Source organism: Archangium lipolyticum (assembly GCF_024623785.1).
Taxonomy (GTDB): domain Bacteria; phylum Myxococcota; class Myxococcia; order Myxococcales; family Myxococcaceae; genus Archangium; species Archangium lipolyticum.
Genome location: NZ_JANKBZ010000041.1, coordinates 56989 through 99803 on the forward strand (window position 1 = coordinate 56989; position 42815 = coordinate 99803).

At 69.0% G+C, this 42815-nt stretch carries 42 protein-coding genes (1 of these 42 running past the window's edge); 30 read left to right on the forward strand and 12 right to left on the reverse strand.

Annotated features, from left to right (window positions below; translation table 11 throughout):
• Positions 1 to 76: the start of a Mut7-C ubiquitin/RNAse domain-containing protein gene (locus NR810_RS46315; RefSeq protein ID WP_257462116.1), read on the reverse strand. 677 nt of this gene lie to the left of the window's left edge; 76 of the gene's 753 nt are visible here — the first part of the coding sequence; its start codon is at positions 74 to 76; the stop codon falls past the left edge of the window.
• Positions 77 to 80: 4 nt separating this feature from the next.
• On the reverse strand, positions 81 to 425 hold the full coding sequence (locus NR810_RS46320; protein WP_257462117.1) for a hypothetical protein: 345 nt from the start codon (positions 423 to 425) through the stop codon (positions 81 to 83).
• 136 nt (positions 426 to 561) lie between these two features.
• Between NR810_RS46320 and lspA (NR810_RS46325) the strand changes: the two genes are divergently transcribed.
• The 8 genes from lspA (NR810_RS46325) to bamD all read left to right on the forward strand — a co-directional run bounded on the left by lspA (NR810_RS46325) (position 562) and on the right by bamD (position 6709).
• Positions 562 to 1182: a signal peptidase II gene (gene lspA / locus NR810_RS46325; RefSeq protein ID WP_257462118.1), complete on the forward strand. Its 621-nt coding sequence runs from the start codon at positions 562 to 564 to the stop codon at positions 1180 to 1182.
• Positions 1183 to 1191: 9 nt separating this feature from the next.
• Positions 1192 to 1809, forward strand: coding sequence for a signal peptidase II (lspA, locus tag NR810_RS46330; protein WP_257462119.1), 618 nt, complete (start codon positions 1192 to 1194; stop codon positions 1807 to 1809).
• 114 nt (positions 1810 to 1923) lie between these two features.
• On the forward strand, positions 1924 to 3240 hold the full coding sequence (locus NR810_RS46335) for a prolipoprotein diacylglyceryl transferase (protein WP_257462121.1): 1317 nt from the start codon (positions 1924 to 1926) through the stop codon (positions 3238 to 3240).
• 42 nt (positions 3241 to 3282) lie between these two features.
• On the forward strand, positions 3283 to 4293 hold the full coding sequence (locus tag NR810_RS46340; RefSeq protein ID WP_257462123.1) for an MXAN_5187 C-terminal domain-containing protein: 1011 nt from the start codon (positions 3283 to 3285) through the stop codon (positions 4291 to 4293).
• 11 nt (positions 4294 to 4304) lie between these two features.
• A complete protein-coding gene (locus NR810_RS46345; RefSeq protein WP_257462124.1) occupies positions 4305 to 4814 on the forward strand; it encodes a KdsC family phosphatase in 510 nt (169 codons plus the stop codon).
• A gap of 180 nt (positions 4815 to 4994) precedes the next feature.
• A complete protein-coding gene (locus NR810_RS46350; RefSeq protein ID WP_257462127.1) occupies positions 4995 to 5372 on the forward strand; it encodes a hypothetical protein in 378 nt (125 codons plus the stop codon).
• Between the two features lie 51 nt (positions 5373 to 5423).
• Complete coding sequence (locus NR810_RS46355) at positions 5424 to 5762, forward strand: hypothetical protein (RefSeq protein ID WP_257462128.1); 339 nt, start codon at positions 5424 to 5426, stop codon at positions 5760 to 5762.
• Positions 5762 to 6709, forward strand: a complete 948-nt coding sequence (bamD, locus tag NR810_RS46360) for a tetratricopeptide repeat protein (RefSeq protein ID WP_257462130.1) — start codon at positions 5762 to 5764, stop codon at positions 6707 to 6709. Before NR810_RS46355 ends, bamD begins: the two co-directional genes overlap by 1 nt.
• Before the next feature lie 13 nt (positions 6710 to 6722).
• Here bamD and NR810_RS46365 read toward each other — a convergent pair whose 3' ends face one another.
• Positions 6723 to 7652: a DUF6929 family protein gene (locus NR810_RS46365; RefSeq protein WP_257462132.1), complete on the reverse strand. Its 930-nt coding sequence runs from the start codon at positions 7650 to 7652 to the stop codon at positions 6723 to 6725.
• A gap of 67 nt (positions 7653 to 7719) precedes the next feature.
• Between NR810_RS46365 and NR810_RS46370 the strand changes: the two genes are divergently transcribed.
• Together NR810_RS46370 and NR810_RS46375 are read left to right on the forward strand one after the other, a co-directional pair.
• Positions 7720 to 8406, forward strand: a complete 687-nt coding sequence (locus NR810_RS46370; protein WP_257462133.1) for a hypothetical protein — start codon at positions 7720 to 7722, stop codon at positions 8404 to 8406.
• A gap of 14 nt (positions 8407 to 8420) precedes the next feature.
• Positions 8421 to 8882, forward strand: coding sequence for an SMI1/KNR4 family protein (locus NR810_RS46375; protein ID WP_257462134.1), 462 nt, complete (start codon positions 8421 to 8423; stop codon positions 8880 to 8882).
• On the opposite strand, the gene NR810_RS46380 is transcribed toward NR810_RS46375, so the two are convergent.
• Positions 8864 to 10006 carry a HEAT repeat domain-containing protein gene (locus NR810_RS46380; RefSeq protein WP_257462136.1) on the reverse strand — a complete coding sequence of 381 codons (1143 nt, stop codon included), beginning with the start codon at positions 10004 to 10006 and terminating at the stop codon, positions 8864 to 8866. The genes NR810_RS46375 and NR810_RS46380 overlap by 19 nt on opposite strands.
• A gap of 3 nt (positions 10007 to 10009) precedes the next feature.
• Positions 10010 to 11080 carry a hypothetical protein gene (locus NR810_RS46385; RefSeq protein ID WP_257462138.1) on the reverse strand — a complete coding sequence of 357 codons (1071 nt, stop codon included), beginning with the start codon at positions 11078 to 11080 and terminating at the stop codon, positions 10010 to 10012.
• A 202-nt stretch (positions 11081 to 11282) separates the two neighbouring features.
• Here NR810_RS46385 and hemL point away from each other — a divergent pair, with 202 nt between their 5' ends.
• The 9 genes from hemL (at position 11283) to NR810_RS46430 (ending at position 21019) form a co-directional block, all read left to right on the forward strand.
• Positions 11283 to 12578 carry a glutamate-1-semialdehyde 2,1-aminomutase gene (hemL, locus tag NR810_RS46390; protein WP_257462139.1) on the forward strand — a complete coding sequence of 432 codons (1296 nt, stop codon included), beginning with the start codon at positions 11283 to 11285 and terminating at the stop codon, positions 12576 to 12578.
• Entirely contained in the window at positions 12562 to 13962 is a 1401-nt protein-coding gene (locus tag NR810_RS46395) for a serine/threonine-protein kinase (RefSeq protein ID WP_257462140.1), read from the forward strand. The genes hemL and NR810_RS46395 overlap by 17 nt, the downstream gene beginning before the upstream one ends.
• 231 nt (positions 13963 to 14193) lie before the next feature.
• The gene (locus tag NR810_RS46400; RefSeq protein ID WP_257462141.1) at positions 14194 to 15063 is read left to right on the forward strand and encodes an STAS domain-containing protein; all 870 of its coding nucleotides are present in this window, start codon (positions 14194 to 14196) and stop codon (positions 15061 to 15063) included.
• Between the two features lie 8 nt (positions 15064 to 15071).
• Positions 15072 to 15473, forward strand: coding sequence for an STAS domain-containing protein (locus NR810_RS46405; RefSeq protein WP_257462142.1), 402 nt, complete (start codon positions 15072 to 15074; stop codon positions 15471 to 15473).
• Complete coding sequence (locus NR810_RS46410; protein WP_257462143.1) at positions 15454 to 15858, forward strand: anti-sigma regulatory factor; 405 nt, start codon at positions 15454 to 15456, stop codon at positions 15856 to 15858. The genes NR810_RS46405 and NR810_RS46410 overlap by 20 nt, the downstream gene beginning before the upstream one ends.
• Positions 15849 to 16856 (forward strand): ATP-binding SpoIIE family protein phosphatase, encoded by a 1008-nt coding sequence (locus NR810_RS46415; protein WP_257462144.1) that lies wholly within the window; start codon positions 15849 to 15851, stop codon positions 16854 to 16856. Before NR810_RS46410 ends, NR810_RS46415 begins: the two co-directional genes overlap by 10 nt.
• Positions 16853 to 18640: an ATP-binding response regulator gene (locus tag NR810_RS46420; RefSeq protein ID WP_257462145.1), complete on the forward strand. Its 1788-nt coding sequence runs from the start codon at positions 16853 to 16855 to the stop codon at positions 18638 to 18640. Before NR810_RS46415 ends, NR810_RS46420 begins: the two co-directional genes overlap by 4 nt.
• 24 nt (positions 18641 to 18664) lie before the next feature.
• Entirely contained in the window at positions 18665 to 20575 is a 1911-nt protein-coding gene (locus tag NR810_RS52700) for a response regulator (protein WP_257462147.1), read from the forward strand.
• 48 nt (positions 20576 to 20623) lie between these two features.
• On the forward strand, positions 20624 to 21019 hold the full coding sequence (locus NR810_RS46430) for a hypothetical protein (RefSeq protein ID WP_257462148.1): 396 nt from the start codon (positions 20624 to 20626) through the stop codon (positions 21017 to 21019).
• Positions 21020 to 21037: 18 nt separating this feature from the next.
• Here the strand turns inward: NR810_RS46430 and NR810_RS46435 are convergent, their stop codons facing one another.
• The gene (locus NR810_RS46435) at positions 21038 to 22669 is read right to left on the reverse strand and encodes a fumarate hydratase (RefSeq protein ID WP_257462149.1); all 1632 of its coding nucleotides are present in this window, start codon (positions 22667 to 22669) and stop codon (positions 21038 to 21040) included.
• Positions 22670 to 22897: 228 nt separating this feature from the next.
• On the opposite strand from NR810_RS46435, the gene NR810_RS46440 reads away from it, so the two are divergent.
• From NR810_RS46440 to NR810_RS46455, 4 genes are all read left to right on the forward strand, one after another.
• Complete coding sequence (locus NR810_RS46440; RefSeq protein WP_204222828.1) at positions 22898 to 23242, forward strand: hypothetical protein; 345 nt, start codon at positions 22898 to 22900, stop codon at positions 23240 to 23242.
• A 77-nt stretch (positions 23243 to 23319) separates the two neighbouring features.
• Positions 23320 to 24999, forward strand: coding sequence for a dipeptidase (locus tag NR810_RS46445; RefSeq protein WP_257462151.1), 1680 nt, complete (start codon positions 23320 to 23322; stop codon positions 24997 to 24999).
• A 145-nt stretch (positions 25000 to 25144) separates the two neighbouring features.
• Positions 25145 to 25897, forward strand: coding sequence for a PP2C family protein-serine/threonine phosphatase (locus tag NR810_RS46450; RefSeq protein WP_257462153.1), 753 nt, complete (start codon positions 25145 to 25147; stop codon positions 25895 to 25897).
• 68 nt (positions 25898 to 25965) lie between these two features.
• A complete protein-coding gene (locus NR810_RS46455; RefSeq protein ID WP_257462154.1) occupies positions 25966 to 27186 on the forward strand; it encodes a multidrug effflux MFS transporter in 1221 nt (406 codons plus the stop codon).
• A gap of 24 nt (positions 27187 to 27210) precedes the next feature.
• Here the strand turns inward: NR810_RS46455 and NR810_RS46460 are convergent, their stop codons facing one another.
• Positions 27211 to 29553, reverse strand: a complete 2343-nt coding sequence (locus tag NR810_RS46460) for an FdhF/YdeP family oxidoreductase (RefSeq protein WP_407653902.1) — start codon at positions 29551 to 29553, stop codon at positions 27211 to 27213.
• Positions 29554 to 29746: 193 nt separating this feature from the next.
• Between NR810_RS46460 and NR810_RS46465 the strand changes: the two genes are divergently transcribed.
• From NR810_RS46465 to NR810_RS46485, 5 genes are all read left to right on the forward strand, one after another.
• The gene (locus NR810_RS46465; protein WP_257462157.1) at positions 29747 to 31102 is read left to right on the forward strand and encodes a hypothetical protein; all 1356 of its coding nucleotides are present in this window, start codon (positions 29747 to 29749) and stop codon (positions 31100 to 31102) included.
• Positions 31089 to 32447, forward strand: a complete 1359-nt coding sequence (locus NR810_RS46470; RefSeq protein ID WP_257462159.1) for a hypothetical protein — start codon at positions 31089 to 31091, stop codon at positions 32445 to 32447. The genes NR810_RS46465 and NR810_RS46470 overlap by 14 nt, the downstream gene beginning before the upstream one ends.
• 93 nt (positions 32448 to 32540) lie before the next feature.
• Positions 32541 to 34232 (forward strand): serine/threonine protein kinase, encoded by a 1692-nt coding sequence (locus NR810_RS46475; RefSeq protein WP_257462160.1) that lies wholly within the window; start codon positions 32541 to 32543, stop codon positions 34230 to 34232.
• 26 nt (positions 34233 to 34258) lie between these two features.
• Positions 34259 to 35158 (forward strand): DUF2381 family protein, encoded by a 900-nt coding sequence (locus NR810_RS46480; protein WP_257462161.1) that lies wholly within the window; start codon positions 34259 to 34261, stop codon positions 35156 to 35158.
• A gap of 8 nt (positions 35159 to 35166) precedes the next feature.
• Positions 35167 to 35865 carry an endonuclease V gene (locus tag NR810_RS46485; RefSeq protein ID WP_257462162.1) on the forward strand — a complete coding sequence of 233 codons (699 nt, stop codon included), beginning with the start codon at positions 35167 to 35169 and terminating at the stop codon, positions 35863 to 35865.
• A 28-nt stretch (positions 35866 to 35893) separates the two neighbouring features.
• On the opposite strand, the gene NR810_RS46490 is transcribed toward NR810_RS46485, so the two are convergent.
• Positions 35894 to 36991 (reverse strand): alpha/beta fold hydrolase, encoded by a 1098-nt coding sequence (locus tag NR810_RS46490; protein ID WP_257462163.1) that lies wholly within the window; start codon positions 36989 to 36991, stop codon positions 35894 to 35896.
• Between the two features lie 137 nt (positions 36992 to 37128).
• Between NR810_RS46490 and NR810_RS46495 the strand changes: the two genes are divergently transcribed.
• Positions 37129 to 37716, forward strand: coding sequence for a DUF2378 family protein (locus NR810_RS46495; protein WP_257462164.1), 588 nt, complete (start codon positions 37129 to 37131; stop codon positions 37714 to 37716).
• Between the two features lie 20 nt (positions 37717 to 37736).
• Here the strand turns inward: NR810_RS46495 and NR810_RS46500 are convergent, their stop codons facing one another.
• From NR810_RS46500 to NR810_RS46510, 3 genes are all read right to left on the reverse strand, one after another.
• On the reverse strand, positions 37737 to 39542 hold the full coding sequence (locus tag NR810_RS46500; protein ID WP_257462165.1) for an OPT family oligopeptide transporter: 1806 nt from the start codon (positions 39540 to 39542) through the stop codon (positions 37737 to 37739).
• Between the two features lie 119 nt (positions 39543 to 39661).
• Positions 39662 to 40063 carry a hypothetical protein gene (locus NR810_RS46505; protein ID WP_257462166.1) on the reverse strand — a complete coding sequence of 134 codons (402 nt, stop codon included), beginning with the start codon at positions 40061 to 40063 and terminating at the stop codon, positions 39662 to 39664.
• Positions 40064 to 40213: 150 nt separating this feature from the next.
• Positions 40214 to 40966, reverse strand: coding sequence for a hypothetical protein (locus NR810_RS46510; RefSeq protein WP_257462168.1), 753 nt, complete (start codon positions 40964 to 40966; stop codon positions 40214 to 40216).
• Between the two features lie 498 nt (positions 40967 to 41464).
• Here NR810_RS46510 and NR810_RS46515 point away from each other — a divergent pair, with 498 nt between their 5' ends.
• Positions 41465 to 41899 (forward strand): ATP-binding protein, encoded by a 435-nt coding sequence (locus tag NR810_RS46515; protein WP_257462170.1) that lies wholly within the window; start codon positions 41465 to 41467, stop codon positions 41897 to 41899.
• A 10-nt stretch (positions 41900 to 41909) separates the two neighbouring features.
• On the opposite strand, the gene NR810_RS46520 is transcribed toward NR810_RS46515, so the two are convergent.
• Complete coding sequence (locus tag NR810_RS46520) at positions 41910 to 42692, reverse strand: IS5 family transposase (protein ID WP_407653900.1); 783 nt, start codon at positions 42690 to 42692, stop codon at positions 41910 to 41912.
• Positions 42693 to 42815: the final 123 nt, after the last annotated feature.

Sequence of the window (42815 nt, forward strand, 5' to 3'; positions counted from 1 at the left end):
GGAACTCGACGCCGCGGCGCTCGGGGGCCAGGAAGTCGTTGAGCGAGCCGTAGAAACGGACCGTCACCTGCCTCATGACTTCAAGAACGAGGCGGCTCGGCGGGGCCCTTGTTGCGCAGCCGGCGGATGATGCGGTCGATGAGCGGCGTGAGGGCGAACGTGGCGGCGAAGCGCGGAATCTTGATGACCTGGCAGGCGGCGTAGGCGCCCGCGAAGGTCCCCGCGGCTCCAGCGGCTCCGGTGACATTGAAGCCCGCGCGGATGAGCAGCGCGAAGACCACCAGGCACAGGATGAAGATGGAGTAGTGCACCACGATGGCCAGCATGCCGTAGCGCGTGATGAAGTCCTGGAGCCGCTCCATGAGGGTGGGCTTGGGCTTCGCCACGGCGGTGGCGGTGGGAGTCTCGTTCGGATTCGGCGTCACAGGTGGCTCAACAGTCCCCATCATCCCCACCATGCCCCACTTGGGGGCTTGTAAGCGAGTCAACCCCTTGGCAGCCCGGTCGTATTCCGGGCCGTGTTGTCAGACTCCCAGTCACCAAGGTAGACGTGGAGGCCTCATGGTGCATCGTTTCCGCGTCCTGATCCTCGTGGGCCTCGCCACCCTTGCCGCCGACCAGGTGACCAAATACCTGGCCGTGGCCCACCTGACGGAGGCTCTCGACGGGAGGACGGGCCTCGCCCGGCTGGAGGGGTTCTTCACCGAGCAGAACCTGGACAACGACCCGCCGGTGGAGGGCGCGTACCGCCGGTCCACGCGGCCCTACCGCTTCATCGAGGACTACTGGCACTTCCGCTACGTGGAGAACCCGGGTGCCGCCTGGGGCATGTTCGCCACCCTGCCCGAGTCCGTGCGCCGGCCCTTCTTCCACGTGGTGAGCCTGGTGGCGCTCGGCTTCATCCTCTTCATGTACGTGCGGCTCACCCCGGAGCAGAAGTCGGTGCGCTGGGCGCTGGCGCTCGTCACCGGAGGGGCCCTGGGCAACTTCATGGACCGGCTGCTGCGCGGCTACGTCATCGACTTCATCGACTGGCACTGGCGCAACCAGCCTGGCATGCGCTGGCCCACCTTCAACGTGGCCGACGCGGCCATCTGCATCGGCGTGGGCCTGCTGCTCCTGGACTCCTTCCGGGCACGCGGGCCCGTGGAATCCGTGACGCCGGGGGGGCAGGTGGTATAAGCGGCACCCGTGCCCCGCAAATACCTCCTCCTGCTGACGGTGGCGCTCGGCGTCATCGTCTTCGACCAGTGGACGAAGTACCTCGTCGTCCGCGAGCTCACCACCCGCTTCGATGACAGGCCCACGCTCGGCGAGCGCCTGTCGGCGATGTATGGCGAGCCCCCTCCCCAGGGCTTCGATGGACTGCACTATCGGTCCAAGCGCCACATCGAGGTCTCCCCGTCCTTCTTCCGCCTGCGCTACGCGGAGAACCCGGGCGCGGCCTGGGGCCTGTTCCGCAACCTGCCGCCCAACGTGCGCGGGCCGCTCTTCCACGTGGTGAGCATCGGCGCGGTGGTGCTCATCTCCTGGTACTTCAGCCAGCTCAGTGGGAAGGATCCCCAGGAGCGCTGGGCCCTGTGGGGCCTGCCCCTGGTGTTGGGTGGGGCCATTGGCAACTACATCGACCGGATCGCCCGGGCCTTCGTCATCGATTTCCTCGAGGCCCACTGGTACGACAAGGCGGCCTGGCCGTCCTTCAACGTGGCCGATTCGGCCATCGTCGTGGGCGTGGGGTTGCTCCTGGTGGATGCCTTCGTGCGCAAGGACAAGCCCGCGGAGGAGAAGTCCGCCCAGGCCCGTTCCTGACGGCGGGCCGCTCCCCGTGCTGGCGCTCCGGCCCCGGGCCGCCACTCCCTACTGCAAAAGTTCGCCGTGAACAGGTAACCTGCACGGCCTCGCGCCCGCTCAAGGTTCCTGTTCATGCTCCCCGTCCTCGTCCACTTCACCTTCACCTCCCTCTGGTCCCAGCTGTTCCTGTACGCCCTGGCGCTCGGCGTGGTGGCGTACATCGCCCACAACGGCTGGCGCGGCGCCGAGGGCACCCCCAAGGCCCAGGGCGAGAAGCCCCCTCCTCCCACGCGGCAGGAGCGGCTGGTGCGCGCTCTCGTCTATGGCGCCATCGGGGCGGTGCTCGCGTGGTTCGGCCTGAAGTACGCGCTGCCCGCGGACGCCATCCCGGGCGGCAAGGGCGAGGGGCTGCCCCTGCACACCTACGGCATCCTGCTGGCCACTGGCTTCCTGACGGCCACGTCGGTGGCCTCGCGGCTGGCGCAGGAGGAGTGGCGCAAGATGATGTGGGTGCCGGACGCCCGCGGCGGCGGCCAGTGGGTGGACGTCGAGGGCCCTCGCAAGCGCGAGGCGTTGATGGACCTGGCCTTCTACGTGCTGGTGGGGGGCCTCGTCGGCAGCCGCGTCCTCTTCGTGCTCGTCAACTGGAAGGACTACTCGCGCGACTGGTCCCAGGTGTTCTCGCTGGGCGGCGGGCTCGTCTTCTACGGCGGCCTCATCGGCGCGGGCCTGGCGGCCTTCTACTTCGCGCGCAAGAACGGCATGGACTTCCTGCGGCTGGCGGATCTGGCCATCCCCACCGTGTCGCTGGGCCAGTGTCTGGGGCGCCTGGGGTGCTTCTCCGCCGGGTGCTGCTGGGGTGACGTCACCGCGGCGGGTGCCCGCTTCGCGGCCCACTTCCCGGGTTCCGGGGTGGCCCGGGACATCTTCGGGCGGCTCACGGGCACCTCCAGCCTGGCCTTCCAGTCGCAGGCGCAGGACTCGCGCTACGTGGTGGAGGCCTCCGGGGAGATCCTCCACCAGGCGGCTCCCGGTGCCGTGCGCATCTCCGAATGGGTCGCCCAGCACGGCACGACCCTGCCGGTACACCCCACGCAAATCTACGAGTCGATCGGCCAGCTGGTGCTCTTCGTGGTGCTGCTGTACGCGCGCCGCTTCCGCCGCTTCCACGGGCAGATCTTCGCCCTGTGGCTGATGAGCTACGCGGTGCTGCGCACCACGGTGGAGCTGTTCCGCGGCGACACCGAGCGCGGTACCCTGCACGGCCTGCTCGAGTCCCTGGGCGCCCGGGGGCTGGCGGACGCGGTGCCGCTGGAGGCCTGGTACAACATCTCCACCAGCCAGTTCATCTCCCTGTGCATGTTCACCTTTGGTGCGACTTTGCTGTACCGGCGGATTCGCAGGGCAGGCGAGACGGCTGGCGTCGGTCCGACACCGAGCCCTGCCTGAGGTTGATAAGCGGGCCCGTCTTGGGGACACTCGGGGTTGCCCATGCCGTACGAGCCCAAGTCGTCCACGAAGAACCAGGTCGCGAAGCCCGGAGCTTCGACGAAGTCGTCCGCCAGGCTGGCCGCGAACGATGGGGATACGAAGTCCGGGATGCCCACGAAGTCGGGCAGCGAGGTGGCCCTCCAGGAGTGTGACGCCATCGAGGCCGATCTGGCGGCCCTGAAGGTGACCTACGAGCACTACTTCATGGGAATCGACCGCACCCCGCCGACGCGGGTGCACGAGGACCTGAAGAAGCGTGTGGAGAAGCTCAAGAGCAGCTTCGTGCGCAACACGGGCGCGAAGTTCCGCGTGCAGGCCATCCACAGCAAGTTCATGAGCTACGAGCGGCTCTGGACGCGCACGCTGCAGGAGATCGAGAACGGCACGTACAAGCGGGACGTCGCCAAGGCCAAGCGCCGCGTCGAGAAGAAGCCCACCGCTCGCGGCACCGGGGCGACGCAGCTGCCCGATTCCGACTTCGACGTGGACGAGGTGAAGCCGCCGTCCATGGCGCCGCTGGTGCCGTCGGTGGCGCCGCTGGTGCCGTCGGTGGCGCCGCTGATTCCTCCGGTGGCACCCGTCGCGGGGACGCCGGCCCGTGGCTCGCCCCTGCCGTCGATTCCCTCGGTGGCGCCGCTGGTGCCGTCGGTGGCGCCGCTGGTGCCGCCGGTGGCGCCCGCGATTCCTCCCGTGGCGCCCGTGGGGGCCCGTCCTCCCGCCGCGCGTCCGGGGACGGGGACACCCGCCGCCGCGCGCCCCGCCGCGCCGCGTCCTCCCGCCGCCAGTGGCGCGAGCGACCTGTCCGACGACAAGCTGAAGTCCGTCTACAACGCCTACGTCGCCGCCAAGCGCAACAACAAGGAGGACACCTCGAAGATGAGCTACGACTCCATCGCCGCCTCGCTGCGCAAGCAGGTGCCGGAGCTGATGAAGCAGCACGGCGCCAAGTCGGTGGAGTTCAAGGTCGTCATCAAGGACGGCAAGGCCGTTCTCAAGGCCGTTCCCAAGTAGGGCGTGCGCGGATGAACCAGGACCTGGAGTCGCTCAAGTCGAGGGTGAGCCGCCTGTCGGTGATGATTTTCGACATCGACGGCACGCTCACCGACGGGCGCATCTTCTGGGTGCCCAACTCCGGCTGGACGCAGATGTACAGCGTGCGCGACGGCATGGGCATCAAGCGGCTTCAGGAGGCGGGGCTGGAGGTGGCGGCCATCTCCGGCGGCGACAGCCTCTCGGCGCAGATGCGGATGCAGTCGCTGGGCCTCAAGCACGTGCACTTCGGCAGCCAGGACAAGGTGGCCCACTTCGAGAAGCTGCTGGAGCTCCTGAAGGTGACGGCGGACCGATGTGGGTACATGGGGGATGAGCTGGTGGACCTGCCGCTGCTCAAGGCGGTGGGGTTCTCGGCCGCGCCCCCCGAGGCCCCGGACGAGGTGCGTTCACAAGTGCACTATGTGGCGCAGCGGCCGGCGGGCTTCGGCGCGGCGCGCGAGGTGTGCGAGTTCATCCTCCGTCACCGGCAGGTGCCCTGAGCGTCCTGGAAGGCGGGCCATCTGTCCGGTCCTGGAAGCCGCCCCGGCAGGTGACGTCCGTGTCATGCGGGGGGGAGGTTGTCCAGTGGGGGGGTGCTCCCTAGTTTGCGCCACGCGCGAGGACCCGGACGGGTGCTCGCGGATGTGAGCAGGCAAACGCACTGGACTCCGAGGTGGGCGATGGCAGGTGGGACGCGGCGCAGGTGGCTCGGGCTGACGGCGGTGGCGCTGTGGCTGGCGAGCGGATGCGCGGCGCCCCCGGAGGACGCGCAGGCACGTCTGGCGGAGGACCTGGCCGAGGAGAAGCGCATGGACGCGGCGCTCGACGAGGTGGAGACGCGTCTGTTGGGCAATCAGGCCAAGATGCACCTGTGGCAGGAATTGGGTGAGCGGCACCAGCGGGTGTCGGCCATCCAGTGCCGCGTGGCCGACGAGCACCTGATGGGCATCGCGAGGAACCTGGAGCAACAGGAGCGCAAGGCGCGCGACCTGCAGAGGCGCCGGCGCATGGCGTCGGTGGAGCTCACCTCGACCCGGCAGGACCGGTTGAGCAACTAGCCGCGCCCGGCCGAATCCGGGGATTCTCCCGAAGCACGGGCGAAGCACGGTGTGGCAAGGGTGGAGAGCGGGCGGGCGGGCTCGCCCTTCCGTGACGGCGCCGCCGAATCCGGCTACAACTCCCGCCCCGTGAGAACCCGGATTGGAGCACTCGTCCTTGCCGCCGCGGCCGGGCTCTTCGGCTGCGACACTCCTTCATCCGAGGGGTGCGCCTCGAAGCAGGTGGTGCCCGTGACGGACGTCCAGGGCGACGTCCTGCGCTGCACCGCCTCCGAGGATTGTCCCCGCTCCTCGCGCGTGTCGCTGTGCGTCACCGACACCGACTCCTTCGAGGAATGCATCCGCTGCGAGAACACCCAGTGTGTCCGCATCACCCCGGAGGCCTGCTAGTGCGACGCCTGATGCTGCTCCTGGCCCTCTCGCTCTCCACCGGCTGTTCCCGGCCGAGCGCCACCGACCACATGCAGCGCGCTCGCGATGCCATCTTCGAGAAGCGCCCCGACGAGGCGCTCGTGGAGTACCGCAAGGCGCTGGACGCCCTGCGCATCGACGATTCCGCCCAGGCCCAGGTCATCAAGGCCCGCGCCCTCAAGGGCGCCGCGGACGTGTACTGGCTGGAGATGCGCAAGGTGAAGGAGGCGGTGAGCGTCTACAAGGAGCTCATCGTCCAGTGCCCCGAGTCACCCGAGGCGCTGGAGGCCCGCGTGGTGCTCGCCGAGCTGCTGCGCGTGCACTTCCGGGACCTGCGTGGCGCCATCGACCAGCTCACCGCGGCGCTGGCGCGCAACCCGCCCCAGGGCGCCGAGCTGCACTACCAGGTGGCCAAGCTGTACTTCGAGCTGCAGGACTACCAGCAGTGCGTGCTGGAGTCGCGCAAGCTGGCCGAGCGCTTCGCCACCAGCGCCTTCGTGGACGACTCGCTCTTCCTGCAAGCCCAGGCGCTGCACATGCAGGCGACGCAGGCCCAGCCCGGCACGCCCGAGGTGCAGCGCTTCCGTCAGGAGGCCTCGCGCACGTACGCGGACCTCATCGCCCGCTTCCCGGACTCGGAGCTCGCTCCGCACGCCACCTTCGAGATGGGCAAGCTGAAGGCCGAGGCGGGGGAGAACGAGAAGGCCATCGAGACCTGGGTCCAGGCCCTCAAGACCCACCCGGAGCCCGCCATGGTGCAGGACTCCATCGCCCGGGCCCGCCGCCGCATCGCCGCGACGTCGGCCGAGATCAGCCACACGTCCGCCTTCGAGCACAAGAGCCGGGCTCCCGTGGCAAGGCACCGCTCCTCGGTGGAGGCCGTCGGCGGCTCGGCCGAGGAAGCCGCTCGCGACCACGGCGACTGAGGCGCTCCGGCGGCTAGGCCGGGACGCCCTCCAGCACGGTCTCGAACAGGGGCGCGGCCACGTGGGGGTCGTCCGCGTCCGCCACGAGCAGCAGGTGGATGCGGCCCTGCTCCACCCGCGCGTCCACGCCCTCGAGCTTCACCTTCGCATCCACGCCGTCGAGGAACAGCGGCGTTCCATCCGGCGCCAGCACGCCCACCGCCGAGCCCATCACCGCGCCATCCGCGTAGGCATCCCGGGTGTCCTCGGCGGCGGCGGTGAAGACGAGGCGGCCGTCTGGCAGCGGCGAGGCATCCGTGAAGGACAGGCGCACGTTGCCCGCGCGGCCCAGCTCCCAGCGGCGCACGGTGCGCACCACGTCGGGTTGTAGGGGCTCGCCGGCCCCGAGCGTGCGCAGCACCCGGCCCGCGTCCAGGTCCACCACCGCGTCCGTGCCCTGGTCTCCGTTGCCGCGGTTGAGCAGCCGCAGGCGCACGCCCGCCACCGCCGCGCCCTCCACGTTGAGCGGGCCCAGCTCGCGGGTGAGCTGCGCGTAGACGCTGGTGAAGTCCACCTCGCGCGCCGGGCCGCCGATGCTCCCGTCCTCCGCCAGCGGCACCAGCGCGCCCTTCATCCGCACCGATGTGCTTCCCGAGGGCACCGCCAGCAGCGCCCCGTGCGGCGCGCCGTCGAGGCTTCCCAGCAGGCAGAGCGCCTCCAGGTCCGGCTTGAGTGCCTTGCGGGCCTTGGGCTCCAGCGGCAGCTCGCCTGGGAAGAGGCGCGAGAGCTGCCCCGGGGCCTCGCCCTCCCGAGGGAAGGTGGCCAGGAAGAGTGAGTCGTCCGCGACGACGTGGAGCCAGTTCCCGGCGCGCACGAGGCCACTCGCGGCCGACACGTGCGCCGTTCCGCCCGGCGTCTCGGGCGATTGCAGGGTGAGTTTCCGGCGCTGGGTGAGACGGAGCATGGGGGACCTCGGGAAGGGCCGTGGTGTGGCGATATCCTCACCCCAACTCTCTTTCTGGGGTGATTCGATGACTTCTCATGTCGTCCGGCAGGTCATCGCGCTGGTGGTGTTGTGCTGGGGGGCCTCGAGCGGGTGTGTGACGAATTACCTGTCCGAGCGCGACATCACCCACCCGAACAATGTGACCCCATCCCCTGGAGCCAGAGCCGCGCCTGGAAAGTGGGAGGGGCCATGGAAGGAGTATTCCTCCGCGAGTGCGTTGAGGGCGACCTTCTACTATGGCCCCTGGCAGTGCAACAGGCAGTGGATGGCGTCTTGTCAGCGGGAATGCGCTGAGCTGGGCCGCAGGCTCATGGGCTGCATGTGGCTGGCCGATATCAAGTACGACTGGCGGGGTCCCGTCATGCCGCTCGAAGCCGGGAGTCGCTATGCCCTCTACCACTGCTGTTGCGACTTCCCCACGTTGAAACCGGCGGACAAGGAGCCCTTGCGCAAGCAGTGGGAGAACGCGCGGGAGGGCCTTCGCCGGAAGTTCGCCGATATCTACGGGGAGTGGCCCAAGAGCGGAAACACCCACTGGCCAGGGCATCACATGCGAGACCTCTGGCATGGAGGCAATCCGACGGACCTCGGAAACGTCATGCCCGCGCAGCCCGACATCCATGGGGTCTACAACGAGGAGTACCCCCGATGTTACGAGGGGCGCCCGCCCTGGAATACGGTGGAGGCCGACCTGCCCAACATCGACCGATGACGATGCCAACGTCCATGCGCGACCTCCTCGATGAGGTCTCCCGTGATCACTTCCCGTACCCGCCTGCCACCCTCGAGCAGCTCGATGCGTTCGAGCGGCGCGTGGGTTGGACGCTGGACCCGGAGCTGCGTGCCTTCTATCTGCATTGCAACGGCGCGGAGTTGATCAAGCCACTGCCGGACTGTCCCTACCGGATGTTGCCTCTGTCCGAGATCATCCGGGCACGTGTGGCCCTCCGAGGCAGAGACGAGGATTCACGCGGGCCTGCCTCCCTGTACGCCATCTGCGACGTGCAGGATGGCAACTACGTGTTGATCGACGTGAGCCGGCAGGAGCATGGGTGTTACCCCATCATCGATGGTGACCACGAGACATGGCCGAACATGGAGTACTGCCGTCAGTTCGCCGGCTCCTTCTCTGAGTTCTTGGAGGGGGCGTTACGAGCCCGCAGCCCAGGCTATTGGCTGAGAGGGTGAAGCCTCCGCCGGTGCTCCTGTGCCTGCTTGTCGCGCAGCAGCAGGTTCCACGTCTGCGGCTGTGAGGCCAACAGCTTGAGCCAGGTATCGATCTCTTCGTCCTGTTCCTTGCTCACACCCTTCAACTTCCGCATCACTGGCTCGGCCTTCGAGAGGCCCAGCCGCGCGATGCTCTCCAGCATGGCGCTTCGCACCTCGCTCGTGGGCTCCGTGGCGAAGCGCTCCGTCAGCGCTCGCATCGTCCGCCCGGCCTCGCCCACCGACACCGTACCCAGTGCCTTCGCCGCCGCCGCGCGTACCTCCGGGTGTTCGGAGCGCTGGAACAGCTCGCGCACGGTGTCCACCGCAGGCGCTCGCGCCGCTTCGATGGACGAGGCTCCCAACAACCCCGCCGCTGTCTCGGGGTGGTTCGCCTCCTTCGCGAGCGCCACCGCCTCCTCCGCCACTCCCTGGAATCGCCCGAAGTTGCGCCCGGCCTCGTCCTTCAGGTTCCCCACCACCGCCTCGCGCACCTCGGGCGCCGCGTCCTTCACCCACCCGCGATAGGCGTGGCGCGTGGACTCGCTCCTGGCCAGCACCTCGCTGGCCGGCTCGCCCATGGCCCTCAGCGAGCGCACCATCACCGCCCGGCGCCTCGGATCCGACTCGCGCGCCGCCTTGTCCACCACCCGCTCCAGCACACCCCGCTCTCCCGTCAGGTTGAAGCGCGTCACCCACAGGGCCGACAGCGCCTCCAGCACCTCGGGGTCCTGCTCCGCTTCCACCTTCGCCCACAGTTGCTCCGGCGGCAGGCTCTCCAGGATGCCGCGCAGTTGCTCCACCACATAGCGGCGGTACGCCGGTGAGTCCTTGCCCTGGCGATACTCCTCCACCAGGGAATCCAGCGCGCACGGCACCTCCTGTAGGAGGCCTTCGGGCGGGATGCTCTTCTCCTCGGCGGCCGGAGCCGGTGCCGTCGGTGTCCGCTCCTCTCCCGCGCTCGCGTCATCTCGCGAGGCCACGGTGTTACGCGCCTCGGCCGGGGATTCCCTCGCCGTGCCCGAGCGCCACAGCCATAGGCCCACGAGCGCGGCGAGCAGCACCACTCCGGCACCCAGCCACGTCTTCCCCTCTCCCGTGCTCATCGCCTACCCCTCGCACCTGTGGCGGATGGCCTTGAGAGGGAAGACCCGGTCGAAGTCGACCTGGCCCGCGTCATACAGCCCCTTGAAGTCGGCGTAGTCCCGCTGGAAGCGCGCGTCCTGCCGCGCGAAGTCCTTCAGCAACGGCAAGGCCTTGGCACCTCCGGCACGCATCGCGAAGCGCACGAGGGCCCAGCGCACGCATTCGTTCTTCTCCCGGGGGAAGGCCTCGCGGAAGGCACCCAGCACGGCCTGGGTGTCACGCCCCGAGGACATCACCAGCGCGGCCATCTCGCGCACGCCGGGGGCGGGGTCCTCGGTCAGGAACCTCGCCAGCTGTTGGAGCGACTTCCCCTCGATTCGCGCGTTTGGGTAGGTGCCCATCTCCAGGGCGAGGCTCCGCACATCGGAGTCGGTGGAGTCGAGCGCCACCTCCAGCAACCCGCCCATGTATGGCTCGAGCTCGCCGGTACGCCGGAAGTCGTTGTCCATCACCCGGCCGATGGTGCGCACCGTGTTCATGACCACTCCCCTGGCGAGCGTGTCCCTCCTGGCCAGCGTGGTGAGGCGCTCCAGCAGGGCCGGCTCGAAGCGGTGCTGTGTCTCCAGCGCCATCAGCGCGCTGGCCTGGTGGTCGGGGTCCGGGTGCGTCTCCGCCATGCGGGCGAGCCGCTCCACTACCTCGGGGGCGCGCACGGCTTCCGTCTCGCGCACCGCGCGCAGGTAGAGCGACAGCTCGGGCTCCCGCGCCGCCTCGGCCCACTCGAGCACCTGGAGCGCGGCGCGGGCATCCCCTCCGATGACCTCGGCGAGCCGCTCCTCCAGGAAGCGCTGCGCGGCCAGATCTCCTCCGGCGAGGGCCTGCTGGATGGCGGCGCGCACGCCCTCGAGCCCGTACGGCGCCTCCCGCTTCAAATAACCCTGGTGGCAGGTGAGCTTCGGGAGGCGTGGCTCGGCGATGGGCCGCTCATCCACGGCGGAGGCGGAGGGGGCTCCCAGCGTGGCGAGCAGCGCGGCGGCGAGGCGCCAGCTCCGGGCTCCTCCGGCGCACCCGGGCGTTCGCGAGGCGTTCGACATCTCTCTCCGACCCTCTGTATAGGCATCCGGGCACGGGAGCGGTATAAACCCGACGCCGTGGAAAGTTCTCCCACCCGCAGATAACGGTAAAACCTGAAACTGGCGGCGCGGTGTAGACGAATGCATGGCGGGAAACAAGCGGCCAGCCGATGACGGAAGAGTGTCGCCGGTGGGCACACACGCCGCGTGCTATGGAGCCCTCATGAACCACTCGCAGAGCAAGGCCCTCTTCTCCCGCGCGCAGGAGCGTATCCCGGGTGGAGTGAATTCCCCGGTGCGTGCCTTCCGTGGTGTCGGCGGTGAACCCGTCTTCTTCAAGGAGGGCGCGGGCGCGTGGCTGACGGACGTGGACGACAACCGGTACGTGGACCTGGTGGGCAGCTGGGGTCCGCTCATCCTCGGCCATGCCTACCCGCCCATCGTCGCGGCCGTCACCGAGGCGGCCCGGCGCGGCACCACCTTCGGCGCTCCCACGGACCTCGAGGTGCAGTTCGCCGAGCTCATCTGCGCCACCGTGCCCAGCGTGGAGAAGGTGCGCCTGGTCTCCAGCGGCACCGAGGCCACCGTGGCCGCCATCCGGCTGGCGCGCGGCTTCACCGGCCGCGACCACATCCTCAAGTTCGAGGGCTGCTTCCACGGCGCGGGTGACCCCTTCCTGGTCAAGGCGGGCAGCGGCGTGGAGACGCTGGGTCTGCCCGACTCGCCGGGCGTGCCCAAGGAGGTGGCGGGCCTCACGCTGACCGCCCCGTACAACGACCTCGGCGCCGTGGAGCGGCTCTTCGCCCAGCGCGCCAAGGACATCGCCTGCGCCATCATCGAGCCGGTGGTGGGCAACATGGGCGTGCTCATCCCCGAGGAGGGCTACCTCCAGGGCCTCCAGGCGCTGTGCCGCGCGCACGGGGTGCTCTTCGTGCTCGACGAGGTGATGACGGGCTTCCGGCTGGCGCGCGGCGGTGCGCAGGAGGTCTACGGCCTGCGTCCGGACCTGAGCACCTTCGGCAAGGTGATTGGCGGCGGCATGCCGCTGGCGGCCTACGGCGGGCGCCGCGACATCATGTCCAGGATCGCCCCCGAGGGCCCGGTGTACCAGTCGGGCACGCTGTCGGGGAACCCGGTGGCGGTGGCCGCGGGCATCGCGAGCCTTCAGGCGCTGCGCGCGCCGGGCGTGTACGAGCGCCTGGACTTCGTCGGCCGCGAAATCGAGGCGGGCCTGCGCGCGGAGGCGGAGGAGGCGAAGATTCCCGTCACCATCAACCGCGTGGGCAGCATGTTCACCGTCTTCTTCACCGAGGGGCCGGTGTTCGACTACGCGAGCGCGAAGAAGGCCGACACGGCGCGCTACAGCCGCTTCTTCCACCAGATGCTGGAGGAGGGCGTGTACCTGCCGCCCAGCCAGTTCGAGGCGGCCTTCCTCTCGCTGTCCATCAACGAGCCCGAGGTGGCGCACATCCTCCGGGCGGCCCGCAAGGCGTTCCGCGCGCTTGGACAAGGCGTCTGAACAGGAGGCGCTCGCGCGCCCGGAGTCCATTCCCTTCGGCTCCTACACCCTGGTGCGGCGCATCGGGTACGGGGGAATGGGAGAGGTGTTCCTGGCGCGCGAGGAGGGGCCGGGCCGCGCCTGCGTGGTGAAGAAGGTGCTGCGCGGCCTGGCGGGCAACCCGCAGTTCCTCGCCCGCTTCCGGGACGAGGCGCGCGTGGTGGTGCGCCTGTCCCATCCCAACATCGCCCGCGTGTGGGCCATGGGCGAGGTGGCCGGAGAGCTCTACCTCGCCATGGAGTACGTGCAGGGCAAGACGCTCAACCGGCTCGCCTGGCGGCTGCGCAAGCAGGGCCGGGTGCTGCCCCTGGGCCTGGTGCTGCTCATCGGCGAGCGGATGTGCCAGGGCCTGGCCCACGCGCACGACGTGACGGACGAGCACGGGCAGCCGTTGCACCTGGTGCACCGCGACCTGTCGCCCGCCAACGTGTGCATCTCCTACGCGGGCGAGGTGAAGATCATCGACTTCGGCGCCGCCCAGTCCACGCTCAAGGAGGCGCAGACGGCGCCCAGCGTGGTGATGGGCAGCATCGCGTACATGGCGCCGGAGCAGGCGCGCAAGAAGCCCGTGGACCGGCGGGCCGACGTGTACGCCACGGGCGTGGTGCTCTGGGAGCTGCTCGCCTGGCACCCGCTGCCGCAGAAGGGGGATGTCGTCGAGCGCTGGAAGCGCGCGGCCTACCCCAGATGGGAGCCGCCGGGACAATACCGCCAGGGGCTGCCGCCGGAGGTGGACGCGGTGGTGTTGAAGGCCCTGTCCGCCGAGCCCGGCGCCCGCTTCCCGGATGCGGTGGCGCTCGCCGAGGCGTTGCGCGCCCTGCGGGAGAAGTACGCGCCCGGGGTGGACGACGCGGACCTGGCGCGGCTGATGGGCGAGGCCTTCCCCAAGGAGAAGGCGGTGGAGGACGAGGTGCTCGCGGAGCTGTTGCGCGCCAATCCCTCGCCCCAGCATCCGCTCTCCGAGAAGGAGCTGCCCACCTTCGCGCCCCCCACCGCGCTGGCCTTCGAGCACCGGGCGCTCGACGCGCCTGCGGACTTCGTGCCCTCCGCCGAGGTGGAGCTGGTGGAGGAGTCCCGGCCCCGGACACCGGCTTCCGTCGAGGCCCGGACCCAGACGCCGGCGACCTCGCGCGAGGTGCGGGTGGCCTTCGACGTGGATGTCACCGGTGAGGTGGCGGTGGCGGGACGGGACGGGACGTCTGGGCTGGTGCAGGCCATCGAGGAGGGCGGCGAGGACGAGGCGCCCGTGCCGGCCAGCGCTACGTCCCGGGCGTGGGGGATCGCCGCCGGGCTGTTCCTCGCCGCGCTCGTGGCGGGTTTCCTGGCCATGTGGCTGTTTCGGTGATGTGAGCGGGGGTCGCATCCAGCGGCCCCCCGTTCCTCGCGGTTCAGCTCCGCTTCTCCGGTCCTTTAGGGGAGGCTGCTTCCGAGGGAGCGACTCCTCACGGGGAATTTCGCGCTCTTCCCGGGGGCTATCTCGGATTGAACACTGCCGTGGGGCCGCTGTGGGACGGTATTTTTCGCCCCAGTCACCGCCGGGTCTCGTGTGTTACACGCGGCCTCCAGGAGGCATTCGTTGACCACTCGTATCCACGAGATTCTCAAGAAGTACCCTTCCGAGCTGCTCACTGAGTGGTTCACGTCCATGACGACCGGCGGGATGCGCCGCGACGCGCTGCTGAAGGAGGGCGAGCTGCGTGAGCAGTGCGCCGAGTTCCTCCGGCTGCTGACGCAGGCCACCGAGCACGGCAACGTCACCGACATCACCGGCAGCGGGTTCGCGTCCGTGCGGGACATGCTGGAGCGGCTGTCGCGCTCGCGCAGCCTGCAGGGCTTCTCCCCGTCCGAGACGGCCACCTTCATCTTCAGCTTCAAGCAGCCCCTGTTCGACCGGCTGCGCCGCGAGCTCGCCAGCCAGCCGGAGGCGGTGGCTGACGCGATGTGGGGTGCCACCCTCCTGCTGGACAAGATGGGCCTCTACACCACCGAGGTGCACCAGCGCACGCGCGAGGAGGTCATCGTCCGCCAGCAGCAGGAGATGCTGGAGCTGTCCACCCCCGTGGTGCAGATGTGGGACCGCATCGTCGCCCTGCCGCTCATCGGCACGCTGGACAGCGGGCGCACCCAGACGGTCATGGAGACGCTGCTGCAGCGCATCGTGGAGACGGGCGCGGAGATCGCCATCATCGACATCACCGGCGTGCCCACCGTGGACACGCTCACCGCCCAGCACCTCATCAAGACGGTGACGGCCACCCGCCTCATGGGCGCCGAGTGCGTCATCAGCGGCATCCGGCCTCAAATCGCCCAGACCATCGTCCACCTGGGCGTGGACCTCGCGGGGGTGGTGACCAAGTCCAGCCTGGCCGGAGCCTTCAGCTGGGCCCTCAAGCGCCTCAATCAGAGCCTCGGCAGCCAGGGACAGCGCGCGCCGGGCAAGGTCTAGGGGGCCCCATGGAGCGCATTCCCATCCTCCGCATGGGCAAGGTCCTGCTGGTCACCATCCAGGTGGACATGCATGACCAGCTCGCGGTGACCCTGCAGGATGACCTGACCGCGAGGATCGTCGAGACCGGCGCTCGCGGTGTCCTCATCGACATCTCCTCGTTGGAGGTGGTCGACTCCTTCATCGGCCGCATCCTGGGGAACATCGCCACCATGGCGCGCGTGCTGGACGCGCAGACGGTGGTGGTGGGCATGCAGCCGGCCGTGGCCATCACCCTGGTGGAACTGGGCATGTCCCTGCCCGGAGTTCGCACCGCGCTCAACGTGGAGAAGGGCATGGCCCTGCTCCAGGCCTCCATCAAGGCCGACGAGGCCGAGCCAGAGGTCCTGGATGCAAGTCTTGAGGACTGAGGTCATGCCCATCCGCTCGTCTCAGGACCTGGTGGTGGTGCGCCAGGCGGTGCGCACGTGGTCGGCCGAGCTCAAGTTCAGCCTCGTGGAGCAGACGAAGATGGTGACCGCCGCCAGCGAGCTGGCGCGCAACACCCTGGACTACGGCAAGGGAGGACAGGTGACCTTGCAGGTCCTCCAGGACGGGCTGCGCAAGGGGCTGCGCCTGTCCTTCGAGGACCAGGGGCCGGGCATTCCCGACATCGAGCTGGCGCTGCGTGACGGGTACACCACGGGTGGTGGCATGGGGCTCGGGCTGGGGGGCGCCAAGCGGCTCGTGAACGAGTTCGACATCGTCTCCAAAGTAGGGGAGGGAACCCGGGTCACGGTGACGCGATGGAAGTGAGCTCCACGGCGATTGCAGTCACGGAGAGCAGCCAGGCGGGCCATGCACGCCGGACGGCTTCCTCCCTGGCCGCCCGCCTGGGGTTCAACGAGGAGGCCCAGGGCAAGGTCGCGCTCGTGGTGAGCGAGGCGGCCAAGAACCTGGTCGCCCATGCGCGCGAGGGTTTCATCCTCCTGCGCCCGCTCCACGCCGGCCCCCACGTGGGCGTGGAGATGCTCGCGGTGGACAAGGGGCCGGGCATGGCGGACGTGGAGCGCTGCCTGCGCGACGGCTACTCCACCGCCGGTACCGGCGGCTCGGGGCTGGGCGCCATGCGGCGGATGGCCTCCCTCTTCGACATCCACTCCGTGCCCGGGGTGGGCACGGTGGTGCTGGCGCAGATGTGGTCCAGCAAGCCGCCTCCGTCCTCCGTGGACGTGGGCGTGGTGTGCGTGCCCAAGTCCGGCGAGGAGGTGTGCGGGGATTCCTGGGCGGTGGACACCAAGGGGGACCGCGTCTTCTTCCTCGTGGCCGATGGCCTGGGCCATGGGCCCGAGGCGGCGCGGGCCTCGCGCGCGGCGGTGGTGTCCTTCCTGGAGCAGGGCCCCAACGAGCTGGTGGAGCTGCTGCGGGGCATGCACCCGGAGCTGCACAGCACCCGGGGCGCGGCGGTGGCCCTCGCGGCGCTGGACGGGTCCCGGCTGCACTTCTCCGGGGTGGGCAACATCTCCGCGGCCGTGGTGTCGCCGGAGGGCATCCAGAGGATGGTCTCCATGAATGGGACGCTGGGCCACCAGTCGCACCGCATGCAGCAGTTCAGCTACACGTGGGGTCCGGGGTCCACCCTGGTGATGTGCTCGGACGGGCTGGCCACCCAATGGCGGTTGGACGGCTACCCCGGGCTGCTCGCCCGTCATCCCAGTCTGGCGGCCGGTGTGCTGTACCGGGACTTCGCCCGGGGCCGGGACGACGCGACCGTGCTGGTGGCGCGAGTGGCGGCCGGTGGGGGCTCGCCTTGAGCTCCTCTCTCTTCCAGGCCGAGCTGCGCACCGGACAGGACGTGGTGAACACCCGGCAGCGTGGGCGCCACATCGCCCAGGCCCTGGGCTTCGACGGGCAGGATCAGGTGCGCATCGCCACCGCCATCTCCGAGGTGGCACGGCTCGCCGCTTCCAGCTCCAACGGCCACATCGAGTTCCTCCTGGAGGATTCGCCCGTGCCTTCCCTGCTCGTGCGGGTGAAGGCATCGGCGTCCAACGATGGGCTCGTCGCGGGCAGTACGCCGGACACGCTCCGGCCGGGCCCCGCGCTCGCTCCCGCGCAGCGGTTGATGGACCGGGTTGCGCTGCGGCCGGACGGCGAGGGCTGGCTCCTGCTGGAGATGGCCCAGCGTCTGCCGCGTGCCATCTCTCCGGCCACCCAGGTGGTGCAGGAGCTGCGCGGCGAGCTGGAGCGGCAGCGGCGGGCCAGCGCCGCGGACGAGCTGCAGCGGCAGAACGAGGAGCTGCTGCGCACGCTCGAGGAGCTGCAGGCGCGCAAGGCCGAGGTGGAGCGGCTCAACCGAGAGCTGGAGGAGACCAACCGCGGCGTGGTGGCCCTCTACGCCGAGCTGGAGGAGAAGGCCGAGGCGCTGCGCCGGGCCTCGGACATGAAGACGCGCTTCATCTCCAACGTGAGCCACGAGCTACGCACCCCCATCAGCTCCGTGCTCAACCTGTCGCGGTTGATGTTGGACCGCATCGACGGGCCGCTCAACACCGAGCAGGAGAAGCAGGTCCTCTTCATCCGCAAGTCCGGCGAGGCGTTGCAGGAGCTCATCGACGACCTGCTGGACCTGGCGAAGATCGAGTCCGGCCGGGTGGAGGTGCTGCCCACGCACTTCTCCGTGACGGAGCTGTTCGGCGCGCTGCGCGGGATGCTCCGGCCGCTGCGCGTGCACGAGGGCGTCTCGCTCGTCTTCGAGGAGCCGCAGGGCCTGCCGGAGCTGCACACCGACGAGCGCAAGCTGTCGCAGATATTGCGCAACCTCGTCTCCAACGCGCTCAAGTTCACCCAGCGGGGCGAGGTTCGGGTCTCCGTGGCGTCCGGCCCCAACGACACGGTGGTGTTCTCCGTGCGGGACACGGGCGTCGGCATCGCTCCGGAGGACCAGGAGCGCATCTTCGAGGAGTTCGTACAGGTGGAAGGCCCCCACCAGCAGGGAGTCAAGGGCACCGGCCTGGGCTTGCCGCTGTCACGGCGGCTGGCGGAGCTGCTGGGCGGTGCACTCACGGTGGACAGCCAACCGGGCCAGGGCAGCACCTTCCACGCGGCGGTGTCTCGCGACTACACCCAGCGGCAGAAGGGGCAGGGGGAAGAGGACGGCTCCTCCCAGACGTTGGAGCGTGACTCCACGCATGCCCGTACGGTTCTCATCATCGACGACGACGAGGTCGCCCGCTACCTGCTCCAGCGCCTGCTGGGGGAGGCCTCGCTCCAGTTCCACGAGGCCGCGACGGGCCCCGAGGGGCTGCGTCTGGCCGGTGAGGTGCGGCCCGCCGCCATCCTGCTGGACATGTCGCTCCCCGGGATGGATGGCTTCGAAGTGCTGGAGGCGCTCCGGCGCGAGCCCTCCACCCGGCAGATTCCCGTCATCATCCATACCAGCCGCTCGTTGACCGAGCAGGAGCGCGGGCGTCTCCTTCCCCATGTCGTGGGCATCCTCTCCAAGAGCGGGCTCACCCGGGAAATGGCGCTCGAGCTCATCCAACGGGCGCTGTCCAGCTCGGGACACCGACCCGGAGGCTCTTCCCCCCCTACCTGACCGAGCCCTTGAGGAGACCGCCGCGTGTCTCATAGGGAACCCATCCTCCTCAACATCAACGACAACGACGCCAACCGGTATGCGGTCACGCGCATGCTGCGGGCCGCGGGCTTCCAGGTGTTGGAGGGAGGCACCGGCGCCGAGGCGCTGCGGCTGTCGCTCGAGTCTCGGCCGGACCTGGTCATCCTCGACGTGAAGCTGCCGGACCTCAACGGCATCGAGGTGTGCCGGCGGCTGAAGGCGGACCCGCGCACGTCGGGCATGGCCGTGCTGCACCTGTCGGCCAACTACGTCCGCACCGAGAACAAGGTGGAGGGGCTGGAGAGTGGCGCGGACGGCTACCTGACGCAGCCGGTGGACTCGGCGGAGCTGCTGGCCACGGTGCGCTCGCTGCTGCGCATGCGCCGGGCGGAGGAGGAGGCGCGCGCCGCGGCGCTGCAGTGGAAGACGACCTTCGACTCGCTGGGGGACGGGGTGTGCCTGCTGGACCCCGGGGGGCGGGTGATGCGCGCCAACCGGGCCTTCGTGTCACTGCTGGGGTTGTCCGAGGGCCAGGTGTTGGGGCGTCCCTTCGACGAGCTGATGCGGGCCGCGGCGGGGACCGAGGCCGAGCTGCCCCCGAGCTGTGGAGGGCTGCTGACGTGCCGCGAGGAGACGGAGGCGTGTCTGGGGACGCGCTGGTACCGCGTGGCGGCCAACCCGGTGGAGGGCGCGGAGGGCACGGTGGTGGGGGCGGTGCGCGTCCTCACGGACATCACCCCCCGCCGCGAGCTGGAGGACGCGCTGCGGCAGCGGGCGGCGGACCTGGCGGAGGCGGACCGGCGCAAGGACGAGTTCCTGGCGATGCTGGCGCACGAGCTGCGCAACCCGCTGGCGGCCATCGTCAACGCGCTGCACCTGGCGGAGGCCACGCAGCCGGACGGCGCGGAGTCCAAGGCGATGCGGGTGATGGTGCGGCAGAGCCAGCACATGGCGCGCATGGTGGACGACCTGTTGGACGTGTCGCGCTTCAACCGGGGCCACATCGAGCTGCGGCGGGCACCGGTGGATCTGCGGCAGGTGGTGCAGCACGGCGTGGAGGCGCGCCGGAGGGCCCTCGAGGAGAAGAACCTGCGGCTGGAGGTGGCACTGCCCGCTGTCTCGGAGAACCTGTGGCTGAACGGGGACGCCACGCGGCTGGAGCAGGTGGTCTCCAACCTGCTGGACAACGCGAGGAAGTACACCGAGCCCGGAGGCCACGTCTTCGTCGGGGTGGCGGTGGAGCGGGGCGCCCGGGGGCGGGAAGCGGTGCTGCGCGTGCGTGACACGGGCATCGGCATGAGCCCGGAGTTGATGTCGCGCGTCTTCGAGCTCTTCGTCCAGGCGCAGCAGCAGCTGGACCGGTCCCGGGGTGGACTGGGCATCGGGCTGACGCTGGTGCGGCGGCTGGTGCAGCTGCACGGCGGCGAGGTGTCGGTGCACAGCGAGGGAGAGGGCAGGGGCAGCGAGTTCGTGGTGCGCCTGCCGCTGGAGGCGGAGCAGGCGGTGGCCGCGCCCGCGCCCGAGGTGAGGACGGCGAGCTCCGAGGAGCCCTCGCCCCGGCGGGTGCTGCTGGTGGAGGACAACGAGGACACGCGCGAGGTGCTCCGCGAGCTGCTGGAGATGTGGGGGCACGAGGTGCAGGTGGCGGAGGACGGCTTCAAGGGCGTGCAGCTCTTCCCCTCCCTGCGGCCGCACGTGGCGCTGGTGGACCTGGGGCTGCCGGGGATGGACGGCTTCCAGGTGGCGCGGAGGATCCGCGAGAGCGAGGGCGGAGGCGACGTCTTCCTGGTGGCGCTGACGGGCTACAGCGGCGAGCACCGGACACAGGCGGTGGAGGCGGGCTTCAACCTGCACATGGTGAAGCCGGTGAAGCCGGACGAGCTGGAGCAGTTGCTGGAGCGGCTGCCCGGGTAGGCCCATCGGTCATCCCCATGGACCCCCAACCTGCGCTATGTGGGGGGCATGGCGATTGAGACAGAGACGGGGGCAGCACTCCCCTTCGACCGCTTCTGGGACTGGATCCTGGACCACACCAACTGCATCCTCAGCATCGGCACCGAGGACTCCTGGCTCTACGACGCCGAGGCGCTCCACTGGGTGCTCTTCTCGGAGGAGAACGGCACGCCCGTGGTGCAGCTCATCCTGGGCAAGAGGCTGGTGGGGGAGATGGTGCTCGACACCACCGACCTGCTCCAGGTGCAGGTGACGCCGGATCCGGACAACGTGGAGCGCGGTTACTTCCTCTTCAAGGTGATGGGGGGCCTCAAGTCGGCGCCCCGCGTGCGCTACACCTTCCAGCTCGCCCACGGGCTGGAGAACCTGCCCACCACCACCCACGTGGCGGGGCTCAAGCACTGAGCCCCACCCCCGGGGCGCTCACGACTTCTTCGAGGGCTTGTTGATGTCCGCGAAGAAGTCGTTGCCCTTGTCGTCCACGACGATGAAGGCCGGGAAGTCCACCACGTCGATCTTCCAGACGGCCTCCATGCCCAGCTCGGGGTACTCGAGCACCTCCACCTTCTTGATGCAGTCCTTGGCCAGCCGCGCCGCCGGACCCCCGATGGAGCCGAGGTAGAAGCCCCCGTGCTTCTTGCAGGCCTCGGTGACCGCGGGCGAGCGGTTGCCCTTGGCCAGCATCACGAAGCTGCCTCCCTGCGCCTGGAACTGGTCCACGTAGGCGTCCATGCGGCCCGCCGTCGTCGGACCGAACGATCCCGAGGCGTACCCCTCGGGCGTCTTCGCCGGGCCGGCGTAGTAGACCATGTAGTCCTTCAGGTACTGCGGCATGCCCTCGCCGCGGTCCAGGCGCTCCTTGATCTTCGCGTGCGCGATGTCGCGCGCCACCACCATCGGGCCCGACAGCGACAGGCGCGTCTTGATGGGGTAGCGCGACAGCTCGGCGCGGATGTCGGCCATGGAGCGGTTCAGGTCGATCTTCACCACGTCGCCCGACAGATCCGCGTCCTTCGTCTCCGGCAGGTACTTCGCCGGGTCCGTCTCCAGCTGCTCCAGGAAGACGCCGTCCTTGGTGATCTTCCCGAGCGCCTGCCGGTCCGCCGAGCAGGACACGGCGATGGCCACCGGGCACGAGGCGCCGTGGCGGGGCAGGCGGATGACGCGCACGTCATGGCAGAAGTACTTGCCGCCGAACTGGGCGCCGATGCCGGTGCGCTGGGTGAGCTTGAGCACCTCCTGCTCCAGGGCCACGTCGCGGAAGCCGCGGCCGAGCGAGTTGCCCTCGGTGGGCAGCGAGTCCAGGTAGCGGGCCGAGGCGTACTTGGCCGTCTTCAGGGCGAACTCGGCCGAGGTGCCGCCCACCACGATGGCCAGGTGGTACGGCGGGCAGGCCGCGGTGCCCAGCGAGCGGATCTTCGACTCCAGGAAGGTCAGCAGGCTCTGCGGATTGAGGACCGCCTTCGTCTCCTGGAAGAGGTAGCTCTTGTTGGCCGAGCCGCCACCCTTGGCCATGAAGAGGAACTTGTAGGCGTCGCCGTCGGTCGCGTAGAGCTCGATCTGCGCCGGGAGGTTGTTGTTGGTGTTGACCTCCTTGTACATGTCGAGCGGCGCCATCTGCGAGTAGCGCAGGTTGGCGGTCTGGTACGTGTCGAAGACGCCGCGCGAGATGGCCGCCTCGTCGCCACCGCCGGTAATCACGTACTGGCCCTTCTTGCCCATCACGATGGCGGTGCCGGTGTCCTGGCAGGAGGGCAGCACGCCACCGGCGGCGATGTTGGCGTTCTTGAGCAGCTCGAGCGCCACGAAGCGGTCGTTGGACGAGGCCTCGGGATCCTTCAGGATGTTCGCCAGCTGGTTGAGGTGGCCGGGCCGCAGCAGGTGGGAGATGTCACGCATGGCCTCGCGGGTGAGGAGCGTGAGGGCCTCGGGGGCGACCTGGACGAAGGTCTTCCCGCCAGCCTCGAAGGTGGAGACGTAGTCCTTGGTGAGCAGCCGGTAGGGCGTCTCGTCCTTGCCGAGCGGCAGCATGTCCTGGAACTGGAAGTCGTTCATCGTGGCCTTCTCCAACGTTTTTCTGGACCTGGAGCGGGGAGCCTGTCCCCATTCGACCCCGGTTGTCAGCCGTGAGCCGCCCGGCCGGAGAAACTTACCGGAAACACGCCGACAACCTGCCCTCATGCGACCGGCGAGCCGTTGTCGGGGGCTCCGTCCGGATGCCGGGGGAGCGGCCGGGGGCGGTGCGCTGGACAGCGCCTCCAGGGGTGCCATCCTCTGTCCGCCATGACCTCTCCTGTCGTTCCGTCCACGGCCATCTACCTCGACGCCGAGGACACACTGGTGCCGGGAACCCTCGACAAGCGCGTCTCCCACGAGCGGATGGTGCTCCGGGTGCGTGAGCTCGCGCAGCGGGGGGCGGGCCTGTACCTGTGGAGCCATCACGGCGCCGAGCATGCCCGGAAGGTGGCGGCGGAGCTGGGGCTGGAGGACTGCTTCCGGGCCTTCCTGCCCAAGCCCCAGGTGCTCATCGACAGCCAGGGTCTCGAGGACTGGGGGGTCTCGGAGATCCACCCGGCCGCCTGTGGTTCCATGCGCTTGGAAGACATCCTGCGCACCCGGCGGGGCTGAGCTCCCCTGCCTGGTGGGCGTAGGACACACGCACGGGAAGGGTGCATCCGCGAGGACCCTTGGTAGCATCCGCCGCCATGATCCGACCCCTGTCGAAGTTCCTCCCGGCCCTGGCCGTTTCGGCGGGCCTGGCCGCCCCCGCCGCGCTCGCCTGCACCAGCATGCTGGTCACCAAGGGCGCGTCGTCGGACGGCTCCACGCTCATCACCTACTCGGCCGACTCGCACGAGCTGTACGGTGAGCTGTACTTCACCCCGGCGCGCCGCCATGCCGCCGGCTCCATGCGCGACATCATCGAGTGGGACACGGGCAAGTTCCTGGGCCGCATCAAGGAGGCCCCCGTCACCTACTCGGTGGTGGGCAACATGAACGAGCACCAGCTCTCCATCAGCGAGTCCACCTTCACCGGCCGCAAGGAGCTGGAGGCCCCCAACGGCATCGTCGACTACGGCTCGCTCATCTACATCGCCCTGGAGCGCGCGAAAACAGCCCGCGAGGCCATCAAGGTCATGACCGACCTGGTCGCCGAGTACGGCTATGCCTCCACCGGTGAGTCCTTCTCCATCGCCGACCCCAAGGAGGCGTGGATCCTCGAGATGATCGGCAAGGGGGCGGGGCAGAAGGGCGCGGTGTGGGTGGCCCGCCGGCTGCCGGACGGGTACATCTCCGCGCACGCCAACCAGGCGCGCATCCGCCAGTTCCCGCTGAAGGATCCGGACACCCTCTACTCGCCGGACGTCATCTCCTTCGCGCGCGAGAAGGGCTGGTTCACCGGCGCGGACAAGGACTTCAGCTTCGCGGACACCTACCACCCGCTCGACTTCGAGTCCGCGCGCGCGTGCGAGGCGCGGGTGTGGAGCATCTTCCGCCGCGCGGCGCCGTCACTCGGGATGGGCGTGGAGTACGTGGACGGCTCGTCCCTGGACAAGCGCATGCCGCTCTGGGTGAAGCCGGACCGCAAGCTGGCCGTGCAGGACGTGATGACGCTGATGCGCGACCACTACGAGGGCACCCCGCTGGACATGACGAAGGACGTGGGCGCGGGGCCCTATGCCGTGCCCTACCGCTGGCGCCCGATGTCGTTTGAGGTGGACGGCAAGAAGTACCTCCACGAGCGCGCCATCTCCACGCAGCAGACGGGCTTCTCCTTCGTGGCGCAGATGCGCTCGTGGATGCCGGACCCCATCGGCGGCCTGCTCTGGTTCGGCGTGGATGACACCTTCACCACCGTGTACACGCCCATGTACGCGGGCATCCGCCGCACCCCGAAGAACTTCGCCACGGGCGTGGCCAACCGCGGCCAGTTCTCCTGGGACTCGTCCTTCTGGGTGTTCAACTGGGTGTCCAACCAGGCCTACGCGCGCTGGAGCGACATGATCGTCGACGTCCAGAAGGCCCAGGGCGAGCTGGAGGGCCAGTTCCTCGCGGACCAGGCCGACATCGAGAAGAACGCGCTGGAGCTGTACAAGAGCACGCCCGAGCAGGCGCGCACCTACCTCACCGAGTACTCGACGCAGCAGGGCGACAAGGTTCATGCCCGCTGGCGCCAGCTGGGTGAGCAGCTGCTCGTGAAGTACATCGACGGCAACGTCCGGGAGGAGACGGGCAAGGTGGCCCATCCCAAGTACCCGGAGTCGTGGTACCGGCACATCGTCCGGGACACGGGCACGCGCCTGATGATCCCCGCCGAGAAGAAGCCCGAGCCCAAGCCGGAGCAGAAGCCCGCGCAGAAGCCCACGGTCGCCCCGGCACCGTGAGGAGGTGAGCCTTCCGGGCGCGGTGCTGCTTCCGCGCCCGGGGAGCGGGGGGCCGGGGAGGCGTTATCTCCTTGGCCCGGCGTCATCGTGGATCGAGACTGGCCGCGGGATGCGCATCTTTGCCTCGACACCTTCGGGGTCCGCCATGTCTCGAACCGACAGCGGCGCGGCCACACACGTGGGCCGCCGGCCGAACAACGAGGACTCCTACTGCGAGCGGTCCGACCTGGGACTCTTCGCGGTCGCCGATGGTCTGGGCGGACACGAGGGCGGAGAGGTGGCCAGTCAGCTCGTGCTGAGCACGGTGGCTGATTTCCTGTCCGCCCAGCAGGGCCAACAGGTGCCGGGCACGCCGTCGGAGGGCGAGCCGGCCAATGAACCCGAGAGCCTCATCGTCCAGGCCGTGCGCCAGGCCCATCAGGAGGTGCGCGCGCACCAGAGTGGCAAGCTGTCGATGATGGCCTCGACCATCACCGCGGTGCTGCTGAGGGACGGGGAGGCCGTCGTCTGCAACCTCGGTGACAGCCGGACCTTCCTGCTGCGGGGCGGGGTGCTGCGGCGGCTGACGCGGGACCACACGGTGCTCGCGGAGATGGAGGAGGCGGGGCTGGATACGAGGAACCCCTTCGCCGTGATGCACCGCAACTCGTTGACGGGCGCCGTGGGCATGGAGGCCAGCGTCGAGATCGAGTGCAATCGCGTCCCCATACGACCGGGGGATGTGCTGATCCTCTGCAGCGACGGGTTGTACGAGCCGGTGCCGCCGGACGTCATGACGCCCTTGCTGGAGCAGGGGGGCTCGGCCCAGGAGATGGCCGAGCGGCTCGTCGCCGAGGCCTACAGGCGTGGGGGCACCGACAACATCACGGGCATCGTGGTGCGGATATTGGACGCATAAGGCCGCTCGCCTGCCTCCTCTCCCTTCCGGGATGACGGAGGCCCCGCTTGAACGTAGGAAGGGAGGTCATGACTGTTCCCTCCCGGAAGCCTACTGGCACGCTGACGCTCGAGCTGCTGCTGGGGGCACTGACGGCGTTCGCGCCGCTGTCCATCGACATGTACCTGCCCGCGCTTCCGAGCATCGGGGCCGAGTTCCAGTCGACCCCCGCGGCCGTCCAGCTCACGCTCGCCTCGTTCTTCGCGGGGCTCGCGCTCGGTCAGCTCATCACCGGCCCGCTCATCGACAGGTTCGGCCGTACGCGCCCCCTGCGGGTGGGAATCGCCCTGTATGTGCTGGGCTCGCTGGGTTGTGCGCTCGCTCCCGGGACGGAGGTGCTCGTGGCCATGCGCTTCGTACAGGCGCTCGGTGGCGCGGTGGCCATCGTGGTGTCCCGCGCGGTGGTGAGGGACCTGTGGTCCGGCGCCGAGGCCGCGCGGACGATGTCACGGCTGGTGCTCGTGATGGGCGTGGCACCCATCCTCGCGCCCCTCTTCGGCGGCTTCGTCCTCCGGTTCCTGGGCTGGCGCGCCATCTTCGCCGCGCTGGCCATCGTGGGGGCGCTGGCCCTCGTCGCCGTGGTGAAGGTATTGCCCGAGACGGCGCCTCCCCGCTCCGGCTCCCGGACGGTGGTCTCGGAGATGGCCTCGCTGCTCGGAGCGGCCGACTTCCTGGGCCCGGCGCTCGCCTGCGCCTTCATCCAGGCCGGCATGTTCGCCTACATCTCGGGCTCGTCGTTCGTCTTCATCACGCTGCATGGTGTCTCGCCGCAGCACTTCGGCTGGTTCTTCGGCGCCAACGCGATGGGCCTGGTCTCCATGTCGCAGCTCAACCGCAGGCTGCTGGCGACCCACCCGCCCCATCGCATCCTGCGCTGGGCCCTGGTCCTGTCCGTCGTCGCGGCCTCGTGCGTGCTGCTGGTCGCGTGGAGCGGTGCCCTCGGCCTGTGGGGGATGGCCGCCGCGCTGTTCTTCTTCGTCTCGACGCTGGGGCTCGTCATGCCCAACGCGACGGCGCTCGCGCTCGAGAAGCACGCCAGCCGCGCGGGGCTCGCCTCCGCGGTGCTCGGCGCGCTCCAGTACGGCATCGCCGCGTCCGCCTCCTGGGCCGTGAGCGCCTTCTACAACGGCACCGCGACTCCCATGGGGGCCGTGCTGGCTTCCGTCGCCGCGCTGGCCTGGGTCGCGCATTTCCTCGCGAGCCGCGCGCGTGCCCTCCCGTCTCCGGAGCTGGAGCAGGAGGCCGCCTGAGGTGGGGCGCGGCTCTCCCGGCCTCTACGCCTCCAGGGAGGGCGAGAGGCTGATGATGACGGACTTGGAGGTCGGCGTGCGGCTCTTCTCCGCGAAGCTGTCGAGCGGCACCAGCACGTTGGCCTCGGGGAAGTAGGTGGCCGCGCACCGGCGGGGAATGTCGTACGGCACCACCACGAACCGGTGGGCCACGCGCCGCTGGCCCTCGAAGTGGCTGGTGAGGTCCACCGCCTGTCCGGCCTCCACGCCCAGCTCCTTCATGTCCTCGGCGTTGATCATCACCACGCGCCGCCCGCCGCGGATGCCCCGGTAACGGTCGTCCAGCCCGTACACCGTCGTGTTGTACTGGTCGTGCGTGCGGATCGTCATCATCAGGAGCTGCCCCGGCTCCAGCTTCAGCCGCGCCATCTCGTGCACGGTGAAGTGGGCCTTGCCGCTCTGGGTGGTGAAGCGGCCCTCGCGTGGTCCGTTTGGCAGGGAGAATCCGCCCGGCTCGCGCACCCGCCGGTTGAAGTCCTCGAAGCCCGGAATCACCCGCGCGATGAGCTCCCGGACGCGGTCGTAGTCCTCCACCAGCGAGGCCCACTCCACCTGGGAGCGCGAGCCGAGCACCGCCTTCGCCAGCCGCGCGACGATGACGGGCTCGCTGAGCAGGTGCTCCGAGGCCGGTGCCAGTGTCCCCCGCGAGGCGTGCACCACGCCCATCGAGTTCTCCACCGTGACGAACTGCGGCCCGCCCGCCTGCACGTCGCGCTCGGTGCGGCCGAGGCACGGCAGGATGAGTGCCCGCTTCCCGGTGACGAGGTGCGCCCGGTTGAGCTTGGTGGACACGTGCACCGTGAGCCGCGTGCGGCGCAGGGCCTCGGCGGTGCGCTCGGTGTCCGGCGTCGCCGACAGAAAGTTGCCTCCCATGGCGAAGAAGACCTTCACCCGGCCCTCGTGCATCGCCTGGATGGCGCCCACCGTGTCGAGGCCGTGGTGGCGCGGCGGCTCGAAGCCGAGCTCGCGGGACAGCGCGTCCAGGAACGCCGGACGGGGCTTCTCCCAGATGCCCATGGTCCGGTCTCCCTGCACGTTGCTGTGGCCGCGCACCGGGCACACGCCCGCTCCCGGCTTGCCGATGCTCCCGCGCAGCAGCGTCAGGTTGACGATCTCCTGGATGTTGCCCACCGCGTTGCGGTGCTGCGTCAGCCCCATGGCCCAGCACCAGATGATGCGGTCCGTGCCCGCCAGCCACTCCGCGGCGGTTTCGATCCGCTCGCGTGGCACGCCGCTCTGCTCCACCACGTCCTCCCAGGACACGGTGGCCAGGTGCGTCGCATACGCCTCGAAGCCGAGCGTCCCCTTCTCCACGAAGTCCCGGGCCACCACCGTGCCCGGCTGCTTCGCCTCGCGCTCCAGAAGCGCCTTGCCCAGCCCCTGCAGCAGCGACACGTCTCCGTTGATGCGCACCTGGAGGAACAGGTCCGCCAGCGGCGTGCCCGAGCCGAGGACGCCTCGTACCGCCTGCGGGTGCTTGAAGCGCTGCAGGCCCGGCTCCGGCAGCGGGTTGATGCTGACGATGCGGCAGCCTCCGCGCTTCGCGGCCTCCAAGGCCGTCAGCATGCGCGGGTGGTTGGTGCCCGGGTTCTGCCCGATGACGACGATGAGTTGGGCCTTCTCGAAGTCCTCCAGCGTCACCGTGCCCTTGCCGATGCCGATGGTCTCCAGCAGCCCCGTGCCGCTCGACTCGTGGCACATGTTCGAGCAGTCCGGCAGGTTGTTGGTGCCGAACTGCCGCACGAAGAGCTGGTAGAGGAAGGCCGCCTCGTTGCTCGTGCGCCCCGAAGTGTAGAAGCACGCCTCGTCCGGCGAGCCGAGCGCGTTGAGCTCGTCGGCGATGAGCGTGAAGGCCTCGTCCCAGGACAGGGGCTCGTAGTGCGTGGCGCCCTCGCGCAGCACCATGGGGTGGGTGAGGCGGCCCTGCTTGCCGAGCCAGTGGTCCGTCTGCGCGGCCAGGTCCACGAGGCTCCACTGGTGGAAGAACTCGGGCGTCACCCGGGCCGTGGTGGCCTCCTCGGCCACGGCCTTGGCGCCGTTCTCGCAGAACTCGAAGGACGTGCGGTGCTTTGGATCCGGCCAGGCGCAGCCGGGGCAGTCGAAGCCGTGTGTCTGGTTCACCTTCAGGAGCGTCTGGGTGCCGCGCACCGGTCCCATCTCGCCCCAGGCGTGCTTCATCGCGGACACCACCGCGGGGATGCCTCCCGCGGAGGTCGCCGGGGCGCCGACCTGGAGGGGCTCGGGCGTGGTGGGGGGCTGGGCGCTCGGGAGCAGCTCCGTCCGGGCGAGGGCGTCCTTGTTGGACTCCGCCGCCTGCTCCTTCCGCATCGCATCCGCCATGGCTTCCTCCTGACCCGGGCGCGGAGAGGGAGCCGCGGCTGCCGGGCCGCCGGAGTCTACCTCTTCCGCCACGTGACCATCAGGCTCTCTTCGTGGCTCTCGGGCTCGGGGTCATGCCCTGTCTGGAGCCCTGGCAGGGGGACATTGCCCGCTCCGTTCGTGCCAGGAAGACTCGCGAGCCATGGGCCTATGGCTGCGGGTTGTCGCATGGGTGGTGCTGAGCCTCGTCCTCGGTGGGAGCCGTTGTGGTGAGGATGGCGTCGCGCCGCCCGAGGTGTGGCGGGAGGACGTGGCGCCCGCCTTCGATTACGCCCTGTACTGCGATGCCTCGGGGCGTTTGACGGGTAGATACTCCGATGTATTGCTGGTGCACCGCTCCGAGCACCTGGAGCGGGTGTACGCGGACTCGCAGCGCGGCGACGCGCGGGCCCGGGTGCTCTTCGGCCAGTTGGAGGCGCAGGTTGCCGCTGGCGGCGAGAAGCTGGCGGATCAGGCACTGGGACTGGTGTGTCCCGCGCTGCCCTCGTGCACGGTGCGATGGGCGTTCCTCGACGAGCTGATTCCCTCGCACGGAGCGGGAGGCATGCGGCTCCGGCACGTGCTGGCGCGGAGCTTCGAGCGCGAGGCCCGGCTCAAGGGCGTGGAGAACGCCGTGCTCAACGCCGCCCTGAGCGTGCTGCTGGTGGGCAGCGTGTTGGAGGTGGCGGAGGCGAAAGCGGCTGGGGCCGAGGCTCGGACGCTGGCGGGTGGGTTGGGGCGGGGGCTGTCGCTGGATGACGTGGCGGCGCTGGAGGCGCGCTTCACCGAGGCCGAGGCGCTGGAGTCCGGCGCGCGTCTCCCGGCGCAACTGGAGGCACTCGCTCGCTACCGGCCCTCGGTGCACCAGCCTCCTTCGGGAGTGGCCGTTACAGAGAATAGGTGGGTGGACTATGTGGCGTATTGGGAAAGGCGCTACGAGGAACTCGCAGGGACCCGGCAGCGGCCTACAGGTGCACCACCAGTGAAGCCGCCACTGAAGTGGGAGAGCTACAACGTCTTTCGTGGCCGGTTCCAGGAAGCGCTGGAGTTTCAGGGGAGCGTGGCGGAGGTTCTCAGGCGGGAGGCGGGACTCGCAAAGGGGCAGAGACACTGGCTGCGGGGTCTCGAGCAGCCCCTGGTGGCGGAGAACGTGGGACTGGCGCATGAGGGTCGTGTCTCGCTCACCTATGTGGACCAGTTCGTCGTGGACGAGGCCTCCCTGCGTCCTGGCCGGACTCCCTCCGTCCACTCCTTCAGCAACAAACAGCACGACTTCAAGTCCATGAGCGAGAGCGCTGTCGTTCGGCAATTCGATGCTGACGTACGGGAGGCGTTGACGAAATATGGGGGGACAGTGGAGATACGCAGACCCGGTCATCCCCTCTTTGGACGCAAGGTCGCCGTTTCTCGTGTGCACCTCGTGTATGAGGAGGTGGAAATAGAGTCCGGTCTCAAGGGCAGGCTCACGCGCAGAGCAGAGGACTTCAACGTCGAGCTCCACTTCCATGCACAAGAATGACTGGAACAAACAGGATGAGTTCTTCCTGCATCTCTACTCGCCAGCCACCCCATTGGAGCCGGGCCACGAGGGATTGGACGCGATACTCGACTTCGTCGAGCCCCTGGATGCGCAACTGAGACCCGACCGCGTGAGCCTATCGCGTCAGCGGAAGTACTCGCGCCAGCTCGTGCACGAGAAGCTCCATGAATGCAGGACGATGGCCGGTACAGATATCTTTTTTGCTCGCTCCAGGCCACCAGACGAAAGCCTCTGGCTCAGAACCCTCGACAATGGGGCCGAGGATTCCCGCTTCATCGTCGATTTGACGCTTAAACCCTTCTCCGTCGTTCGTGAAGAGAGCCAGCGCGAAGAATACGCCCACCGCCTCGTGTCCCTGGTGCGGTCCTTCGCCCAGCGCTTCCCCCTGTCCTACGGACTGGCTCACAGCTACACCGACTTCTCCCTGGGTAGCGACCCTCACCGGACGAGCACGCGCCAACCGAAGCGGGTGTACGAGGCCTACTGGCTCAACGTGTACGGCCCACGCATGGTGGAGGAGATTGGCCGCGAGCGCCTGATGTCCGTGCCCGCCGTTCACGTGGAGCAGTTGCCCGGCGGCGCCGTGATGTGGCTCACCCGCCATACTCCCGCCGACTTCGACTCCGAGGAAGCCCGTGTCGCCCAGGCCCGAGCCCTGGTGCACCTGCGTCCCGAGCTGAAGCTGGAGGAGACGCTCGCTACCCTGCGTCAGCGCTCGCTCGTCTTCACTCCCATCCCCGTCGAGTTCGATGAGGATGTGGCCGACATCCTCTGGTTGAAGGTGAAAGGCCTGGGCTTGTCCGAGCAGCGACGGAACGTCGAGCGCTTCAACCGCTACCACCCTCCTCCCGTCACTGAGTGGCTGCCCGCCACTGACGCCCCAGCGCCCGATGTCGATGACGTGCAGCGGGAGATCGCCATCATCGAGGGCGTCTTGCTCGAGCGGCTCACCTTGATGCTCCACAAGAAGGTTCCCGCGCTGGAGGAGGGCTCCGTGGAAGCGCTACCGCAGTTGGATTACTACCTGTGGCGCTCCGGCCGGGGGGCACAGTCGACGACTGGCGAGGGGCCGACGTATGGGGACAGGGAACTGCTCATCCCGCCGATAGGGGCTTTGCTGGGCATGCATCTGGTGCACACCCTGGGGGGGCGCTGGGTGCCTCGTCGCAAGCTGGAGGAGTCGGCGGTGGTGGTGGGGGACAGGGCCTGGCTTCCCTTCCTGCGCGCCCGCCATGCCCTCCAGGGCCGCGATGCCCCCCTCGACTACTCCTGTACCCAGCTCTTCCGCGTTGCTCAGCGACTCGCGCGCGCACTGGCGCATTGAGTCCACCTTCCGCTTCCGGACCGGGACCTGGAGATGCCAGGGCTACTCGCGGAGTGGGTCTGGTAGCCTCCGCTGTCTTCGGAGGTCGGTGGGATGCGCGAGAACGAGAGCGCCGGCGGGGCCTGGGTGCCGCCCGGGTTGGACTTCACTCCCGGTGCCCAGGTGGCGGGATTCACCATCGAGGCGCGGCTCGCCTCCGGCAGCTTCGGTGCCGTCTTCCGTGCCAGCAGGAGCGGGCGGGCCTTCGCCCTCAAGCTGGTTCCCCTGGATGTCCGCGGCGAGCGCGAGGTGGATTCCCTGCGCAAGGTCCGTCACCCCCATGTCGTGGGCCTCCATGGCTACAGCCTCTGGCCGGACGACGCGCCGCGCTTCCTGGTGCTCATCCTCGAGCTCGTCGCGGGCCTTCCGTTGGACGTGTGGGCGCTCGAGGAGAACCCCTCCGCGTCCGAGCTCGTGCGCCAGGTGCTGTTGCCCCTCGTGAGCGCCCTGTCCGCCGTGCATGCCTCGGGCGTGGTGCACCGCGACGTGAAGGAGGCCAATGTCCTCGTGCGCGAGGCGGATGGGCAGCCCGTGCTGGTGGACTTCGGCGCGGCCGGCTACGCGGGCGCCCCTCGCCTCACCGCCGTGCTCCCTCCCGGGACTCCCGAGTACCGCAGCCCCGAGGCCTGGCGCTTCGTCCGCGAGAGCGACAGCTCCGAGCCCTATCCCGCCGGGCCCGCGGACGACCTGTGGGCGCTGGGCGTTACGACCTACGCGCTCCTGACGCGCAGGCTGCCCTTCGGCGAGCGGCTCGAACCCGGGATGATCCGCGCCATCCTCCAGGAGACTCCCCCGGCGCCCCACTCACTCAACCCGCGAGTCCCTCGGGCCCTCGGCGACCTGTGCCTGCGCATGCTGGAGAAGTCGCCCGAGGCGCGCTTCGCGGACGCCGGGGCGCTCTCCGAGGCCCTGGAGGCGCAGCTGTCCCTGGCCGATGACTCCTGGCGCACCCCCCTGTTCCCCGGTGACTCGCGGCCCGTGAAACAGGCTCCGCCGGTACGCGAGCGCCCTCGGCGGTGGCGGGCCGGGCTCGCGCTGCTCGTGGTGGCCGGAGTGCTCTCCCTCCTCGCGGTGAAGGGGTGGCGACCCTCGCGGGCATCGTCCACCACCCAACGTGTAGAGTCGGCCCACCCCCTCCCGCTCCAAAAGGCTGGCTCCCGCCAGGAATTGGCGCCTGCCCAGGTGACGGGAGACGTTGGCGCCGGCGCGGCACCTCCTGAGTCATCCATCCCCGCGCCCGTCGCCCGTGCGACGTCCAGCGAGGAACCCGAGATGACGAAGTCGAAGCCCTTGCGTGGTCTGGCCGCCGCCACCGCCGTTGCCTGTTCGGCGTGCGCGACCACTCCCAAGCTGCCGACCCAGGCGGACTGTCCCCCCGGCGTCCGGGAGACCTATGAACGTTTCAGGATGAAGAAGGGGCCTCAGCCCCCCATCCTCCTCTCCACCGACGTCCACTCCGTCATTCCCGTGCGCGAAGGCGACTTCTCCATCATCCCGCTCCCCGGCTGGGGTGACATCCCCAGTGGCACGGCCATGTCCGGGCGGCTCGTCTTCGGGAAGAACCAGGTGTATGGCCGCTTCACCCAGATGCGGCTCCCCAGCGGAGAGACCCTCCCCATCTGTCTGGAGCTCAGCCGCTATGGCGAGCGCGGTGTCCCGATGGACGCCAAGAGCACGCGGGACCGGGTGCTCATCGCCACGGTCTTCGACCTGATCCCCCTTCCCAACTCCATGTACAAGTACTGACAGGCCCGCCCTGGAGACCGTCATCCATGCTCCCTTCCTCCACCGTGGCCCTCGTGAGCCTGCTCTTCTTGGGTGCGGCTCCCTCCCGGGGTGAGCTCTCCGAGAACGCCCTCTGCGAGGACGTGCGGCGCATCGAGCTGGCTTCGACCCCCTCGGCCGCACGCGAGGTGTGTGTCAGCCCGGGGCTCATGACCGGGTTGCTCTTCGAGGCCCCCATCGTGGTGGAGCTGGAAGACGAGGCGCGCTTCCTGGAGGTGATGCGGGGCCGCAACGGTATCGGCTTCGTTCCACCGCGAGACATGGCTCCCGGGGAGCGTCTGCGGTTGACGGTGCGTTTCGCCGATGGAGCCTCCCCGGACGTCATGCCCTTCGTGTTGGTGGCGCACCAGGCGCGGGCGACCCGGCAGGTGGAGGTGTACCGGGACACGCGCACCCGGGAGTCCTATCTGCAGGAGGTGGCCCAGGAGCGCGCCCGCTCCCGGCAGCTCCAGGAGGAGCTCGAACGGCTGCGCGCCGAGCGTCAGGCGCTCAAGGGGCTGCGCGGCGCCATCGTCAACGGAACCATCTCGATGACGGGCGTCCAGGCGCGGATGTTCCGGCCCGAGGTCGATGGCCGTTCCGTGGACGGGCTCTCCCTCGTCAAGGGCGCCGGCTACCGCTCCGATACGAGTGTCGCGCTGGAGGTGTGGGTGGCCAACTCGGGCCCGGAGCCCTGGATGGCCGCCGAGGTCTCCCTGATGAACGCCCAGGGCGAGAAGGTGAAGGGCCTCCGGTTCTGGCAGGGAGACGCCATCGCCGGCAACGGCAAGCAGCAGATCGTCGTGGAGGTCGAGAACGCGGATGACGCGCCCTCCGGCAACTACTCGCTCTGGTTGAAAGAGGCCGGCCCCCGCCAGCTCACCGTCCCCGGAGTCACCATTCCCTAGGAGCGAGGATGAAGTACGAGCCCCTGCATGGATGGGACCTGACACCGAAGCAGGCGGTGGCACTCCAGAGAGAGCTGCGAGAGCGTCTGGTGTTGCGTCCACCGCGAGGCCTGAAGGTGGAGCGCGTGGCGGGCGCGGACATCTCCATGAGCCGTGGCGCGGACACGGCCTATGGCGGCATCGTGGTGCTGGACGCTGGCACGCTGAAGCCCGTCGCCCAGGCCAGTGCCGCGGTGAAGCTGGGCTTCCCCTATGTGCCAGGGCTGCTGTCCTTCCGCGAGCTGCCCGTGCTCGCGGAGGTCTGGCGCCGGCTGGAGGTGCGGCCGGATGTGCTCATCTTCGACGGGCAGGGTACGGCGCACCCCCGGCGGCTCGGGCTCGCGTGCCATGGAGGCATGTTGTTCGGTGTGCCCTCCATTGGTTGTGCCAAGTCGTTGCTCGTGGGTGGACATGGGCCCCTCGGCCAGGAGCGCGGTTCCATGGCGGAGATCGTCCACCAGGGCGAGGTGGTGGGCATGGCCGTGCGCACCCGCAGGGGGGTGCTGCCTGTCTATGTTTCACCGGGTCATCTGATGGATCTGCCCACCGCCGTCGAGCTCGTGCTTCGCGTGGCGCCTCGCTATCGCGAGCCGGAGACGACCCGGTTCGCGCACAGGTTGGTCAATGACGTTCGCCGCTCGGCGCTGGACCCGGAACCCTCACCCTAGCCCTCTCCCAGAGGGAGAGGGGAGCTTGTTAGTGGAGCAGGACCTCGGACCTCGTCTCCGCCATGGCTCGCACCTGCTGGATGAGCACCCGGTTGAATTTCTCCGGCTCCTCGAACTGCGGTGTGTGTCCGGAGTGCTCGAACCACAGCAGCGTCTTGCTCGGGGCCTCCAGCTGCTCCAGATAGCGCGCGGCGATCTCCGAGGGCGTCACGTAGTCCTCGCGCCCGAGCAGGAACCACACCGGCACCTCCAGCCGCGGCACCTGCGCCGCCAGGTCCAGCCCCGCCAGCTGCGGGTACACCAGCGGGAACGTGTCCTTCAATCCCAGGAACAGGCGCACCTTGTCCCGCAGCGAGTACTCGGGCGCCTTGAGGATGGAGGAGAGCAGCTCGGGGACGATGCTCCGGCGGCCCGCGTGGCGGCTCGCGAGCGACATGAGCGTCATGTACCGCTTCGCCATGTCCGGCCCCGTGTACGGCGGCGGACCGATGCGCGCCAGCTTCGCGAGCGCCTGGTTGTCGTCGTACCTCATCGCCAGCTCGTACGCGCGCAGGTGGCTGAGGGTGTCGTTCTCCAGGAAGTTCACCTGCTGGCCCGTGCCCACGTAGGCGTGGATGCGCTCGGGGCGGCGTTGCGCCAGCAGCACCCCGAGGATGCTCCCCCACGAGTGGCCCACGAGGAATACCTTGTCCTGGGTGAAGCGCGTGGTCAGCAGCTCGATCAGCTCGCTCGCGTCGGAGACGAACTGGTCCAGCGTGAGTGCGTCCCGGTCCTTCAGCGCGGTATAGGACTTGGCCGCGCCGCGCTGGTCCCACTGCACCACCACGAAGTGCTCCTCCAACTCCGCGTTGAAGTGGCGCACCCAGGCCATCTCGGAGCCTCCCGGGCCTCCCGACAGGAAGAGCAGCAGCGGGTTGTGGATGCTCCGCCCCCGCATCAACACCCACTGTTCCACGCCCCCGAGCCGCACCGGCTCCAGCGAGGCGATGCCGTCGGACAGCTCCCCGCCCCGTCCATCCTGGATGGGGGGCGTGGAGCCCTGGCTGCTCCACAGCCGGGCGCCCAGGGCCATGAGTGGAAGCCCCACTCCCACCCCCGTGAGGATGCGTCGGGTCGAACGTTCCATGCCACTCCTCCTCGCCCCCAAAGCTAGTCACGCGGTGGCACGTTCCAGGCCGCTGGTGGCTCGCACCTTGGGCAGGCGGCTGGGGGGCGACACCCGCCCCGGGGTTGGCTAGGTTGGGGGCCAGCCCGAGTCCCGCCATGCCCTCTCCCGCCATCGTCCATGAAATCGAGCAGCGGATGCGTGCGATCCCCGAGGGGGGAACCGTTCGCGGCCTCATCTTCAACGCCGTCTTCAAGCTGGTGGACCAGCACCTGGGAGAGAAGGTGGCGACGGAGCTACGCGCCACTGTCGCGAAGAAGCCGCTGGTGGACTTCTTTTCCTATCCAGCCCGAGACTTCCTCAAGGTGCTCTACGGCGCGGGCGAGCTGCTCGCCCCCCACTACGGTTCCATGGAGGCCGCCCTCCGGGCCTTTGGCGCGGCGGGGATCGGCGGGTTCTTCCAGTCCAGCGTGGGCAAGACGCTCACCCACATCATTGGAAAGGGAGACCCCAAGCGGCTCCTGTCCAGCTCACCCACCGCCTACGGCACCGCGGTGAGCTACGGGCACCGGGAGTACACCTCGCTGGGCGAGCGCCGCGTGCGCCTGCACTTCCGTGGTGACGCGCAGCCGGTGGAGTACCACCAGGGCCTGTTGGAGGAGGCCCTCCGGGTCGTGGGGTGCCCGGGACGTGTGGAGGTCAAGAGGCTCGGTCTCGACGAGGCCGAGTACCTCATCGAGTGGTGAGTCCCACCAGCGGACCTCGCTCAGGAGGACGCGGAGAGCAGCACGGCGAGCAGGCTCACCAGACTCTCGCCGGCGATGAGCCCCGAGGCCAGTGGCACCGTGGCCGCGTTCGCGAGGGTGGGCCTGTAGCGGGCCAGGAGCGCCGCGGCCAGCGAGCCCAGGAAGATGGACAGGGACACCGAGGCGGGCAGCGCGAAGGCAAGCCCCAGGGCGATGGGGGAGGGGACGAAGCGCCGCACCGGCTCGGGAGCGAAGCGCTCCAGGAGGACGAGCACCACGCCCGCGAGTCCTCCGAGGAGCGCCCCCCAGCGCGCCGCCTCGGAGAGACTTCCGAGCCCCGTGGAGAGCACGCGGGCCACACCGGCGACGAAGAAGCCAGCGGGAGCGGGGAAGCGCGTCTCGGAGATGGCGGAGGTGTCCGGCACCAGCAGGAAGAAGACGGGGACGATGAGGGCCGAGCCGACGAGGCAGCCCCAGAGCTGGGCGAGGAAGGTCTGCCGGGGAGGGACGCCGAGCAGGTACCCGGCCTTCACGTCGGTGAGCAGGTCCGCGCTGGAGGAGGCGATGTTGCCGGAGAGGCTGGAGGCCATGGCATTGGCCACGGTGTTGCCCGGCAGGAGCACCCCGAAGACGAGCTGGGCCAGCTGACCGAGCGGGCCGGTGGGGGTGATGTCCGTCTCACCCGTGGCGCGGCAGGCCACGGCGGCGAGCGCGAAGGAGAGCAGCACGCCCAGAGCGCCGAGGGGCCAGGGAATCTCGAAGGTCACCGTGCCCACGGCCACGAGCCCCAGCGAGAACACGGCCGTCGCGGCGAGGAACCAGGAGCGAGGGACCTCCGACGCATCGGGCAGCGAGTCCCCGGAGGGGCGCGAGCCGAGCAATGCGCCGAGCGTGCGGCGCAGGAGCCCGCGCTGGAGGGCCAGGTGGGTGAAGGAGGCGCTCGTCACCAGCGCGGCGCCCGGCCACATGCTCCACTCGAGCACGCCGAAGAAACCCGGCTGGGCGATCATCCCGCGTCCGAGCAACCAGGGCGCGAGAGCGCCGAAGCACACGAGCGAGCCGAGCAGCAGCGACATCCCGACACGCAGCCCCACGAGCGCACCGGTGCCCAGCGGCAGGAGCGTGAGGTCGAGGGCGAAGGACAGGCTCTCCAGCGGCACGCCGAGCAGGACACCGGGCAATGCGAGCGCGGCGGGGAGCCACTGGAGCCCATCGCGAGCGAACGCGAGGAGTCCCGCCCCGAGCGCCCCGACCCCGAGTGCCCGAGCGCCGCGCCGGCCCGACTCATCTCCGGCGTGGAGCGAACGCGCCACGGAGGCGGCGGCGAGACCGGAGGGGAAGGGGAGGGGCTCGCGGCGGATGAAGGCGCGCTGCAGGGGCAGGGCGAGGACGACGCCGAGCGCGGAGCCGAGCAGCGTCCACAGCAGGAGGGCCCAGAGGGGAGGGTGGTGGCCGGAGAGCAGCAGGTAGCCGACGCTCGCGGTGACGATGGTGCCGCCAGTGGAGTAGCCCGCGGAGGAGGCGGCGGACTGCATGGCGCTCGTCTCCTGGAGGCTGAGCCTGGGCCCGAAGAGGGAGGCGCTCAGCTTCATGAGGGCGCCCTGCGCGCCGAGCCCGACGACACAGGCGATGAGGGCGGCGGGGAAGGCGAGGCCCGTCTTCAATCCCACGTAGAGATTGGACAGGCACATGAGCGCGCCGATGAGGCTGCCGAGTGCCAGTGCGCGCAACGTGAGGGCCGAGGGGACGGCTCCGGCTGGGAGTGTACCCGCTTCGGTGGCGACGGAAGTCGCCTCGGCCTCGTCTCTGGCTGCGCCCGACGACATGGCCGCCAGGATACTTCGAGAGGGGCTTCTCGCACTGCCCCCCACGGTGCAATGGGGCACCTGGGGGGCAGGCGGGCGGGCGGTGCTTCAGGAACCGCGGGGTTCCAAAGGCACGGGTGTCAATACACGCGCTTCAGCGTCCAGGTATTGGGATTGAGACTCGATACGGGCGAAGACCGGCATGCGCTGCTGAAGTAATAGGAGACCTGGGACCATCCCGGCGGAGGGTACGTGGTATGGCAGGCGTTGACGGTCGAGCCCACCGGGAGAGTGGTGAGTTGCTGAATCTTTTTGGTATTCGGATCAAGGGTGGAGCCGCAGCTCGACGAGTTCCACCATTGAATGTCTACCCAGCCGCTCGGGGTCAGCGCACTCGAACAGATCGTGGCGGTAGTTGCCACCAGGCCTTCAATGTCTCCGCTGGGCTTCTGCTCTGCTGATGCCAGCGACGAAATGGGCAGAACCGCCACCGTTCCTACCGCAACCAACGCCAGAGTAGCCTTACCGAAAATATTTGTCATGATTGAAGAGTCTTCTCGCGGGTTTGGCGACCTCACCCCGTTCTGGGATGAGAGCAACCGGCTTCACTACTAGCACTCAGAGTGAAATGAAGCCAGCGTTGTGTCGCGAAACCGGGGCAGGTTCACTCCTGCAAGACTGGCCTCGAGCCCTCAGCGCGCCTCTCCTCCTCCATCCACGCTCGTCGGCACCGGGCGGGGCTTGGCCACGGGCAGCAGGCACTTGCCGTCGTAGGAGACGGTCTGTGGTGGGCAATTCGGTGGTGCGTGCTCGGTGGCTATCCAGCACACGCCCGAGATCTCGCGCTCCAGGCCCGCATCACAGGGCGCATGCTTCTGGTTTTTTCGCGGGCGAGGTGCCTCGCCAGACCGGACTGGCACGGGGTCCACGTTGACGTCCGTGGTCCACACCTCCTCCGAGGACTCCTCTTGCATCCGTACCTCGGCAACAGGTGCCAACGTCGCTGACAGCAGCGCCACCCCGAGTATGGTGGCACCCGACAGCGCCAGTCCCAGGCGCCACCACGGGCGAGGCTCGTTGGCCGCGTGGAGGGCGTGGTCCATGCGCCCCACTGCCCCGCGCACCTCTTCGAAGGTGCACACCAGGGCTTCCACCGAGTGCTCGTCGGAGGCCACGGACTTCGGGGGCTCCTCTGCCTTCATGGCGACATAGCCATCCGAGGCCGAGGAAACGAGGCGCACCTGCCAGTCGGTCAACTGCCCCGAGCCCTTCTCGTCCCCGGCGGCGGGCTTGAACACCAGGGCCGTCTCTCCGTTCGCCTCGTGCGTGGCCCGGTAGAGTTCTCCCAGACTGTAATCGTCCTGCGGCACCTGCTCGTGGAGTTGATACGGCCCTACCTGCCCCACTTCCTCCCCGCTCGACTCGGACTTCTTCCCCTCGTCCATGCGTGCTCCTTGCCTTTCCGACGTTTCTTGGGAAGTGGTCTGCCAGGAGGTGACTCCAGGCGTCAACTCCCCTGATATAGGGGGCCTCGGACCCTCTGCTCCATCCTGCCACCCTCAACAGGTCCCCCATCCCTCTTATGCGTCGCATGCGATGGGCAGCCCATCGTCGTCGCCGGTGGCAGCGGCCAAGTGTTTCTCGACGGTGAGGTCACGGCTACGTGACGCGGGAGGGCGCGGACCGTCTCCTATACGCGAGCCACCTTTAGGCTGAATACCAGCTTGCCCGCTGATGATCTGTCGGAACGAGGCACCGCTCTCCAGTTGGTGGTCTCGTGGTACGCGCTCAGCGCCTGGGCCTTGTGGTCCGCTTCTTTCCGCCCATGGGCCCGGTGCTCGTACGAAGTGTCTGACACCTTCCCGGCCACCATCAAAAGGGCCCCCGCTGTCTCATGCTCTGCTACGGTTCATGGGAATCTGTTGGATACTGGGAGGTTGGTTGTGCAACTCGTAACTGCCGAGGTAGGCCCCTTTAAGTCCATCAACGAGCCGCAGACGGTGCGTATCGAGCCGTCCGTGACTGTGCTCGTTGGGATGAACGAGGCCGGAAAGACGGTGTTTCTACAGGCGCTTGAGAAGTCGGACGGCATCGCTGATCTCGCCGAGTTCGACCCGGTCGAGGACTATCCACGCAAGGACCTGTCCACCTACCTCAAGCAGCATAAAAGCAATCCAGCCAGGGCGACGAGGCTCTCGTACCGACTCTCCGAGGAAGAACTGGACGAGCTGAACGGCAACCTGCATACGAACCTGCAGCCGGACTTCGAGTTTTCAGTCACTCACCTGTACAACAACACCATTACCGTCGGAATACTGGTTGACGAGGAGCCAGTACTGGCGAGCTTGCGGGAAGAGCCGGGACTTAGAGGGTGTTGAACAGGAGCAATCAAGCAAGGCGGCGCAGCATGAGTCGTATCATGCCCAGATGGATGAAGGCTTCGGAGGATTCCTCCTTGCGTTCGTAGTCCTTGGACAGGCGCCGCTCCCGATTGAGCCAGCCAAAGGTACGCTCGACAATCCAGCGCTTGGCCTGAACGACGAAGCCCTTGTCCTTGTCCGAGCGTTTCACCACCTCGAGGGTGATGCCGCTCTCGTTGGCGACTTTCTCCACCTGCTGTCCCTGGTAGGCCCCGTCCGCCCACGTCTTCTGCAGCGTGGGGTACTCGCGTGCCGCCAGGGGCAGTACCGCCTGGACTGCATCCCTGTCCTGTACATCCGCCGTTGACATCCACACCAGCAGCACCAGGCCCAACGTATCCACCAGCAGGTGGCGCTTGCGGCCCTTCACCTTCTTGCCCGCGTCGTAGCCCTTCGTCTCCGCCTCCTCCGTTGTCCTCACGCTCTGGCTGTCCAGGATGCTCGCTGTCGGCTCTTCCTCGTGGCCGGCCTTCTGGCGCGCCCTCTTTCGCAGCGTGTCATGTACCTGCTTGAGCGTGCCGTTCTTCTTCCACAGGTCGAAGTAGTGGTAGACGAGCTGCCAGTCCGGCAGGTCGTGCGGCATGTAGCGCCACTGCACTCCCGTGTGAGTGACGTAGAGGATGGCGTTGACCACCTCCCGGCGCGGATGCAACTGCTCCTGGGGCCCGCAGTGGCTGGCTCGGACAAAGGGCTCTATCAGCGCCCACTGCTCGTCGGTGAGGTCGGTGGGGTACGGCTTCCTCGGGGGCATGGGCAGGTCACTCATACCCCTTGAGGTAATGACCTGGCCAGGGCGGAACAACTTGCGCGGTCAGGTGCCCGGCATTACCTCTCTGGTGGACAGGCAGGAGGTGAAGCCGAGCTGGAGAGCAGA

What these genes read in the sequence shown, in the direction of transcription:
- NR810_RS46430 (WP_257462148.1), top strand. Translation starts at nt 20,624, where the DNA reads ATGGCGATTGAGACAGAGACGGGGGCAGCACTCCCCTTCGACCGCTTC.
- NR810_RS46350 (WP_257462127.1), top strand. Translation starts at nt 4,995, where the DNA reads ATGGCAGGTGGGACGCGGCGCAGGTGGCTCGGGCTGACGGCGGTGGCG.
- NR810_RS46410 (WP_257462143.1), top strand. Translation starts at nt 15,454, where the DNA reads ATGCAAGTCTTGAGGACTGAGGTCATGCCCATCCGCTCGTCTCAGGAC.
- NR810_RS46375 (WP_257462134.1), top strand. Translation starts at nt 8,421, where the DNA reads ATGCGCGACCTCCTCGATGAGGTCTCCCGTGATCACTTCCCGTACCCG.
- NR810_RS46380 (WP_257462136.1), bottom strand. Translation starts at nt 10,006, where the DNA reads ATGAGCACGGGAGAGGGGAAGACGTGGCTGGGTGCCGGAGTGGTGCTG.
- NR810_RS46415 (WP_257462144.1), top strand. Translation starts at nt 15,849, where the DNA reads ATGGAAGTGAGCTCCACGGCGATTGCAGTCACGGAGAGCAGCCAGGCG.
- NR810_RS46470 (WP_257462159.1), top strand. Translation starts at nt 31,089, where the DNA reads ATGCACAAGAATGACTGGAACAAACAGGATGAGTTCTTCCTGCATCTC.
- NR810_RS46485 (WP_257462162.1), top strand. Translation starts at nt 35,167, where the DNA reads ATGAAGTACGAGCCCCTGCATGGATGGGACCTGACACCGAAGCAGGCG.
- NR810_RS46340 (WP_257462123.1), top strand. Translation starts at nt 3,283, where the DNA reads ATGCCGTACGAGCCCAAGTCGTCCACGAAGAACCAGGTCGCGAAGCCC.
- NR810_RS46475 (WP_257462160.1), top strand. Translation starts at nt 32,541, where the DNA reads ATGCGCGAGAACGAGAGCGCCGGCGGGGCCTGGGTGCCGCCCGGGTTG.
- NR810_RS46520 (WP_407653900.1), bottom strand. Translation starts at nt 42,692, where the DNA reads ATGCCCCCGAGGAAGCCGTACCCCACCGACCTCACCGACGAGCAGTGG.
- NR810_RS46510 (WP_257462168.1), bottom strand. Translation starts at nt 40,966, where the DNA reads ATGGACGAGGGGAAGAAGTCCGAGTCGAGCGGGGAGGAAGTGGGGCAG.
- NR810_RS46445 (WP_257462151.1), top strand. Translation starts at nt 23,320, where the DNA reads ATGATCCGACCCCTGTCGAAGTTCCTCCCGGCCCTGGCCGTTTCGGCG.
- NR810_RS46385 (WP_257462138.1), bottom strand. Translation starts at nt 11,080, where the DNA reads ATGTCGAACGCCTCGCGAACGCCCGGGTGCGCCGGAGGAGCCCGGAGC.
- NR810_RS46405 (WP_257462142.1), top strand. Translation starts at nt 15,072, where the DNA reads ATGGAGCGCATTCCCATCCTCCGCATGGGCAAGGTCCTGCTGGTCACC.
- NR810_RS46505 (WP_257462166.1), bottom strand. Translation starts at nt 40,063, where the DNA reads ATGACAAATATTTTCGGTAAGGCTACTCTGGCGTTGGTTGCGGTAGGA.
- NR810_RS46455 (WP_257462154.1), top strand. Translation starts at nt 25,966, where the DNA reads ATGACTGTTCCCTCCCGGAAGCCTACTGGCACGCTGACGCTCGAGCTG.
- NR810_RS46335 (WP_257462121.1), top strand. Translation starts at nt 1,924, where the DNA reads ATGCTCCCCGTCCTCGTCCACTTCACCTTCACCTCCCTCTGGTCCCAG.
- NR810_RS46435 (WP_257462149.1), bottom strand. Translation starts at nt 22,669, where the DNA reads ATGAACGACTTCCAGTTCCAGGACATGCTGCCGCTCGGCAAGGACGAG.
- NR810_RS46365 (WP_257462132.1), bottom strand. Translation starts at nt 7,652, where the DNA reads ATGCTCCGTCTCACCCAGCGCCGGAAACTCACCCTGCAATCGCCCGAG.
- NR810_RS46480 (WP_257462161.1), top strand. Translation starts at nt 34,259, where the DNA reads ATGCTCCCTTCCTCCACCGTGGCCCTCGTGAGCCTGCTCTTCTTGGGT.
- NR810_RS46500 (WP_257462165.1), bottom strand. Translation starts at nt 39,542, where the DNA reads ATGTCGTCGGGCGCAGCCAGAGACGAGGCCGAGGCGACTTCCGTCGCC.
- NR810_RS46440 (WP_204222828.1), top strand. Translation starts at nt 22,898, where the DNA reads ATGACCTCTCCTGTCGTTCCGTCCACGGCCATCTACCTCGACGCCGAG.
- NR810_RS46450 (WP_257462153.1), top strand. Translation starts at nt 25,145, where the DNA reads ATGTCTCGAACCGACAGCGGCGCGGCCACACACGTGGGCCGCCGGCCG.
- NR810_RS46495 (WP_257462164.1), top strand. Translation starts at nt 37,129, where the DNA reads ATGCCCTCTCCCGCCATCGTCCATGAAATCGAGCAGCGGATGCGTGCG.
- NR810_RS46490 (WP_257462163.1), bottom strand. Translation starts at nt 36,991, where the DNA reads ATGGAACGTTCGACCCGACGCATCCTCACGGGGGTGGGAGTGGGGCTT.
- hemL (WP_257462139.1), top strand. Translation starts at nt 11,283, where the DNA reads ATGAACCACTCGCAGAGCAAGGCCCTCTTCTCCCGCGCGCAGGAGCGT.
- NR810_RS46460 (WP_407653902.1), bottom strand. Translation starts at nt 29,553, where the DNA reads ATGCGGAAGGAGCAGGCGGCGGAGTCCAACAAGGACGCCCTCGCCCGG.
- NR810_RS46465 (WP_257462157.1), top strand. Translation starts at nt 29,747, where the DNA reads ATGGGCCTATGGCTGCGGGTTGTCGCATGGGTGGTGCTGAGCCTCGTC.
- NR810_RS46370 (WP_257462133.1), top strand. Translation starts at nt 7,720, where the DNA reads ATGACTTCTCATGTCGTCCGGCAGGTCATCGCGCTGGTGGTGTTGTGC.
- lspA (WP_257462118.1), top strand. Translation starts at nt 562, where the DNA reads ATGGTGCATCGTTTCCGCGTCCTGATCCTCGTGGGCCTCGCCACCCTT.
- NR810_RS46345 (WP_257462124.1), top strand. Translation starts at nt 4,305, where the DNA reads ATGAACCAGGACCTGGAGTCGCTCAAGTCGAGGGTGAGCCGCCTGTCG.